The 57671-nt window shown below is 73.6% G+C and carries 51 protein-coding genes (1 of these 51 running past the window's edge); 29 read left to right on the top strand and 22 right to left on the bottom strand.

Features of this window, described 5'->3' with window-relative positions; all coding sequences use genetic code 11:
- Positions 1–284: the end of a TIGR03084 family metal-binding protein gene (locus A6Q81_RS03390; RefSeq protein WP_286689543.1), read on the top strand. Its footprint begins 526 nt before the window's first position; only the last 284 of its 810 coding nucleotides appear in the window; the start codon falls outside the window, past its left edge; it ends in the stop codon at positions 282–284.
- Positions 285–306: 22 nt separating this feature from the next.
- Here A6Q81_RS03390 and A6Q81_RS03385 read toward each other — a convergent pair whose 3' ends face one another.
- Positions 307–642 carry a hypothetical protein gene (locus tag A6Q81_RS03385; RefSeq protein WP_067853107.1) on the bottom strand — a complete coding sequence of 112 codons (336 nt, stop codon included), beginning with the start codon at positions 640–642 and terminating at the stop codon, positions 307–309.
- Between the two features lie 230 nt (positions 643–872).
- Positions 873–1403, bottom strand: a complete 531-nt coding sequence (locus tag A6Q81_RS03380; protein ID WP_067853109.1) for a putative immunity protein — start codon at positions 1401–1403, stop codon at positions 873–875.
- An 88-nt stretch (positions 1404–1491) separates the two neighbouring features.
- Between A6Q81_RS03380 and A6Q81_RS03375 the strand changes: the two genes are divergently transcribed.
- From A6Q81_RS03375 to A6Q81_RS03350, 6 genes are all read left to right on the top strand, one after another.
- Positions 1492–3240, top strand: coding sequence for an acyclic terpene utilization AtuA family protein (locus A6Q81_RS03375; RefSeq protein ID WP_286689542.1), 1749 nt, complete (start codon positions 1492–1494; stop codon positions 3238–3240).
- The gene (locus A6Q81_RS03370) at positions 3237–4418 is read left to right on the top strand and encodes an acyl-CoA dehydrogenase family protein (protein WP_144433610.1); all 1182 of its coding nucleotides are present in this window, start codon (positions 3237–3239) and stop codon (positions 4416–4418) included. The genes A6Q81_RS03375 and A6Q81_RS03370 overlap by 4 nt, the downstream gene beginning before the upstream one ends.
- 10 nt (positions 4419–4428) lie before the next feature.
- Positions 4429–6018 carry an acyl-CoA carboxylase subunit beta gene (locus tag A6Q81_RS03365; RefSeq protein WP_502692800.1) on the top strand — a complete coding sequence of 530 codons (1590 nt, stop codon included), beginning with the start codon at positions 4429–4431 and terminating at the stop codon, positions 6016–6018.
- A gap of 307 nt (positions 6019–6325) precedes the next feature.
- Positions 6326–8260 (top strand): acetyl/propionyl/methylcrotonyl-CoA carboxylase subunit alpha, encoded by a 1935-nt coding sequence (locus A6Q81_RS03360; RefSeq protein ID WP_286689541.1) that lies wholly within the window; start codon positions 6326–6328, stop codon positions 8258–8260.
- Entirely contained in the window at positions 8257–9420 is a 1164-nt protein-coding gene (locus A6Q81_RS03355) for an acyl-CoA dehydrogenase family protein (RefSeq protein WP_067853114.1), read from the top strand. Before A6Q81_RS03360 ends, A6Q81_RS03355 begins: the two co-directional genes overlap by 4 nt.
- Positions 9421–9561: 141 nt before the next feature.
- A complete protein-coding gene (locus A6Q81_RS03350; protein ID WP_286689540.1) occupies positions 9562–10308 on the top strand; it encodes an enoyl-CoA hydratase-related protein in 747 nt (248 codons plus the stop codon).
- 13 nt (positions 10309–10321) lie between these two features.
- On the opposite strand, the gene A6Q81_RS03345 is transcribed toward A6Q81_RS03350, so the two are convergent.
- Positions 10322–11152, bottom strand: coding sequence for a hypothetical protein (locus tag A6Q81_RS03345; protein ID WP_286689539.1), 831 nt, complete (start codon positions 11150–11152; stop codon positions 10322–10324).
- Positions 11153–11326: 174 nt separating this feature from the next.
- Between A6Q81_RS03345 and A6Q81_RS03340 the strand changes: the two genes are divergently transcribed.
- Complete coding sequence (locus tag A6Q81_RS03340) at positions 11327–11935, top strand: DUF4232 domain-containing protein (protein ID WP_286689538.1); 609 nt, start codon at positions 11327–11329, stop codon at positions 11933–11935.
- A 6-nt stretch (positions 11936–11941) separates the two neighbouring features.
- Here A6Q81_RS03340 and A6Q81_RS03335 read toward each other — a convergent pair whose 3' ends face one another.
- The gene (locus tag A6Q81_RS03335; protein WP_286689537.1) at positions 11942–12592 is read right to left on the bottom strand and encodes a TetR/AcrR family transcriptional regulator; all 651 of its coding nucleotides are present in this window, start codon (positions 12590–12592) and stop codon (positions 11942–11944) included.
- A complete protein-coding gene (locus A6Q81_RS03330; protein WP_286689536.1) occupies positions 12589–13521 on the bottom strand; it encodes a fumarylacetoacetate hydrolase family protein in 933 nt (310 codons plus the stop codon). Before A6Q81_RS03330 ends, A6Q81_RS03335 begins: the two co-directional genes overlap by 4 nt.
- 59 nt (positions 13522–13580) lie before the next feature.
- On the opposite strand from A6Q81_RS03330, the gene A6Q81_RS03325 reads away from it, so the two are divergent.
- The 8 genes from A6Q81_RS03325 (at position 13581) to A6Q81_RS03290 (ending at position 27753) form a co-directional block, all read left to right on the top strand.
- On the top strand, positions 13581–14951 hold the full coding sequence (locus A6Q81_RS03325; protein ID WP_286689535.1) for an alpha/beta hydrolase family protein: 1371 nt from the start codon (positions 13581–13583) through the stop codon (positions 14949–14951).
- Positions 14952–15040: 89 nt separating this feature from the next.
- Positions 15041–19222 carry a carboxypeptidase regulatory-like domain-containing protein gene (locus tag A6Q81_RS03320; protein ID WP_286689534.1) on the top strand — a complete coding sequence of 1394 codons (4182 nt, stop codon included), beginning with the start codon at positions 15041–15043 and terminating at the stop codon, positions 19220–19222.
- 106 nt (positions 19223–19328) lie between these two features.
- Positions 19329–21434, top strand: a complete 2106-nt coding sequence (locus tag A6Q81_RS03315; RefSeq protein ID WP_286689533.1) for a HelD family protein — start codon at positions 19329–19331, stop codon at positions 21432–21434.
- 146 nt (positions 21435–21580) lie between these two features.
- Complete coding sequence (locus tag A6Q81_RS03310) at positions 21581–23188, top strand: metallophosphoesterase family protein (RefSeq protein WP_067853137.1); 1608 nt, start codon at positions 21581–21583, stop codon at positions 23186–23188.
- Complete coding sequence (locus A6Q81_RS03305; protein ID WP_067853140.1) at positions 23185–24129, top strand: aminoglycoside phosphotransferase family protein; 945 nt, start codon at positions 23185–23187, stop codon at positions 24127–24129. Before A6Q81_RS03310 ends, A6Q81_RS03305 begins: the two co-directional genes overlap by 4 nt.
- A 140-nt stretch (positions 24130–24269) precedes the next feature.
- Entirely contained in the window at positions 24270–25607 is a 1338-nt protein-coding gene (locus A6Q81_RS03300; RefSeq protein WP_286689532.1) for an MFS transporter, read from the top strand.
- Positions 25608–25690: 83 nt separating this feature from the next.
- Positions 25691–26362 (top strand): response regulator transcription factor, encoded by a 672-nt coding sequence (locus A6Q81_RS03295; protein ID WP_083516152.1) that lies wholly within the window; start codon positions 25691–25693, stop codon positions 26360–26362.
- Positions 26359–27753: a HAMP domain-containing sensor histidine kinase gene (locus A6Q81_RS03290; protein WP_286689531.1), complete on the top strand. Its 1395-nt coding sequence runs from the start codon at positions 26359–26361 to the stop codon at positions 27751–27753. Before A6Q81_RS03295 ends, A6Q81_RS03290 begins: the two co-directional genes overlap by 4 nt.
- On the opposite strand, the gene A6Q81_RS03285 is transcribed toward A6Q81_RS03290, so the two are convergent.
- From A6Q81_RS03285 to A6Q81_RS03270, 4 genes are read right to left on the bottom strand one after another with little or no spacing between them, the layout of a single operon-like run.
- The gene (locus A6Q81_RS03285) at positions 27683–28651 is read right to left on the bottom strand and encodes a TAXI family TRAP transporter solute-binding subunit (RefSeq protein ID WP_286689530.1); all 969 of its coding nucleotides are present in this window, start codon (positions 28649–28651) and stop codon (positions 27683–27685) included. The genes A6Q81_RS03290 and A6Q81_RS03285 overlap by 71 nt on opposite strands.
- Before the next feature lie 38 nt (positions 28652–28689).
- Complete coding sequence (locus tag A6Q81_RS03280) at positions 28690–29742, bottom strand: M20/M25/M40 family metallo-hydrolase (RefSeq protein ID WP_286689529.1); 1053 nt, start codon at positions 29740–29742, stop codon at positions 28690–28692.
- Positions 29739–30113, bottom strand: coding sequence for a type II toxin-antitoxin system death-on-curing family toxin (locus A6Q81_RS03275; RefSeq protein WP_286689528.1), 375 nt, complete (start codon positions 30111–30113; stop codon positions 29739–29741). The genes A6Q81_RS03280 and A6Q81_RS03275 overlap by 4 nt, the downstream gene beginning before the upstream one ends.
- On the bottom strand, positions 30110–30313 hold the full coding sequence (locus A6Q81_RS03270) for a YlcI/YnfO family protein (protein WP_286689527.1): 204 nt from the start codon (positions 30311–30313) through the stop codon (positions 30110–30112). The genes A6Q81_RS03275 and A6Q81_RS03270 overlap by 4 nt, the downstream gene beginning before the upstream one ends.
- Before the next feature lie 207 nt (positions 30314–30520).
- Here A6Q81_RS03270 and A6Q81_RS03265 point away from each other — a divergent pair, with 207 nt between their 5' ends.
- The gene (locus A6Q81_RS03265) at positions 30521–32425 is read left to right on the top strand and encodes a chorismate-binding protein (protein WP_286689526.1); all 1905 of its coding nucleotides are present in this window, start codon (positions 30521–30523) and stop codon (positions 32423–32425) included.
- Between the two features lie 132 nt (positions 32426–32557).
- Here the strand turns inward: A6Q81_RS03265 and A6Q81_RS03260 are convergent, their stop codons facing one another.
- The 10 genes from A6Q81_RS03260 to A6Q81_RS03215 form a co-directional block, all read right to left on the bottom strand.
- Positions 32558–32977: a hypothetical protein gene (locus A6Q81_RS03260; RefSeq protein ID WP_067853166.1), complete on the bottom strand. Its 420-nt coding sequence runs from the start codon at positions 32975–32977 to the stop codon at positions 32558–32560.
- Between the two features lie 89 nt (positions 32978–33066).
- Positions 33067–33279 (bottom strand): hypervirulence associated TUDOR domain-containing protein, encoded by a 213-nt coding sequence (locus A6Q81_RS03255; protein ID WP_067853169.1) that lies wholly within the window; start codon positions 33277–33279, stop codon positions 33067–33069.
- Positions 33280–33297: 18 nt separating this feature from the next.
- Complete coding sequence (locus tag A6Q81_RS03250; protein ID WP_286689525.1) at positions 33298–34227, bottom strand: DMT family transporter; 930 nt, start codon at positions 34225–34227, stop codon at positions 33298–33300.
- A 178-nt stretch (positions 34228–34405) separates the two neighbouring features.
- Positions 34406–35866 carry a S1C family serine protease gene (locus A6Q81_RS03245; protein ID WP_286689524.1) on the bottom strand — a complete coding sequence of 487 codons (1461 nt, stop codon included), beginning with the start codon at positions 35864–35866 and terminating at the stop codon, positions 34406–34408.
- A gap of 97 nt (positions 35867–35963) precedes the next feature.
- Positions 35964–37403, bottom strand: a complete 1440-nt coding sequence (locus A6Q81_RS03240; RefSeq protein WP_286689523.1) for a sensor histidine kinase — start codon at positions 37401–37403, stop codon at positions 35964–35966.
- Entirely contained in the window at positions 37403–38095 is a 693-nt protein-coding gene (locus A6Q81_RS03235) for a response regulator transcription factor (protein ID WP_253025940.1), read from the bottom strand. Before A6Q81_RS03235 ends, A6Q81_RS03240 begins: the two co-directional genes overlap by 1 nt.
- A 64-nt stretch (positions 38096–38159) precedes the next feature.
- Positions 38160–39038, bottom strand: a complete 879-nt coding sequence (locus A6Q81_RS03230; RefSeq protein ID WP_286689522.1) for a fructosamine kinase family protein — start codon at positions 39036–39038, stop codon at positions 38160–38162.
- A gap of 10 nt (positions 39039–39048) precedes the next feature.
- Positions 39049–39555 (bottom strand): low molecular weight protein-tyrosine-phosphatase, encoded by a 507-nt coding sequence (locus tag A6Q81_RS03225; protein WP_286689521.1) that lies wholly within the window; start codon positions 39553–39555, stop codon positions 39049–39051.
- Between the two features lie 3 nt (positions 39556–39558).
- On the bottom strand, positions 39559–39942 hold the full coding sequence (locus A6Q81_RS03220; protein ID WP_253025934.1) for a phage holin family protein: 384 nt from the start codon (positions 39940–39942) through the stop codon (positions 39559–39561).
- Between the two features lie 59 nt (positions 39943–40001).
- Positions 40002–40967, bottom strand: coding sequence for an EamA family transporter (locus A6Q81_RS03215; protein ID WP_286689520.1), 966 nt, complete (start codon positions 40965–40967; stop codon positions 40002–40004).
- 77 nt (positions 40968–41044) lie between these two features.
- Here A6Q81_RS03215 and hisC point away from each other — a divergent pair, with 77 nt between their 5' ends.
- A complete protein-coding gene (gene hisC, locus A6Q81_RS03210; protein ID WP_286689519.1) occupies positions 41045–42115 on the top strand; it encodes a histidinol-phosphate transaminase in 1071 nt (356 codons plus the stop codon).
- Between the two features lie 408 nt (positions 42116–42523).
- On the opposite strand, the gene A6Q81_RS03205 is transcribed toward hisC, so the two are convergent.
- Positions 42524–44254: an NAD(P)/FAD-dependent oxidoreductase gene (locus A6Q81_RS03205; RefSeq protein ID WP_286689518.1), complete on the bottom strand. Its 1731-nt coding sequence runs from the start codon at positions 44252–44254 to the stop codon at positions 42524–42526.
- Positions 44255–44430: 176 nt separating this feature from the next.
- Here A6Q81_RS03205 and pdhA point away from each other — a divergent pair, with 176 nt between their 5' ends.
- From pdhA to A6Q81_RS03190, 3 genes are read left to right on the top strand one after another with little or no spacing between them, the layout of a single operon-like run.
- A complete protein-coding gene (pdhA, locus tag A6Q81_RS03200) occupies positions 44431–45591 on the top strand; it encodes a pyruvate dehydrogenase (acetyl-transferring) E1 component subunit alpha (protein WP_067853193.1) in 1161 nt (386 codons plus the stop codon).
- Positions 45588–46604, top strand: coding sequence for an alpha-ketoacid dehydrogenase subunit beta (locus A6Q81_RS03195; RefSeq protein ID WP_067853195.1), 1017 nt, complete (start codon positions 45588–45590; stop codon positions 46602–46604). Before pdhA ends, A6Q81_RS03195 begins: the two co-directional genes overlap by 4 nt.
- 12 nt (positions 46605–46616) lie before the next feature.
- Positions 46617–47867 (top strand): dihydrolipoamide acetyltransferase family protein, encoded by a 1251-nt coding sequence (locus tag A6Q81_RS03190; protein WP_286689517.1) that lies wholly within the window; start codon positions 46617–46619, stop codon positions 47865–47867.
- A gap of 140 nt (positions 47868–48007) precedes the next feature.
- On the opposite strand, the gene A6Q81_RS03185 is transcribed toward A6Q81_RS03190, so the two are convergent.
- Positions 48008–48643 carry a DUF1684 domain-containing protein gene (locus A6Q81_RS03185; RefSeq protein ID WP_286689516.1) on the bottom strand — a complete coding sequence of 212 codons (636 nt, stop codon included), beginning with the start codon at positions 48641–48643 and terminating at the stop codon, positions 48008–48010.
- A gap of 10 nt (positions 48644–48653) precedes the next feature.
- Positions 48654–49358, bottom strand: coding sequence for a YoaK family protein (locus A6Q81_RS03180; RefSeq protein ID WP_286689515.1), 705 nt, complete (start codon positions 49356–49358; stop codon positions 48654–48656).
- Between the two features lie 84 nt (positions 49359–49442).
- On the opposite strand from A6Q81_RS03180, the gene A6Q81_RS03175 reads away from it, so the two are divergent.
- From A6Q81_RS03175 to A6Q81_RS03140, 8 genes are all read left to right on the top strand, one after another.
- Complete coding sequence (locus tag A6Q81_RS03175; protein WP_067853205.1) at positions 49443–50537, top strand: acetamidase/formamidase family protein; 1095 nt, start codon at positions 49443–49445, stop codon at positions 50535–50537.
- Positions 50534–52060: an AtzH-like domain-containing protein gene (locus A6Q81_RS03170; RefSeq protein WP_067853208.1), complete on the top strand. Its 1527-nt coding sequence runs from the start codon at positions 50534–50536 to the stop codon at positions 52058–52060. The genes A6Q81_RS03175 and A6Q81_RS03170 overlap by 4 nt, the downstream gene beginning before the upstream one ends.
- A gap of 95 nt (positions 52061–52155) precedes the next feature.
- Positions 52156–52647: a 2-oxo-4-hydroxy-4-carboxy-5-ureidoimidazoline decarboxylase gene (gene uraD, locus A6Q81_RS03165; RefSeq protein ID WP_286689514.1), complete on the top strand. Its 492-nt coding sequence runs from the start codon at positions 52156–52158 to the stop codon at positions 52645–52647.
- Positions 52644–52949, top strand: a complete 306-nt coding sequence (gene uraH, locus A6Q81_RS03160) for a hydroxyisourate hydrolase (protein ID WP_067853213.1) — start codon at positions 52644–52646, stop codon at positions 52947–52949. Before uraD ends, uraH begins: the two co-directional genes overlap by 4 nt.
- A 2-nt stretch (positions 52950–52951) precedes the next feature.
- Positions 52952–53854 (top strand): factor-independent urate hydroxylase, encoded by a 903-nt coding sequence (gene pucL, locus A6Q81_RS03155; RefSeq protein WP_286689513.1) that lies wholly within the window; start codon positions 52952–52954, stop codon positions 53852–53854.
- 71 nt (positions 53855–53925) lie between these two features.
- Positions 53926–55263 (top strand): allantoinase AllB, encoded by a 1338-nt coding sequence (gene allB / locus A6Q81_RS03150; RefSeq protein WP_286689512.1) that lies wholly within the window; start codon positions 53926–53928, stop codon positions 55261–55263.
- Positions 55264–55298: 35 nt separating this feature from the next.
- Positions 55299–56513, top strand: a complete 1215-nt coding sequence (locus tag A6Q81_RS03145) for a pyridoxal-phosphate-dependent aminotransferase family protein (protein WP_286689511.1) — start codon at positions 55299–55301, stop codon at positions 56511–56513.
- Positions 56510–57671: Zn-dependent hydrolase (locus A6Q81_RS03140; RefSeq protein WP_286689510.1), on the top strand; the 1162-nt coding region annotated here is incomplete at its 3' end. The genes A6Q81_RS03145 and A6Q81_RS03140, both read left to right, overlap by 4 nt.

Raw genomic sequence — 57671 nt, 5'->3', positions numbered from 1 at the left:
CCCGCGGCTTCGCCTACGTCATGCGCGGCGAGGAGCCGCCGACGAGCGACGTGCGGGTCGAGCTCACCGCGCCGTCGGGCGAGAGGTGGACGTGGGGCGAGGAGGGCGCGGAGCAGCGGGTCACGGGCGACGCGTGGGACTTCGCGCTGCTCGCGACGCGGCGGCGGCACCGCGACGACGTCGACGTCCGGGCCGACGGCGCGGACGCCGACCACTGGCTCGACGTCGCGCAGGCCTTCGCCGGACTCCCCGGTGCCGACCCGAAGCGGCTCTCGGAGCGCTGAGGCCCGAGCGCAGGCGCCTGCGTCACTCCTGCGACCGTGGTCGCGGCGTGCCCGGCACGACGGTGCGGGGGCTCGGTGCCGCCGCCGGGTGCCGTCGCAGCTGCGGGGTGCGGGTGCGGATCGGGCGAGGTCGCACGAACGACGCCTCCATCCAGTGGGCTCGCTCGTCGCCGGTCCTCGGGTCCCAGAAGTCGCAGAGGATCAGCTTTCCCGACCGGTGCGTGGCCCACGCCGGCACGGTCTCCTTCATCGGCCCGTCGTCGTGCTGCCACAGGCAGCCCACCCACACGGGACGCGGCTGCGGGAGCGGCACGCCGCCCGTGGTGGGCGCCGGCTGCTCGTTGACCAGGCTGCTCATGACTGGTCGCCGCCGCCTGTGCGGGCGGCCTGGTCGATCAACGGGCCACTGGTCATGTGAGGTGTCATCGGTGGCTCCCTGCTCCGAGGAGGGCGCAACGGTCCCGGTGCCGCTGCAGTTCGTCCCACCCTGCGCGCGTCGAGGCGAGGTCAGACGGGCCCGACCGAGAACTCAGTAGCCGCGAGGAGGAGAACGCGTAGCGCGGACCGCTCGCACGTGGATGCGGCAGGTCAGCGCGCGTCGCTGCCGCGCACTGCCGTGTCCAGGACGACGAGCAGCTCCTCCAGCCGGGTGCGACCGCGCCGAGGCCGGGGGTAACGGCGCAGCACCGCGGGCACAGGAGGCGCGGCGCGCTCGGCCAGTGTGGCCCGCACGACCCCGACGTCCTCGCCGCGCAGCTCGGCGACTCGTGCCACGCAGGCTGCCGACCGCAGGACGTGCCCGACCTGGGTCGCCTGGGCGAGCGGGTGCAGGTAGGCCGCGCCCGCCGCGTCCGCGCAGGCCAGTGCAGCGAGACGGGCCACCTCGTCGGGTGCGTCCCGGGCGGCCCGATGGGCGGCGAAGGCGGTCGTGCGCTGACGGTTCGAGCGCGCGGCACCGTCGGCGAAGGCCCGCGCGGCGTCGAGCGCCTCTCGCGGACGCGCGTCGTCGTCGACGGCCGACTCGAAGACGGGCAGGACGTCGGCAGCGCAGGCAGCCGCGAACCGCACCACGGCGCGCAGCTCCTCGACGGTGAGGTCGAGACCGGGCGGTGTGGGCATGCCCTCATGGTGCCGGGTAGTCGGCGGACCGTCCAAGAACAAACAAGCAGGCTTGACTGTTTGTAACGTCCGGTGCGATGCTGCCGAGGTGACCGTCCGCATCGGCAACTGCTCCGGCTACTACGGCGACCGGCCTACCGCGTTCCGGGAGATGCTGGAGGGCGGCGAGCTCGACTACCTCACCGGCGACTACCTGGCCGAGCTGACCATGCTCATCCTCGGCAAGGACCGGATGAAGGACCCCGAGGCCGGCTACGCGAAGACCTTCCTGCGCCAGCTGCAGGACGGACTCGCGCTCGCCCGCGAGAAGGGCGTGAAGGTCGTCGCCAACGCCGGCGGCCTCAACCCGGCCGGCCTCGCCGCACGCATCCGCGAGCTGGCGCAGGAGCAGGGGATCGACGTGCAGGTCGCGCACGTGGAGGGTGACGACCTGCTGCCGCGGGCGGCCGAGCTCGGCCTGAGCGACGTCGGCGGAGGCAGCCTGCTCACCGCCAACGCCTACCTCGGGGCGTTCGGCATCGCCGCAGCGCTCGACGCCGGCGCCGACGTCGTCGTCACCGGCCGTGTCACCGACGCCTCGGTCGTCATGGGTCCGGCCATCCACGCGCACGGCTGGGGCCGCGACGACCTCGACGCGCTCGCCGGCGCCCTGGTCGCCGGCCACGTGATCGAGTGCGGCACGCAGGCCACCGGCGGCAACTTCAGCGGCTTCCGCGCTCTCGACACCTGGCGTCCGCTCGGCTTCCCCGTCGCGGAGGTCGACGCCGACGGCAGCAGCGTCATCACCAAGCACGCGAGCACCGGCACGACGGAGACCGGCGGAGCCGTCACCGTCGACACCGTCACCGCACAGCTGCTCTACGAGGTGCAGGGTCCGGCCTACCTCAACCCCGACGTCGTCGCGCACCTCGACACCCTCGCCCTGACGCAGGAGGGCCCCGACCGGGTCCGCATCAGCGGCGTCCGCGGCACGCCGCCGCCCGCCACCACGAAGGTCTGCCTCAACCTGCTCGGCGGGTTCCGCAACGGCGTCGACCTGCTCCTCACCGGACTCGACATCGAGGCGAAGGCCGCGTGGGTGCGTCGGGAGGTGGAGGCGGCGCTGCAGGACGACCCGCCGGACGAGCTCGTGTGGACCCTCGACCGCACCGACGTCTACGACCCGCCCACCCAGGCCTCGGCCACGTCCTACCTGCGGTGCGCCGCCAAGAGCAGCCGGCCCGAGCCGGTCGGCCGCGCGTTCAGCGACGCGTTCGTCAACGTCGCGCTCGCGTCGTACCCGGGCTTCACGCTCACCGCCCCGCCCGGGCGCGGCACGCCGTACGGCGTTTACCGCCCGGCGTACGTGCCGCAGTCGGAGGTCCCGCACGTCGTCGTGCACGCCGACGGCCGACGTGAGGACGTGGCCCCACCCGCCACGACCGCCGACGTCGCGGTGGAGCCGGCTGACGTGACCGCCGCTCCCGACCTCGGCGCGAGCCAGCCCCGGCCGCTCGGCGAGCTCGTGCACGCGCGCTCCGGCGACAAGGGCGGCGACGCGAACGTCGGGCTCTGGATCCCCGCCGACCACCCGCGCCGCGCCGACGCCGTCGCGTGGCTCGTCGGCATCGTCAACGCCGGCTGGGTGCAGGGGATGCTGCCCGAGGCCGCCGACCTCGACGTCGACGTGCACCCGCTGCCGAACCTCGGCGGCGTCAACGTCGTCGTCCACGGCCTGCTGGGAGAGGGCGTGTCGTCGTCGACCCGGCTCGACCCGCAGGCCAAGGCGGTCGGTGAGTGGCTGCGCGCCCGCGTGACCGCAGTGCCCACCCGACTCCTCGAAGGACGACGCCCGTGACCACCTCCCACAGCGACCTGTTCGCGACCCCCGAGCGGCAGGCCCTGCGCACCGCCGTCGAGCAGTTCACCACCCGCGAGATCGTGCCGCACCTGCCGCAGTGGGAGGACGACGGCCAGCTCCCGCGCGAGCTGCACGCGGCCACCGCGAAGGCCGGCTTCCTCGCCGTCGGGTACCCCGAGGAGGTCGGCGGTGCCGGCGGCGACGCCGTCGACGCGTGCGTCGTCACCGAGGCGATGCTCGCGGCCGGCGGCTCCACCGGTCTGCAGGCCAGCCTGTTCACGCACTCCATCGCCCTGCCGCACATCATCGACGCGGCGTCGTCGGGCGCCGGTGGCTCGCGGCTCGTCGACCTGTACGTCCGGCCGACGCTGGCGGGGGAGAAGATCGGCTCGCTCGGCGTCACCGAGCCCAGCGGCGGCTCTGACGTCGCGAACATCCGCACCCGCGCGGTGCGCGACGGCGACCACTACGTCGTCAACGGCGCGAAGACGTTCATCACCTCGGGCGTGCGGGCCGACTTCGTCACGACCGCCGTCCGCACCGGCGGGGACGGTCACGCCGGGATCTCGCTGCTCGTCATCGACAAGGACACGCCCGGTTTCACGGTGAGCAGGAGCCTGCGCAAGATGGGCTGGCACTGCTCCGACACCGCTGAGCTCGCCTTCGACGACGTCCGCGTGCCCGTCGAGAACCTCGTCGGCGAGGAGAACGGCGGCTTCTACCTCGTCATGCAGCAGTTCGTCGGCGAGCGGCTCGGGCTGGCCGTCCAGGCGTACGGCACCGCCCAGCGGGCACTCGACCTCGCCGTGGCGTACGCCCGCGAGCGCGACACGTTCGGCAAGCCGCTCATCGCGCGCCAGGTGATCCGCCACAAGCTCGTCGAGATGCACGCCCGCACGTCGGCCGCGCGGGCCCTGACCCGGCAGGCGCTGGTCCGCTCGCTGGAGACGCCCAAGACCGACCCGTCGCTCATCCTCGACGCCGTCACCGCCAAGAACGTCGCCGTCGCCGCCGTCGAGCACGTGGTGCACGAGGCCGTGCAGGTCTTCGGCGGCATGGGCTACATGCGCGAGTCCGAGATCGACCGCCACTACCGCGACGCCCGCATCCTCGGCATCGGCGGCGGCGCCACCGAGGTGATGAAGGACCTGTCCGCGAAGCTGCTGGGCTACTGAGAGGCATGCCGTGAAGACCACCATCGACCCGACGTCGGCCGCCTACGCCGACAACCGCGCCCAGATGCTGGAGCGCGTCGCTGACCTCGCCGAGCAGCACGCGAAGGCGCTCGCCGGGGGAGGGGAGAAGTACGTCGCGCGGCACCACGCGCGCGGCAAGCTGACCGCCCGCGAGCGCATCGAGCTGCTCGTCGACCCCGACACCCCGTTCCTCGAGCTCGGCGCGCTCGCCGGCTGGGGCACCGACTTCACCGTCGGCGGCTCGATCATCACCGGCATCGGCGTCGTCGAGGGCGTCGAGTGCATGATCGTCGCCAACGACCCGACCGTGAAGGGTGGCTCGTCCAACCCCGTCACGGTCAAGAAGGGCTTCCGCGCCGCCCAGGTGGCGGAGGAGAACGGGCTGCCGACGATCAACCTCGTCGAGTCCGGCGGTGCCGACCTGCCGACGCAGAAGGACATCTTCATCCCCGGCGGCGCCAGCTTCCGCAACATCACCCGCGCGAGCGAGGACCGTCGCCCCACCGTCGCGCTCGTGTTCGGCAACTCGACCGCGGGCGGCGCCTACATCCCCGGCATGAGCGACTACGTGGTCATGGTCGACGGCGGCGCGAAGGTGTTCCTCGGCGGACCGCCGCTCGTGAAGATGGCCACCGGCGAGGAGTCCGACGACGAGTCGCTCGGCGGCGCGTCGATGCACGCGAAGACGTCGGGCCTGGCCGACTACCTCGCCGCCGACGAGCACGACGCCATCCGGCTCGGCCGCCAGGTGGTGCGCCGGCTCAACTGGCGCAAGAAGGGCCCCGAGCCGGTGGCCGACTACGCCGACCCCGTCCTCGACGAAGAGGACCTGCTGGGCATCGTCCCCACCGACCTGAAGATCCCCTTCGACCCGCGCGAGGTCATCGCCCGGCTCGTCGACGGCAGCGAGTTCGACGAGTTCAAGCCGCTCTACGGCTCGAGCCTCGTCACCGGCTACGCGCAGCTGCACGGCTACCCGATCGGCATCCTCGCGAACGCGCAAGGGGTGCTGTTCAGCGCCGAGGCGCAGAAGGCCGCGCAGTTCATCCAGCTGGCCAACCAGACCGACACGCCCCTGCTGTTCCTGCACAACACGACCGGCTACATGGTCGGTGCGGAGTACGAGCAGGGCGGCATCATCAAGCACGGCGCCCAGATGATCAACGCCGTCTCCAACTCCAAGGTCCCGCACCTGTCGGTCGTCATGGGCGCCTCCTACGGCGCCGGGCACTACGGCATGAGCGGACGCGCCTACGACCCGCGCTTCATGTTCAGCTGGGTCGGTGCGAAGTCGGCCGTGATGGGCCCCGCGCAGCTCGCGGGCGTCATGGAGATCGTCGCCCGCCAGTCGGCGGAGTCGAAGGGACAGCCGTTCGACGCCGAGGGCTTCCAGGGCGTCAAGGACTACGTCGAGCAGCAGATCGAGGAGCAGTCGCTCGCCTACTTCACGTCGGGCATGGGCTACGACGACGGCGTCATCGACCCCCGCGACACCCGCGCGATCCTCGGCATCTGCCTGTCGGCCATCCACACCGCCCCCGTCGAGGGCGCCCGCGGCTACGGGGTGTTCCGCCTGTGACGCGCGCACGCCGCTGGTCGAGTGCCTCCACGAGCGCCAGCGAGGGGAGGCGTATCGAGACCACCCCGAGCCGACGCTGGGACTCGCTCCACGCTGATCCGTTGCCGAGTGGTCTCGATACGTCACGACCAGCTCGCTGGCGCTCGCCGTCGTGCCTACTCGACCAGCGGAACCGTGTCGCTGGTCGAGTAGCGCGGAGCCGCTGGGGGCACCTCCCGCTTGCGGGGGCCGCAGGAGCGTGCTCCGGGCGTATCGAGACCACCCTGGCCGGATCAGCGCTCCTGCTGACGATCGAAAGGACCTCCTCATGATCCGCACCGTCCTGGTGGCGAACCGGGGGGAGATCGCGCGGCGGGTGTTCCGCACCTGCCGCGACCTCGGCATCCGCACCGTCGCCGTCCACTCCGACGCCGACGCCGACGCGCCGTTCGTGGCCGAGGCCGACGTGGCCGTCCGGCTCGAGGGGAACGCGCCCGGCGAGACCTACCTGCGCGCCGACCTCGTCGTCGACGCGGCCCGCCGCGCCGGCGCCGACGCCGTCCACCCCGGCTACGGCTTCCTGTCGGAGAACGCCGGCTTCGCGCGTGCGGTGGCCGACGCCGGCCTCACGTGGATCGGCCCCACGCCCGAGTCGATCGACGCGATGGGCAGCAAGATCCGCGCCAAGGAGCTCATGGCCGAGGCGGGCGTGCCGATCCTCAGCGTCGATCCCGGGACCGCACGCCCTGAGGACTTCCCGCTGCTCGTGAAGGCGTCCGCCGGCGGCGGTGGTCGCGGCATGCGCGTCGTCGAGCGCGCGGAGGACCTCGAGGGCGAGCTGACGGCAGCCGCCGCGGAGGCGGCATCGGCGTTCGGCGACGACACCGTGTTCGTCGAGCCGTACCTGCCGACCGCGCGCCACGTCGAGGTGCAGGTGCTGGCCGACACCCACGGCACCACCTGGATCCTCGGCGACCGCGACTGCTCCCTCCAGCGGCGCCACCAGAAGGTCGTCGAGGAGGCCCCCGCGCCGAACCTGAGCGACCCCGTGCGCCGCACCCTGCACGACGCGGCGCGAAACGCCGCCGAGGCGGTCGGGTACGTCGGTGCCGGCACGGTCGAGTTCCTCGTGGCCGACGGCCACGCCGACGACGGCCGCGTCTACTTCCTGGAGATGAACACCCGCCTGCAGGTGGAGCACCCCGTGACGGAGGAGGTGTTCGGCGTCGACCTCGTCGCGCTGCAGCTCTCCGTCGCCGAGGGCCACCCGTTGCCCGCCGAGCAGCCCGCCGGACCGACCGGCCACGCCGTCGAGGTGCGCCTCTACGCCGAGGACCCGGCCGACGACTACGCGCCGCAGACCGGCATCCTGCGCACCTTCGAGGTACCCGAGGGCCCGGGCCTGCGGACCGACTCCGCGGTGGAGTCCGGCTCGGTCGTCACGCACTTCTACGACGCGATGATCGCGAAGGTCGTCGCGCACGGCGCCGACCGCGCCCAGGCGGTGCGCCGGCTCGACGACGCGCTGCGTCGCACGCGCGTGCACGGCCTGACGACGAACCTCGGGCTGCTGCGCGGGGCCCTCGCCGACGAGGAGTTCGCCGCCGGGCGCGTGCACACCGCGCTGCTCGGGGAGCGGATCGAGGCCTGGACCCGTCCGCTGCTCGACGACGACGCCTTGCAGCGCTCGGCCCTCGCGGCGGCGCTCGCGCAGGCACGGTCGGCGTCCACGTCGTCGCCGGTCCTCTCCCGCATCCCGACCGCGTTCCGCAACGTGCCCAGCCAGCCGCGCACCCGTCGGCTGCGTCTCGGCGACGACGAGCTCGTCGTCGAGTACCGGGCCGAGGGCGGCAGGCTGGTCAGCGACCTCGCCGACGTCGTCTCCGTCGAGCCCGAGCGGGTGGTGCTCGCCGTCGACGGGGTCACGGAGGCCTACCGCGTCGCGGTCGGCGAGGAGACGGTCGACGTCGACGGCCCCGCCGGGTCGCTGTCGTTCGACGTCGTCCCCACGTTCGTCGACCCCGCCGACGTGTTGGCGGAGGGCTCGCTCCTCGCGCCGATGCCGGCGAGCGTCGTGAAGGTCGGCGTGGAGGCCGGTCAGCAGGTCGAGAAGGGCGACGTGGTCGTCGTCCTGGAGGCCATGAAGATGCAGCACACCATCACCGCGCCGACCGACGGCGTGGTCGCGGAGCTCGCCGTGACGGCGGGCCAGCAGGTCGAGTCCGGGGCCGTCCTGGCCGTCATCGAAGGGGATCCAGCATGAGCCAGTTCACCGAGTCCGAGGAGCGGCGCGAGCTCCGCAAGGCCGTCGCGTCGCTCGGCGCGAAGTACGGGGAGAAGTACTTCCACGAGGCCGCCGCCGAGGGCCGCAAGACCACCGAGCTGTGGGCGGAGGCGGGACGTCTGGGCTACCTCGGCGTGTCGATCCCCGAGGAGTTCGGGGGCGGGGGCGGCGACATCGGCGACCTCGCGGCGGTGTGCGAGGAGCTGGCGACGGCGGGCTGCCCGCTGCTGCTCATGGTGGTGAGCCCGGCGATCGTCGGCACCACCATCGCGCAGTACGGCACGCAGGAGCAGAAGGAGCGCTGGCTGCCCGGCCTGGCCGACGGCACTGCCACGTACGCCTTCTCCATCACCGAGCCCGACGCCGGCTCCAACTCCCACAACATCGTCACGCACGCCGAGAAGGCCGAGGACGGCAGCTGGGTGCTGAACGGCACCAAGACGTACATCTCCGGCGTCGACGAGGCGAGTCACCTGCTCGTCGTCGCCCGGTACTCCGACGCCCGGACCGGCAAGCTGAAGCCGGCGCTGTTCATGGTGCCGACCGACGCCGACGGATTCACGAAGCAGCAGATCGAGATGGGCGTCGTGAGCCCGGAGAAGCAGTTCACGCTGTTCTTCGACGACGTGCGCGTGGCCGCCGACGCACTCGTCGGCCAGGAGGACGCCGGCCTCGAGCAGCTGTTCGCGGGCCTCAACCCCGAGCGCATCATGGCCGCCTCGATGGCCACCGGAACGGCTCGCTGGGCGATCCGCAAGGCCGTCGCCTACGCCAAGGAGCGCGAGGTGTGGGGCAAGCCGATCGGCGCGCACCAGGCCATCAGCCACCCCCTCGCCCGGCTGCACATCGACGTCGAGATGGCCCGCCTGCTCACCCAGAAGGCCGCCGCGCTCTACGCCGCCGGCGACCTCATGGGCGCCGGCGAGGCCGCCAACATGGCCAAGGTCGCGGCCGGCGAGGCGGCGGCGAAGGCCGTCGACCAGGCCATCCAGACGCACGGCGGCAACGGCCTGGCGCTGGAGTACGGTCTCGTCCAGGCCGTCGCCTCCTCCCGGCTCAGCAACATCGCGCCGGTGTCGAAGGAGATGGCACTCAACTTCGTCGCCCAGTTCTCGCTGGGGCTGCCGAAGTCCTACTGAGCGGAGATTCCCAGGTCCACCTGGGAATCTCCCAGCGAGGCACGATTTTCTGACGTTTGCACGGAAAGCACTCCGTGCTTCGCTGGGATTACCAGGTCGACCTGGGAATCTCGGGCGCCGACGAGAGCTGAGGAGCTGGTCATGGCAGAGCTGGTGCACCTGGACGTCGCCGACGGGGTCGCGACGGTGACGCTCGACAGCGAGCACAACCGGAACGCGTTGAGTCGTCAGCTGGTGACGGAGATGGCCGACCGGCTCGCGCAGGCGGACGCCGACGCGGACGTGCGGGCGGTGCTGGTGCGGTCGGCGCACCGGGTGTTCTGCTCCGGCGCCGACCTGTCCGAGGCGGCGAGCGGCGGGATGGAGGAGGGCGCGCGGGCGATCGTGGCGCTCCAGCGCCAGATCGCGACCGCCGGCACGCCCGTGGTGGTCGAGCTCGCGGGGCCCGTGCGGGCGGGCGGGCTCGGCATCGTCGGGGCCGCGGACGTCGTGGTCGCGGCCGAGTCGGTGACGTTCGCGCTCACGGAGGTGCGGCTCGCCCTGGCGCCGGCGGTCATCTCCCTCACGCTGCTCGAACGCTTCACCGACCGGGCCGCGGCCGAGCTGTTCCTCACCGGCCGTCAGTTCGACGCGCGCGAGGCGCAGGCCGCCGGACTCGTCACCCGCGCGGTGCCCGATGCCGACCTCGCCGACGCGGTCTCGGCCGTGCTCGACGGCCTCGTGCAGGGCTACCCGCAGGGCCTGCGGGAGACGAAGCGACTGCTCAACCACGACCTCGTCGCCCGGATCGACGCTCTCGGCGGCGACGTCGCCGCGCAGTCGGCGCGTCTGTTCGGCAGCGACGAGGCACGCGAGGCCATGACAGCGTTCCTGCAGCGCAAGCGCTGACCGACAGGGCCGGTCAGTCGTAGGCGATCGGCATCCGGTCGACCCGGCAGTGCGCCCGGGGCGACTCGACGACCACGTAGCCGCCACCCGACCCCTCGAACCGTCGCAGCGAGAAGCCCGCGTCGTCGACGAGCGGCACGTCGACCTTCGTGATCTCGCTGGGCTGCACCTCCAGGAGCTGCGCAGGTCCGCCGGCCTCGAGCCGGACGTACTTCGCGGTCGAGTCGCTGTCGGACATGCCGATCGCGGCGGTGACGCGGTCGCACTGGCCCTCGGAGCGCCACCCCACGAACCCGTGGCTGCCGGCGTTCCCGTCGCTGCTGTACAGCCCGAGCGTCTCCCGCGGCGGCGTGCCGCCGTTGACGGTCCCGACCCAGCCGCGCTGGACGCCGCCGGAGGAGTAGTACGACTCGTCGTAGAGGTCGAGCCACGTCCAGCCCGTCACGGTGCGGGCCGGGCTGACGCCGCGCTGCGTGGAGCCGGCGGCCGGGGCGACGACGCGGTACTGCTGCGTGCCGGTGCGGCTGACGGTGACGCGGGAGGAGAAGGTCCGGGTCTTCGTGGTGCGCGGCGTGGCGATGGTCCTCCACGCGCCTGTGCCGACACGGCGCTGGACGGCGAGCTTCTTGCCGGTCGCCTTCGCGCCGCTGACCTTGCCGCTGAGCGTGAGCTTCTGGCCGACGTCGCGCTGGGCGTGGCTCGCGGTGAGCGTGACGCCGTAGGTCGCGGCCTCGGCAGGCGCGGCGAGGGCGACGCTGCCGGCGACGAGGGCGAGTGCTGCGAGGACGGTCCGGTTCGTGGGACGACGGTGCGCTGATCGACGCTGCTCGGGTCGACGGATCATGAGGGCCTCCAGGGGTGCCCTCGCAGGCTAGACCCGCGGCGGGCCCGGCGACCTGAAATCCGTGGAACCGCGTCCCTTCGGGGTCGTTCGACCCGGCGGCCGAAGAGGAAGAAGACGCGAAGAGTCCTTCCGCAGGCCTCGGCAGACCCTCGGCTCGGTCGTAGCGTCGAGAGCATGAAGACTCTGCCTCTCGTCGTCGCCGGGGCGCTGCTCCTGCTGACGGCCGGTTGCTCCTCGCACGACGCCTCCGACCCGTCCGTCGGGTCCGGGCGCCCCTCCCCGACCTCCACCACCGCGCCAGCCTCCACGGGACCGTCCGCGTCCGCGCCGCCGACCCCGACCTCCTCCCCGTCCGCCTCGTCGGCGCCGACGTGCACCACCGCCGACCTGCGCGTGACTGTGCGACCCGACCCGAACGGCGCTGCCGCCGGCAGCACCTTCGACGACGTGCTGCTGCGCAACACCGGCGGCACGACCTGCCTGATGACCGGGTGGCCCGGGGTCTCCTTCGTCACGGGCTCGCAGGGACGTCAGGTGGGTGCGCCCGCCGCACGTCAGGGCACGCCGGCCGTCGTGTCCCTCGCGCCCGGCGCGAGCGCGGAGGCCCTGCTGCAGGTGGCCGAGGCCGGGAACTTCGCGCCCTGCACGACGACGTCGGTGCGCGGTCTGCGGGTCTACCCGCCGAACCAGCGCGACGCCGTCTTCGTCCCGATGCCCACGAAGGCCTGCGCGCAGACCTCGGCGCAACAGCTCACCGTGCGGCCCGTGGTGCTGCGCGGCTGACGGCGCTCACGCGTCGCGCAGCAGCGTGTCCAGACCGCCCACCACGAACCGCACGAGCCAGTCGTGGCGCATCGCGAGGTCGGGTGCGCCGGGCGTCCCCTCGGTGAGGTACTCGAAGCGACCGGGACCGGCGAAGAGCTGCAGGCTCGAGGAGACCAGCAACAGGTAGGCGTCGAGCACGGCCACCGGTCGGGCGTCGGGGTAGAGGTCCTGGAGCCGGCCGACGAACGTCGCCGCGATCGCGTTGTACTCCTCGGCCACGAGCACCTGCTCCGGCAGGGCCGAGACCGACAGCTGCGCCACGAACCGGAAGTAGTCCGCCCACCCGGGCCGTCCGGCCCGCTCGAGCATGGGCTCGGTGAACGCCCGCACCACGTCCTCCAGCGACCTCGCCGCGGCCAGCCGGGTCCGACGCTCGGCGTTCAGCGGCTCCACCCGGCGCAGCAGCACCGCGCGGAACAGCTCGCGCTTGCCCCCGAAGACCTCACTGACCGTCGCGGTGCGGACGCCGGCGTCGCGGGTGATCTCTCGGACCCCGACCCCCGCGTACCCGGAGCGCGCGAACGACCGCTCGGCGACGTCGAGCAGGACCTCGCGCAGCTCCTCGCGCTGCCGGCGCCGCGGGGCCGGAGAGGCGTCGGCCGTGGTGCGGCTCATGCCGCGAGCACGCGGTGCACGACGTGGCCCACCCCGTCGAGGACGAGCTCGAGCTCGTCGCCCGGGCCGATCCAGCGACCCGTCTCCATGCCGCTGCCACCCGGCAGCGTGCCGGTGGCGAACAGCTCGCCCGGCAGGAGCCGCTCGCTGCGCGACGCGTGCGCGAGCACCTCGCCGAGGCTCCAGCGCATCCCGGCCGTCGAGACCTCCGCGACCACCTCGCCGTTGACGACGACCCGTCCCTGCAGCGCGTCGACATGGGGCAGGACCGCCTCGGCGGTCACGAGCACCTCCGACATCGAGCTGGCGAAGTGCTTGGACTTCTGGGGCCCGAACCCGCTGGCCATCTCTCGACGCTGGACGTCGCGCGCGCTCAGGTCGTTGACCAGCACGAAGCCGCCGATCGCGGCGGTCGCCTCCTCCGGCGTCGCGTCGAGCAGCGGCCGGGCGAGCACGAACCCCAGCTCGAGCTCGTAGTCGAGCGCGCTCGAGTACGACGGCGGCCTGATCTCGGTGCCGCTGGGCACGAAGGTCAGGTGGTTGCCGAGGTAGTAGATCGGCTGCTCCTGCAGCAGCTGGTGGGGGCGGAAAGCCGGGAACGGACGGCGGGTCAGGAGCTCCACGGCGCGGGCGGCGCGGTACTGCGCGGGGTGGAAGCGCCTCACGAGCCCGCGCGACGCGTCGATGGTGTGCTGCTCGAAGAGCATGTAGTCGCGGAAGGAGAGCGGCTGGAACGGCAGCAGCGTGCCAGAGTCGTCCGGTGCTGCGTCCTCCGGCGCTGGGTCGTCCCACGCGCGCCCGAGGACGTCCCAGGGCGTGAGGCTGGCGTCGGCCGGCTCCCACGCGCCGTCGGTGCGTCGTTGCGTGCGCACCTGTCCATCGACGCGGATCCGTCGGACCTGCACGGTCGCCACCACCTTCCGGAACACCTGTTCCGCAGAAGGTACCTCAGCGGCTACAGTGCCGACCAGTCGTCACAGGAGCAGCCATGTCGTCCTCCGGATCCGCCTCGTTCGTCCGTCGTCTGCTGGTGACCACCTGTGCCGCGACACGCACCACGGGCCTCGCGGCGCGGTTCACCGGGACGGCCCCGTTCCTGCCGGCCCTGTTCGTGCTCCGCTACAGCAACATGGGCGGGCTCGACCCGGCGGTCGTCGCGACTCACCTTGCACGGTGCCGGACCTTCGGCGACCGCGGGTGGACGACGTACTGGCACCGCCTCGCCGCCGAGCAGCTGACGGTCGCGGAGTCGGCGCTGGGCCGCGTCGCGGGGACCGACCTGTCCGGTCGGCTCGTCTCCGCGGCCACGTCGGGCGAGGTGGTCCTGCCCGACGTGGCGCTCGGGACGCTCGAGGACGCCGCGGTGCTGATGGCCGACCACGGTCCGCAGCCGACGCCGGACGACGTGTCGCGCGTGGTCGGGACCGGCCGGCCCGAGGTGCTCGACGCGTTCACCGCGCTCGACGCCTGGGTCAAGGCCCTCACCCTCGAGCAGGTGGCGGCGTTCCCGGGCCACACGCCGGGCCGGATGCGCGCGTACTGGCGGAGCCGTCGCCTGTTCGACGCGCTCGTGCCGGTGGTGACCCCACGTCTCGGCGTCGACGTCCGGCCGGTCGACGTCCCGGTGGACGGCGACGTCGTGCGCGGCTACCTCGTCACCCCGAGGGACGGGGGGCCGCGGCCCGTCGTGCTCGTGACGAACGGGCTCGAGGGGACGGTGCAGGAGCTGCTCCTGCCACTGCTGCGCTACCGGGAGAGCGGGCTCGCCACGTTCGTCATGGAGATGCCGGGCAGCTACGCCTACGGGCAGCCCATGTCGCCGGCCTCGGAGGACGTGTACGGCGCCGTCGTCGACCACCTCGTCCGCGACCCGCGGGTGGAGGGCACGCGGCTCGGGGTCGTCGGTGTCAGCTTCGGCGGCTACTGGGCCGCGCGGCTCGCGGTGGCCGAGCCGCGGCTCACCTGTGCGGTCGCCTGCGGCGCGCCGACCAGCCGCACGTTCCTGCCCGGCAACGCGATCGGTCTGCCGCAGGTGATCCTCGAGGCGCTCAAGGCCGTCACCGGTTCACGTGCCCTGCTCACCATGAGCCACCGGCTCCGCACCCTGTCGCTACGCCGCCGCTACCGCGACGTCCGCGTGCCGCTGCTGGTCGTCAACGGCGACCACGACACGTTGCTGAGCACGCAGGACTCGATCGACCTCGCCGAGCAGGCGCCGGGCGCGAGCCTCCTGCTCTACCCCGACGACGACCACTGCGCGATGGGCCACTACCGCGACTGGCTCGACGCGTCCCAGCAGTGGCTCGTGCGGCACCTGGCTCCGCCCGTTGACGCGCCGGCTCCGGCCGGGGGCGACTGACGCACGACCACCTTCGCGATTTCGCTGCGCCACGGCCGCCGACCGCTCATGCTGGAGGCTCGTCCGCCTGGTGCGAAAAGGGAGATCGCATGGGTGCTTCACGCGCTGCGGCGCGCGGCTGCGTGCTGCTCGTCGTCTCGGTGCTGGCCACGCTGCTCGGTGTCGCGCCCGCGCACGCCGCGCCCGTGGCGTTGTCCGGGAGCGTCGTCGGCACGTCCGGCGCCGGCCTCTCGGGCATCGAGGTGGCTGTCACGACGCGTGCGGGCGTCGCCGTGCAGGAGACGACGACCGACAGCACCGGGGCGTGGTCGGTGCAGGTGGAGCCGGGGACCTACGCGGTCGGGTACGTCGACCCCGAGGGCTGGTGGAAGCCGGAGTTCTGGGACGACCAGACCACGCTCGCCGCCTCGACCGCCCTGACGGTCGGCACGTCGGGCCGTACCGGGGTCGTGGCGCGCCTCGCTCCGTACCCCGTCGTCTCCGGCACCGTCCGCTCTGGCGGTGAGCCCGTCGCCGGAGCCGAGGTGCGTGCCTACGCGAGTGCCAACGAGACCGACTCCGTCCGCGTGGTCACGACCGCCGCCGACGGCACGTGGGCCGTGCCGCTGCCGTCCGGCAGCTACCGGTTCGCGTTCGAGAGCCCCGACCACGTCGTCGAGTACTGGAACGACCGCGCCACCCTGGCTGCGTCGGACCCGGTCACGGTGACGACCGCCGACGTGCCCGGGCGCGACGTCACGCTCACCCCGCTGCCCGTCGCCTCGGGACGGGTGACGGCCGGGGGCGCGGCCGTGCGTCGCCCCGAGGTCACCGTGCTCGTCCGCGACGCCGCCACGGGACTGTGGAGCGAGCAGGAGACCGTCACCGGTGACGCCCAGGGTCGCTGGTCGGTGCGCCTGGCGGCGGGTCGCTACAGCTTCCGGTTCGCCGGCGACGCCCGGTACCGGCCCGAGTTCTGGGCCGACCAGACCCGACGCTCCGACGCCACGCCGGTCGACCTCGGCTCGGCCCCGGTGGTCCTCGACGCCGACCTCGCCGTGCTGCCCACGGCCCGCGGCCTGGTGCGCGACGCGTCGGGCGAGCCGGTCGAGGACGCCGACGTCGTCGCGCTCGACGCCTCAGGCGACGAGGTCGCGCGCGACCGGACCGGGCCCGACGGCGTGTTCGGCGTGCCGCTCGCCCCGGGCGCGTACGGGGTGGAGGTCCGCGCCCGCGGCTACCGCACGTGGACGCGCAGCGTCGTCGACGACCCGCTCCTCGTCGGCCAGCGCGGCGGCGACGTCGGCACCGTCGACCTCGCGCCCGCCCTCGCGATCCGGGGCCGGGTCACGGGGCCGGACGGGTCGCCCGTGCGCACCGACGTCGTCGTCCACGCGCCCCGCGTCGTCGCCGGCCAGACCCGCTGGGTCGTCGCCGACCGCGTCTCGACCGACGCCTCCGGCCGCTGGTCCGCCCCCGTCGTCCCTGGCGACTACCGCCTGCAGGTCGAGGGCACCGACGACCTCGCAGGCGAGTTCTGGGACGACGCCGCCTCGCTCGCGGCGGCGCGCACGGTCACGGTCGGTGACGCCGACGTGCTCGCGCGCGACACCGTCCTGGCGGCCCGGTCGCGCTCCGGCGTCCGCGGCACCGTCACCACCGCGACGGGCGGCGCGCTCGCCGACGTCCGCGTGAGCGCCTCGGTGCTGCGCGACGGCGAGTGGGTCGTGCTCGACGAGACCACCACGGCCGCCGACGGCCGGTACCGGCTGCTCCTGCCCGACGGGACCTACCGCCTGGGCTTCTCGGCGGACCGTCACCGCACGACCTTCGGCCCCGGCTCCGCCACCGTCGGCGCCGCGCCGTCGGTCGTCGTCGCCGGGTCGCTCGTCAGCCGCGACGTCCGGCTCGAGACGGTCAGCGCCCGCGTCCAGGGCACCGTGAGAGGCCCGTCGGGACCGCTCGCAGGGGTCGACGTCCGCGTGCTGCAGGGCGGCAGCGACGACCTGGTGCCCGTCACCTCGGCACGCACCGACTCCGCCGGCCGCTACGAGGTGCAGGTCGACGCAGGGCGGTACGTGCTCGCGTTCGAGGACCCCTCGGGCGACCACCGGGGCGAGTACCTCGCCGGCGCCAGCACCTGGGCTTCGGCGACGCGGGTGGTCGTGGCCGACGGCGCGACGCTCACCGGCCGCGACGTCACCCTCGCCGCGAACCCCCGCCTCGTCGGTCGGGTGCAGACGGCGTCCGGTGCCGGTGTGGGCGACGCGGTGGTCCGTCTCGTCCGCCCGCTGGACGCCTCCGGTGCCGGGGGCGACGTCGTGGCCGAGACCACCACAGACGACACCGGCGCCTACGGACTCGCTGCTCCCGCCGGCACCTACACGGTCGAGGTGGTGCTCGACGGCGACGTCCGCTGGACGCTGTCGTCCCTCGCGCTCGCGACCGGCACCACCACCCGGACGGTGACGCTGGCCGACCAGCGCGCCGTCACCGGCCGGCTCGCAGGGCCCGACGCCCGCCCGGCCGCCGGCGTGGAGGTGCGCGCCTGGCGCTACGACCCCCGCGACGACACCGCCGTCGTGGTCGGCCGCGCGGTCTCCGGCACCGACGGCAGGTACGCGCTCGCCGTGCCGCCCGGCGTCTACCGCGTCGGCTTCCACGGGCTGCCGCTCGGGTACGCGACGACCTTCGCCGGTGGCCCCGACCTCGCCACGGCTCGGGCGGTCCGGGTGGCGTCCACCGACGTCGGCGGCGTCGACGCCACGCTCGCCGCCGCCACCGGAGTGACGGGCAGCATCAGCGACGCCGCGGCGCTCGCCGACGCGCCGCCGGAGCTGGAGGCGGTCTTCCTCCGCTTCGACACCGACGCCGGCCGCTGGGTCGAGCAGGAGCGCACGACCCCTGGCTACGGCGCGTACCAGGTCGAGCTGCCGCCCGGCCGGTACCGGGTCCGGGTCGTCGAGCGGCAGGAGCCGTTCCGCACGACCCACCACGGTGGCGGCACCGCGTTCTCCTCGGCTGCCGACGTCGAGGTCGTCGCCGGGTCGCTCACGCCGGGCGTCGACGTGGTCGTCGGCTCGGAGCTCGGCACCCTGCGGCCGGTCGCCGCCCCCACCGTCACGGGACGGGCCGTCGTCGGCGGGACCCTCACCGCCGACCCCGGCACCTGGACGCCCGCCGCGACCGACGTGGCCTACCAGTGGCTGCGCGACGGCACGCCCGTGACCGGCGCCACCGGTCGCAGCTACGTGCCGGGCGCCGTCGACGTCGGACGCGCGGTCGCGGTGCGCGTGGTCGCCTCGCGGGCGGGGTACCGCTCCGCCCTCGCGGTCAGCACGCCCGCCACGGTCGCGCCGGGGACGCTCGCGTCGACCTCCCCGCCCGTCCTCACGAGCGACCCCGTGGTCGGCACCCGCACCACGGCGTCCAGCGGGACGTGGTCGCCGGCCGACGTGACGCTCGCCCGGCAGTGGCTGCGCGACGGCGTCGTCGTCGACGGTGCCACCGGCAGCGAGCACGTGCCCACGGCCGCCGACGTGGGTCACGCGCTCGTCCTGCGCGTGACCGCCTCGGCCCCCGGCTACACCTCGCTCACCGTGGTCTCGCAGCCGCGGACCGTGACCGACCCGCCGCTGACGGCGACCACGCCCACCACCGCCAGGGCAGCGGCCAGCGGCGCGACGTCGCGGCCCGTGACCACGACGTCGGCCGCGCGCACCGTCGCTCCCGCCGCCCTGACCGCCCGCACCGCGCCCACCGTCACCGGGACCGCCCGACCCGGCTCGACCCTCACGGCCTCGCCCGGCACGTGGGACGCCGGCGACCCCACGACCGGCTCGACGTCCTTCGGGTACCAGTGGCTGCGGTCGGGCAAGGTCGTCACGGGGGCGACCGGTCCGACGTACCGCGCCGGCACCGCCGACCTCGGACGTCCGCTCACGGTCCGGGTCACCGCCACGCGGCCCGGGCACGCCACCGCGTCGCGCACGTCGGCGTCGCGCACCGTCAAGGCGCAGCCCGCCCTCGCCGTCACCAGCACCGGAGGTCGCCGGAGCGCGACGTTCACCGTCGTCGTGCGCGCGAGCGGCGCCACCCCCACGGGGACCGTGCGCGTCCGGCTCGGCTCGCGCACGCTGCGCAGCGCGACCCTCACGAGCTACCGGGGCACGCGTCGTGCCGTCGTCACCGTCACGGGACAGGCCAAGGGCACGCGGGTGTACACGGTGGAGTACCTCGGCGACGCGAAGGCCGAGGCCCGCTCGACCAAGCGTCGGGTCACCGTGCGCTGACGACAGGACGGGCGTCCCACGGACCCTGGGCCGGTGGGGTTTTCGTGGCCGGACGGCGGGTACCATGGGGAGTTCGCAGAACGACCCACGAGAGCCGAGGAGAGGCGTGTCCTCCGAGCAGCAGGCCGCCGCAGAGATCGCAGCGGAGCAGGCGTACGTCGACGTCGTCTACGGTCGCCTCGACGAGTCCACCAAGGTGGCGCAGTCGCTCGTCACCGAGGGCTTCGCCCGCGGGCACGTCGGCAACGAGGGCGGTCCGGTCGAGCGCGACGCGATGGTCTTCCAGGCCACCCGCCGCCTGTCGGCGCTCAACGCCGCGCACGACGGGCTCGTGTTCGGCCGGCTCGACCTGCAGGGCGGCGAGGCCCGGTACATCGGCCGGATCGGTGTCCGCGACGCCGAACGCGAGATCCTGCTCGTCGACTGGCGTGCGCCGGCGGCGGCGTTGTTCTACCAGGCCACCGCCCAGGACCCCACCGGCGTCGTCCGCCGTCGCGTCCTGCGCAGCTCGGGCAAGACCGTCGTCGGGGTCGAGGACGACCTGCTCGACGCGGAGAACGCCCCCGAGGACATGGTCGTCGTCGGCGAGGGCGCGCTGCTCGCCAGCCTCTCGCGGGCCCGCGACAGCACCATGCACTCCGTCGTCGCCACGATCCAGAAGGAGCAGGACGAGGCGATCCGGGCGCCCAGCCGCGGCGCGACGATCATCGGCGGCGGCCCCGGCACGGGCAAGACCGTCGTGGCGCTGCACCGTGCGGCCTACCTGCTGTACACCGACCGCCGACGCTTCGAGTCCGGTGGCGTGCTCGTCGTCGGCCCGTCGTCGGTGTTCATGAGCTACATCGAGCGCGTGCTGCCGAGCCTCGGCGAGACCGCGGTGACGCTGCGCTCGCTGGGCGAGGTCGTCGACGGGGTCGGCGCGCGCGAGCACGACGAGCCGGTCGCCGCCGCGGCCAAGGGCTCGTCGCGCATGCTGCCCGTGCTCCGGCGCCTGGCCACCTCGCCGCAGCCCGGCGAGCCGACGTCGTTCCGGTACTTCTACAAGGACGACGTGCTCGTCCTCGACGCCAAGAAGCTCGCCAACATCCGCCGTGGGCTGCTCTCGAACCTGCCGCGCAACCGCGCCTACCCGAAGGCGCCGGCCGCCGTGGCGCGGGCGCTGTGGCAGCAGGTGTCGGGCGAGCGGGCGCTCGAGAAGGGCGAGGAGGGCTTCCTCGACGAGCTCACCACCGACCACCGCTACGTCGACTTCGTCGAGGCGTGGTGGCCTCCGGTCGACGCCGTCGAGCTCTGGCGCACCCTGCCCAAGCGGGTCGGCGAGCTCGCCAACGGCGCGTTCTCCCGCGAGGAGCTCGACGCGATGGTCACGTCGTGGGCCTCGGGCGTCCCCGCCATCGAGGACGTCCCCCTCGTCGACGAGCTGCGCTACCTGCTGGGCGAGGTGCCGCCCGACGACGAGCGCGACGACGACGTGCCGCGTCAGCTGATGAGCTTCGAGCGACGTGAGCGCGAGGTCGAGAACGAGCTGCGCTCCACCACGAGCATCGACGACGACGGCTACGCGCACGTGCTGGTCGACGAGGCGCAGGACCTCTCGCCGATGCAGTGGCGGATGCTCGGCCGGCGCGGCCGCTACGCCAGCTGGACGATCGTCGGCGACCTCGCGCAGTCGTCGTGGCCGCACGCCGACGAGGCCGAGCAGGCCCGCGTCGCCGCGCTGGAGGGCAAGGTCGAGCACCGGTTCCGGCTCTCGACCAACTACCGCAACTCCGCCGAGATCTACGACCTCGCGGCCGACGTCGCGCAGGTCGCGATCCCGGGTGCCGACCTCGCGGAGGCCGTGCGCCGCACGGGCGAGGCGCCACGGCACGAGTGGGTCGCCGACGCCGCGCTACTCGACGCCGTCGAGGCCGAGGCCGACACGATGCTCGAGCGGGTCGAGGGCACGGTCGCGGTGGTCGCCGCCCGCGCCGACCTGCCGCGGCTGCGGGCCCGTCTGGCCGACCGGCTCGCCGCCCACGACCGCCTGCGGGTGCTCGACGGTCTCGACACCAAGGGCCTGGAGTTCGACGCGGTGGTCGTGGTCGAGCCCGACGCGATCATCGCGGAGTCCGAGGCCGGCTGGCGGACGTTCTACGTCGTCCTCACCCGCGCCACCCAGCTCCTCACCACCGTCGGCACCACCCAGACCTGGCTCTCGCGCGTCTCCTGACCGCACCCCGCCCCGCCCCAGCGCCCCTCCCCGCGTTTCGTGGAGCCGGTGACGGTTCCTGTGCGAGAAACCGTCGCGAAGTCCACAGAACGCGGGGACCTCGGGCTGGGCGGTGGGACAGGCGTGGGGCCTTCTAGGGTGGACGGGTGCGCAAGATCGCGGTCGGCCTCGTCCTGCTCGCTGCCGCCGTCCTCACGGGACTACCGGTGGCGACGTCGACGTTCCTGCACAGCGAGCGGCACCTGACCATCGGTGCGCACCAGGCTGTCGTCAGCCCCCAGGTCGACGGGCACGCGACGATCGACTTCGGACCGCTGCTGCCGGAGGTGCGCGTCCCGGTCGACGCGCCGCTCGGCGTCGGCGTGAACGTCCGGCTCGGCGACTCCGACGCGGTGGGCCTGGAGGAGCTGCTGCAGCGCGACGCCGCCATCGCCGCCCAGCCGAGCGGCGAGGTGCGCGAGGTGACGGCCGCCGTCACCGACATGGCGGCCGAGGCGGCCCTGCGCGGTCTGGGTGTCGGCGTCCTCACGGTCACCGTCCTCGTGCTCGGCTGGCGTGCGGTCGGTGCCGACCGTCGGCGTCGGATCCGCCGCGAGATGGTGCAGCCGTCGCGCGGGCAGGTGGCGGGCGGGGTCGCCACCGTCGTCGTCGTGGTCGGCGCGCTGGTGCTGGTCAGCCTGCCCGAGCGTCAGGACGCCGAGCCGGCGCAGACGTGGACCGCGGCGCGCGAGGTGTTCCCCGAGCTGCCCGCCGACCCGGTGCTCGACCGGCTGCAGCTGGCCCAGGGCAGCGCCACCACGAGCAGCCGCGCGCTCGTGGAGGGTGCGCTGTACCTCTACCGCGACTCCGTCAGCTTCTACGGCGCGCTCGAGGAGCAGGCGACGCAGGTGCGCGTCCGCGAGCCCGAGGACGGCGAGACGACGGCGCTCGTCGTCACCGACCGCCACGACAACATCGGCATGGACCCGGTCGCCCGCAACATCGCCGACCGCGCGAAGGCCCGCCTCCTGATCGACCTCGGCGACGACACCTCCCAGGGCGGCGCGTGGGAGACGTTCAGCATCAACTCCCTCGCCCGGGCGTTCAAGGGCTTCGACGTCGTCTCCATCGGCGGCAACCACGACTCCCGCCGCACGACGAAGGACCAGGAGAAAGCCGGGTTCACCGTGCTCGACGGCGATCCCGTCGAGGTCGATGGCGTCCGCTTCCTCGGCGACACCGACCCGCGCGGCACGACCCTCACCGGCTACACCGAGGACGCGAAGACCCGCGACACCGCCCTCGACGACCAGGACGAGGAGCTCACGTCGACCGCGTGCGACGCCGACGAGCGCGGCGAGCGGGTCGGCGTGCTCGCCGTCCACTCGTGGGCGTCGGGACGCAAGGTCGCGGCCAGCGGCTGCGTCGACCTCGTGCTCACCGGGCACCTGCACTACCAGGTGGGCCCGCGGGCGATCGCCGGTCCCGACGGCCGGTCGACCACCCGGCTGACGACCGGCACGACCGGCGGCGCGGTCCTGCCGATCGCCCTCGGCAGCAGCCTGCGGCGCGACGCCCAGGTCACGATCGTCACCTTCGACGCCGACGGTGCGCCGGTCGGGCTGCAGGTGGTCACGTTCACGCCCGCCGGCGTCATCGACGTCGGCGACTACACCGAGCTGCCGCTCACCTCCTCGCCCTCGCCCGCCGACCCGGACCCCACCGAGGACCCGACGGCCGAGGACCAGGACCCGGAGGCTCCCGTCCAGCCGTGATCCAGGTGCCGGCCGCGGTCGCGGCGTTCGCTCGACGGGGTCCGCGCTGGGCAGCGTTCGTCGACGCCCTGCCACGCACGGTCGACGACCTCCTCGCCGAGTGGTCCCTGCGGGTGACGGGCGACCCGGTGCACGGCGAGGTCGCGCTGGTGCTGCCGGTGCTCACCGAGCGTGGCGTCGAGGCCGTGCTGAAGGTCGGACACGTCGACGAGGAGTCCCGCCACGAGCACCTGACGCTGACCACGTGGGACGGGCGCGGAGCCGTGCGGCTGCTGCGTGCCGACCCGGCCCGTGGAGCGCTGCTGCTGGAGCGTGCCGGTCCGACGGCCCTGTCGTCGCTGCCGGTGCTCGACGCGTGCGAGGTGGTGGCCGGGCTCTACGCGACCCTGCACGTGACCGCCCCGCGTCGTCTGGTGCCGCTCTCGACGCTGGTGGTGCGGTGGACCGAGCAGCTGGCCGCCGCGCAGGACGTGGTGCCCGCCCCGCGCCGGCTCGTGCAGCAGGCCGTCTCGCTGGGCCGCGCGTTCGCGAGCGACCCTGGCACCGACGGGCTGACCATCCACGCCGACCTCCACGACGCCAACGTCCTCGCCAGCCGTCGCGCGGAGGGTTCAGGCGGGGATGGCACGCCGTGGCTCGTGATCGACCCGAAGGGGATCAGCGGCGACCCGGCCTACGAGCCCGCCCCGCTGCTGTGGAACCGGTGGGACGAGGTCGCGTCGGCCCGCGACGTCCGCTTCGCCGTGCGCCGCCGCTTCCACACCGTGGTCGACGTCGCCGGGCTCGACGAGCACCGGGTGCGCGACTGGGTGGTCGTGCGGATGATGCTCAACGCGCTCTGGACCCTGCAGGACGCGCAGGAGGCGGGCCGGCCCCTCGACGACGCCGACCGCTCGTGGACCACCCGCTGCGTCACGATCGCGAAGGCCGTCCAGGACTGAGCCGTGGCGAGTGCAAAGCCTGTGTAAAGCCTCGGGCGTGACGGGTGCCACGTGGTGGCGGTCACACCTAGCGTCAGGGGTCGCGGCGAGTCAGGGCCCCTCCCGCGACGTCCCACCCCGCGGGCCACGAGGTGACCACCATGAGCCAGAAGACACCGCAGACCCAGCAGGAGGACGCACCGGGCATCCGTCGCGCCGTGTTCAACACGGTCCGGGGCTCCCTCGGCAACCTGGTCGAGTGGTACGACGTCTACGTCTACACCGTGTTCGCGAGCTACCTGTCGAGCAGCTTCTTCGCGGAGGGCGAGCCGAACGCGGGCATCTACACGATGGCGATCTTCGCGGTCACCTTCGTGATGCGCCCGATCGGCTCGTGGTTCTTCGGCCGGTACGCGGACCGGCACGGCCGACGTCCGGCGCTCGTCCTGAGCATCTCGATCATGGCCGGGGCATCGCTGCTCATCGCGGTCACGCCCACCGCCGAGACGATCGGAGGCGGCGCGGTCGTCATGCTCGTGCTCTGCCGTCTCCTGCAGGGCTTCGCCACGGGCGGTGAGTACGGCACGTCGGCGACGTACATGTCCGAGGCCGCGGCGCCGGGGCTGCGCGGGTTCTTCTCCTCCTTCCAGTACGTGACGCTCGTCGGCGGCCACGTGCTCGCCCAGCTGACGCTGCTGGTCCAGCAGGCGCTGCTCACCGACGAGCAGATCGCCGCCTGGGGCTGGCGCGTCGCGTTCCTCATGGGCGCGGTCGGTGCGGTCGTCGTCTTCTGGTTGCGTCGCAGCATGGACGAGTCGCTCGTCGAGACCGGCGAGGAGCGTCGCTCGGGCTCCATGGTCGAGCTCCTCACGACCTACCCGAAGCAGCTGCTGCTGTGCTTCCTGATCACGCTGGGCGGCACGATCGCCTTCTACACCTACAGCGTCAACGGGCCGCTCATCATCAAGTCGACGTACGCCGACGAGGGCATGACCGGCACGTGGATCAACTTCGCCGCGCTCGTCCTGCTCATGCTCATCCAGCCGCTCGGCGGCCTGCTGAGCGACCGGGTCGGTCGCAAGCCGCTGCTGGTCGCCTTCGGCATCGGTGGTGTGCTCTGGACCTACACGTTCCTCACGGTCCTGCCCACGGTGACCACACCGATGGCGTCGTTCCTGATGCTGGCCGGGACGTACGTGCTGCTCACCGGGTACACGTCGATCAACGCCGTCGTGAAGGCGGAGCTCTTCCCGGCCCACATCCGGGCGCTGGGCGTCGGCCTGGGGTACGCGCTGGCGAACTCGATGTTCGGCGGCACGGCTCCGCTGGTCTACGAGGCCGCGATCAGCCGCGATGCCCTGGGGGCGTTCGCCGTCTACGTCACGATCGCGATCGGCGTCTCCCTGCTGGTGTACGTGTTCGCGCTGCGCAACCGCTCGGTCACCTACCTGGACACCGAGCAGGTGGCCCGCGACCGGGAGGTCGTCAACACGCGCTGACCTCCACGTCGGACCAGCGGGCCCCGGCGTCGGGGTCCGCTCGTCCGCGTCGTGGCACCATCGGGTCGACGGGAGGACGTGCGGTGCGAGTGGTGATCGTCGAGGACGACGCGGGCGTGGCGGCCGCGCTGACGCAGGTGCTGCGTGACCGCGGCTGGACGGTGCGGCACGCGCCGACGGCGCAGGAGGCCATGCCCCTGGTCGACGACGCCGACCTCGTCCTGCTCGACATGGGCCTGCCGGACCGTGACGGGCTCTGGGTCTGCCAGCAGGTGCGCGCACGCTCCGACGTCCCGGTGGTCGCCCTCACCGCCCGCCGTCACGAGGGCGCCGTCGTGGCGGCACTGCGCGCGGGCGTCGACGACTACGTCACCAAGCCGTACAGCACCGACGTGCTGCTGGCGAGGGTCGACGCCGTCCTGCGCCGCACGCACGGCCCGGTGAGCCGCCCGCCGAGGGTCGACGCGGGCCTGGAGGTCGACGTCGAGGCGCGACGGGTCCACTTCCCCGACGGCGCGTCCGTCGACCTGACGGCCAAGGAGTGCGAGCTGCTCCGCGCGCTGGCCCGTACGCCGGACGAGCCGGTCACGCGGGCCGCCCTGATGGAGGAGGTGTGGGACACCACCTGGGTGGGAGCGTCCCGGACGCTCGACGTGCACGTGGCGGCGCTGCGTTCCAAGCTGTCCGAGCGGGTGGTGATCGACACGGTGCGCGGCGTCGGCTACCGGCTCGCTCGCCCCGGCGGCGTGGCGTGAGGCGTCGTCTGCTGGTCCTCAGCGTGTCCCTCGCGGTGGCCGTGCTCGTGCTCCTGACCGTCCCGCTGCTGCGCTCGTACGCCGAGAGCCGCGCCGTCGACCTGCACCAGCAGCGGCTCGCGGCGGCCACCCGCTTCGCCTCGCTCGCGGACGACGGCTCCACGGGCGTGCGGCTGCCCGACCTGGCGGGCGACCTGGCCCGCTTCGACGAGGTGGTCGGCAGCACCCGGACCTGGGTGGTGGGCACGGACGGCAGCGTCGTCGGCGGTGGCGGTGCACCGTTGCCGGAGGGCGTGCCGGGCCTGCCCACCGCCGTCCGAGCCGCGCTGGCCGGCACCCCGACCACCGCTCCCGGTCCCCTGTGGCCGTGGGCCGACGACGACCTGGTGGTGGCCACGCCGGTGGGGCGCGACGCGCAGGTGCTGGGTGCCGTCGTCATGGTGGAGGACACCTCCGGACCGCGCGCCGACGTCGCGCGCGTGATGGGACTGGTCTCGCTCGCCGCGCTCCTGTTCCTGGTGCTGCTCGGATGGCTGGTCGGCGTCCCGCTGGTGCGCTGGATCGTGCGACCCGTCGAGCAGCTCGAGGACCGCGTCCACGCGCTCGGCCGGGGTCGGGCGTCCGCCGTCGGCCCGGTGGAGGGGCCGCCGGAGCTGCGCCGGCTGGTCCAGGCGTTCAACCAGATGGTCGACGACGTCGAGCAGGCGCGGCAGCAGCAGCGCGACCTGGTCGCCGACGTGTCGCACCAGCTGGCGAACCCGTTGACGGCCATCCGGCTGCGTCTGGAGCGGCTCGCCCGCGAGGACGAGTCGGTGGTGCCGGTGCTCGCGGAGACCGAGCGGATGGCGCAGTCGCTGGAGGACGTCATCGCCATCAGCCGGGTGGGCAGCCTCGACCGGGAGCTCTTCGACGTCGACGTGGCCGCCCAGGTGCGCAGCCGCGTGGAGCTCTGGCAACCGCTCTTCGGGACGCACCTGCGGGCCCGCGTCCCCGACGGGGTCGTGCCGGCGGTGCTGGAGGAGGATCTCGTCCCCACGGTCGTCGACGTGCTGCTCGACAACGCCGCGAAGTACGCGCCGGACGCCGACGTGGAGGTCGAGCTCACTGCCGATTCAGGGACGGTCCGGCTGTTGGTGCGCGACCACGGGGCGGGGGTGACGCCGCAGGAGGCGGCCGAGGTGGGACGGCGCTTCCACCGGCTGGACCGGCACGCCGACGTGGCCGGCACCGGGCTCGGGCTCTCGATCCTGGAGCTCCGGGTGCGCGACGCCGGCGGCTCCACCCGCCGCCGGGCGGCTCGTCCGGGGCTCGCGGTCGAGGTCACGCTCCCCGGTCGAGCCGACGCCGCAGGAAGGCCTCCGCGCCAGGGTGCAACGGGATCGGCTGGGTGAACATGGCCGCCGCGAGCGTGGGCTGACGGACGTCGGGCACGCGTCGGACGAGTGCGTCCTGGCGGTCGAAGACGACGGACGCGAACCCGCCGACGAGGTCGTCGTCCAGGCTCGGACGAGCCAGCAGGTAGGTCTTCACGCTCACCGTCCGCACCGGCTCGGACAGCCGGTACGGGGCGGCGGGCAGGGGACCTGCCACGTACTCCTCGCCGCCCGGACGCGCGGCCAGGACACCGACGAGGTCGCCCAGGTCGAGGGCCCTCAGGGCCTGTCGCCGGCCGAGCTCGACGAGAGCGGGCACCGGGAAGCCACTCACGAAGGCGAGCGCGTCGACACGCCCGGTCTCCAGCGCGGCGACGGAGTCGCCGAGGGAGAGGTCCTCCACGTCGACCGCGTCCGTCCTGAGCCCGGCGGCGGCGAGGCAGCGCTCGACCACCAGCCGGGTGCCCGACCCGACCTGTCCCGCCGCCACACGTCGACCGTCGAGGTCCTGCACGGCCCGGACCGGGGACTCCAGCGGCACGACGACCTGCAGGAAGCTGTCGTACAGCCGGCCCACCGCGACCAGACCGGCGGGCCGGTCGAACGGCGGCGCGCCGTCGAACGCCAGCCGCGCCGTGTCGCCCAGGCAGAAGCCGACGTCGGCGCGCCCCTGCAAGAGCAGCCGGGTGTTGTCCACCGACCCGCGGCTGAGCACCTCCGTGGCGTCGACGTCGGGCATGACCACCCTGGTCTCGCGGGCCAGTGCAGCGCCGTAGCGGTCGAACACGGCCCCCCGGTTGCCCGTGGCGATCCGCAGCCGACCCCGGGCGTCTCGCCAGGGCTCGTCCGTCGCGCAGCCGACGAGAGCGGCGAGGGCGCCCGCGCCCACGAGCAGCCGCCGTCGCGAGAGGGTCACCGGCCCAGCATCGCAGGTCGGCAGAGGCGTGACGTGGTTCAGCTGCAGTGGTGCAGCAGCAGGTGGCCGAAGGGGTGGCCGTCGGGCAGCGCTCCCGCCGCGAAACGCCCACCCGGCCAGGTGACGACGGGCGGGTGCTCACGCAGCCACGGGTGGTCGACCGCCGCGACCGCCGCCTCGAACACCGCCGTCGCGTCGGCGAACGACTCGCCCGGTCGCACCCCGAAGCGGCCCTCGGCGACGAGCAGGTCGGGCACCGTGCTCGCCCAGTCGCCCGCCTGCACGACGCCCACCGACAACGGCCACGGCCGGTCCGTGAACGGCGCCGGCGGGTCGACGTTCCGCTCCGCGTCGAGGCGGCGCAGCGCCGCGTGCACCTGCTCGAACAGCTCGACCGCGCTGACGCCGTGCCCTGCCCGCGACCCGTGCGTGGCCTTGCCCCGCACCTCCAGGCGGAACGTGAGCGACCCGGCGTTCGCGCTCACCACCGTGCCGGCCGTCGGCTCGGCGATCAGGCACGCCCGTCCGGTGTGGCCGCGGCGCAGCGTCGCGAACGTCCCCAGGCCGCCGTCCTCCTCGCCCACCACGAGGTGCACCGCGAACGGCCTCGTCAGCCGGTCACCGACCGCGCGGACCGCGGCGAGGATCGCCACCACGCCGCCCTTCATGTCGCACGTGCCCCGCCCGTACCAGCGGCCGTCGGCCTCGTGCAGGAACCACGGGTCGTGGGCCGTCCACCAGGCGGCGTCGCCCGGCGGCACGACGTCGACGTGCCCGTTCAGCACGAGCTCCGGCACGGTGCTCCCTGCCGCCCGCGGCCCGGAACCGCCGGGGCGCCAGGTCCCGACGCAGCCCCACGCCTCCTCGCGCTCGACCTCCTCGCCCGGGTAGTCGGGGTCGGCGCGCAGCTCCTCGAGGTCGAGCTGCCACAGGTCGACGTCGAGCCCGAGGCCCTGCAACGTCGCGGCGCACCAGCGCTGCACGGACGCCTCCGACTCGCTGCCGCCCACGCTGGGGTAGCTGACGAGCTGCGCGAGGTCGCGGCGGATCAGGTCGGCGTCGATGTCCACACTGTTCGCGGGGTCGTTCACATGCCCTCCCGAAGGGCGCGGGCGATCTCGTGGACGTCACGGAGCGCGCTGGTCGCAACGGCGATCACGAGGTCGTACGCCTGGCTCTCGTCGTCGAGGGTGAGTGGCGCGCGGTTCATGGTGAGGAACACCGACGCGCACGCGAAGGCCATCCGCTTGTTCCCATCCACCAGCGGATGGTTCGTCGCCAGGGACTGCAGCATCGCCGCAGCCTTCTGGTCGAGCGATGGATAAGCGTCCTTCCCCAGCACCGACGTCCGGGGGCGCGCGAGCGCCGACTCGACCAGGCCGATGTCGCGGACCAACGGCGTCTCCCCGATGACTGCTTCAGCGGCCCTCAGCGCCTGCGTCAGCGTGAGGAACCGCGTCATTCGCCGAGGCGCCGGATGGTGCTCGGGTAGCGGGCAATCGTGTCGTCCAGGGCAGCCACGAAGTCGCGTTCCTGCTCGCTCTCATCGAGCTGACGCTGGATGGCGCGCGTGGCCGCCTCGTTCTTGCTGATGCCCTGGGCGTTCGCCAGCCGCGTGAGCGCGGCGTCCTGCTCGTCGGTGAGTCGCAACGTCATGGCCATGAGTCGATGGTATCCGGGTGGTATCACTCGCTCAAGGCGCTAGGCTGCGACCGTGACATCGCGCTGCGACCACACCCTGGTCATCCGCTGGTGGCGTCCTCTCTCGTAGAGGAGGCCTGTCACGCGACCCCACGCCCAGACCCCTCAGCCGAGTGGTCTGGGCGTTCTCCGTCCCGGCGCGGCCGAGGCGACCCGAAGGACTCACCCATGACCCACCCGCTCGTCAGCGAGCTCCAGCAGCAGCCCGCGTTCGCCCTCGTCCGGGTGCGCGACAGCGACACGGTGACCTTGGTCGGCGGCGCCTACGAGGACGTCGAGAACCTCGCCGACGTGCCGCTCGCGGCCGGGGTCCCCGCCGACGGCCCCACCTGGGACAGCCTGGTGCTCGTGCCGTTCCGCCAGGCGCGCGAGCGTGGGTTCGCCGCGCACGACGACGGCACGCCGTTGCGCGTCGTCCGCGCCGACGTGCTCCACGAGCTGGCGCTCGCCGACCTCCTCCCGACGCTGCCCGACGGCGGCGTCGAGCTGGAGGACCGCGGCGGGTTCGAGACCTCCGACGCCGACTACGCGGCGATGGTGCGCCAGATCATCGACGACGAGATCGGCCGGGGCGAGGGCGCGAACCTCGTCGTCGGCCGGCACTACCGCGCGAAGATCGCCGACTGGGGCCACGACGCCGCGCTCGCCGTCTTCCGCCGTCTGCTCGAGCGGGAGCGCGGCGCCTTCTGGACCTTCTGCATCTTCACCGGCGACCGCTACCTCGTCGGCGCGAGCCCCGAGCGGCACGTGAGCGTCGAGGCCGGCCAGGTGCGGATGAACCCGATCAGCGGCACGTTCCGCACCAAGGGCCTCACCACGCATGCCGACAAGACGTCGGCCCTGCTGGAGTTCCTGCGCGACGAGAAGGAGATCTACGAGCTCTTCATGGTCGTCGACGAGGAGCTCAAGATGATGTGCGACATCTGCCACGAGGGCGGCCTCGTCCTCGGCCCGTACCTCAAGCCGATGAGCCACCTCGTGCACACCGAGTACCTGCTGGCCGGTCGCACCGACCGCGACGTGCGCGAGGTGCTGCGTGACTCGATGTTCGCGGCGACCGTCACGGGCAGCCCGGTCGAGAACGCGTGCCGGCTCATCGAGCAGTACGAGGAGCACGGCCGCGGCTACTACGCGTCGGTGGCCGCGCTCGTCGGCCGCGACGCCGAGGGCCTGCAGCGTGCCGACGCCCCGATCCTCATCCGGACCGCCGACGTCGACCTCGACGGCAACCTGAAGGTCACCGCCGGCGCGACGCTGGTGCGCGACTCCGACCCCGACTACGAGACGGCCGAGACGTGGGCGAAGGCGTCGGGCGTGCTCAGCGCGTTCGGCCTGGTCGACGCCCCCACCCCCGCGGCCGGGCCGGTGGAGGGCTTCGACGCGTTCACGCGCGAGGACGACGTGCTGATCGCCCTCGGCGAGCGCAACGCCCGGCTGAGCCAGTTCTGGCTGTCCGACCAGTCCGGCGCCGCGCCGGAGCCGTCGCTGCAGGGCCGTCGCGTCGTGGTCGTCGACGGCGAGGACGACTTCGTCAACATGCTGTCGCACGTCTTCGGCGTGCTCGGCATGACCACCGACGTCGTCCGCCACGACGCGTACGCGGACTGGGTCGGCTCCGGCCGCTCGCTCGAGGAGTACGACCTCGTGGTGGTCGGTCCCGGCCCCGGCGACCCGCGCGACGTCGGCGACGCGAAGATCGCCGTCGTCGACGACGTGGTCGTCGGCCTGCTGGCGTCGGAGCAGCCGTTCCTCGCCGTGTGCCTCGGCCACCAGGTGCTGAGCCGCAACCTCGGCCTCGAGCTCGGGTTCAAGGACATCGTCTTCCAGGGCACGCAAGCGCGCCTCGACGTGCTCGGGCGACCCGAGACGGTCGGCTTCTACAACACGTTCGTCGCGCGCGTCGGCGCCGCGGGGCTGCCCCCGGGCGTCACGGTCGAGCGCGAGGAGGCGACCGGCGACATCCACCACGTGGCCGGCCCGCACTTCCACGGCATCCAGTTCCACGCCGAGTCGGTGCTCACCCAGCGCGGGTTCGCGATCCTGCGCGACCTCGTCCTCGACCTCCTGGGCTGACTGTTTCCCGCGAACCCTGGAGATCCAGCGTCGATGACACGAAACGTCCTGCCACCGACGCGGGTCTCCTGAGGTCACGTGGGAGACCTGAACCCCCACCGAGGCGCGGGCGGATCGTGCGGCGCGGGTCGATCAGCAGAGGGACCGGAGCTGGTCGGAGGCGCGGTCGTACTCCGACTGTGCAGCCTGGACGGCCCGTTCGTCGACGGCGCTGCCGGCAGCGGCCGACTCGGCCTCGTCGCGCAGGGTCGACAGCGCCGCCGCGGCCCGGTCGACCAGGGCGCGGACCTCGCCTGTCAGCGTGGGTGCGGCGGCCTCGATCGCGGTGCCGGCTGCGGCAAGCTCACGGCGCACGCCGGCGGCGTCGCCGCTGATCTCCTGACCGACTCGGTCGACCAGTCCGCGGCCCTCGTCCACGGCCCGGCCGGCGACCTCGCACCCGGCCCGGGTGCCGGCCGACGACGCGACGTCGTCGACGGCGGACCCGACGTCCGAGCATGCTCCGAGCACGAGGAGGGGCAGCAGCAGGAGGAGTCGCAGCGACGTCTTCATGCCCCGATGGTGACAGGGCCGTGGTCGTCCTCGCTCCGACGTGCTGCGTGACCTCGCCGTGGACCGGTGGGTCTGCGGACCCGGCGGACTCAGCTCTTGAGCTTGTTCAGCGCCGACGGCTCGTGGGCCGCCTTCGCGCCGGTCTTCTCGCTCTCGACGACGAGCTTCGGCTCGTCCTCGCTGGCCCGCCACTGCTGGCCGTCGAGCTGGAAGTCCTTGGTCTTGCGCTCCACGACCTTGCCCTGCGTACGTCCCTGGGGGCTGTCCCAGCTGACCCGGTCACCGACCTTGATGTTCGTCATGCCCCCACCCTGCGGTCGTCACGACGTCGCCGCACCTCGACGTCGCAGCCGGGTGATGGCCACGCCGAGCAGGCACAGTGCCCCGCCGACGAACGCGAGTGGCGCCGGCACCTCGCCGAGCAGCACCCAGGAGATCAGCGTCGCCACGGCCGGCACGAGGTAGGTCGTCGACGCGACCTGTCCCGCGGACAGCCGCCGCAGCGCGTACGACCACGTCGTGAACCCGATGGCGGTCGGGAAGACGCCCAGGTACACGAGCCACGCGACGTCGCCCGCCGACGCCGACCCCACCTGGTCGACGAGGGCCGGCGCGAACGGCAGGCAGACGACGGCGCCGATGGTGCACGCCATCCACACCGACATCGCCGGCGCGACGGTCCGCAGCGTGGGCTTCTGGGTGAGCGCGCCGACCGCGTACAGGACGGCCGCGAGCACGCACAGCAGCACGCCGGTCGTGCTCGCCGTCTGCACCGACGTGTCGTGGCGGGTGCTGGTGGCGATGAGCACGACGCCGGCGAACGCCACCGCCATGCCGACGACGAGGGGTCGCGGGAAGCCCTCCTTGAGCACGATGCCGGCGAGCAGCGCGATGAGGATCGGGCCGATGTTCACCACGAGCGCCGCGGTCCCGGCGTCGAGGTACGTCTCGCCCGCGTTCAGCGCCACGTTGTACGCGCCGAACCAGAGCACGCCGTAGACCACGACGAGCGCCAGCGTCCGCCCGCGCGGGAGGCGGTGCCGCCAGGGTCGGGCCAGGACCACCAGCGCGAGCGCGCCGACGAGCAGGCGGCCGAGGCTCAGCGGGCCCGGCTCGAAGACGTCGGCGACCGCGCGGATGCCGACGAACGCCGACGCCCACAGCAGCACCGTGACGCCCATCGCCGCGAGCGACCAGTCGCGCTCGGTCGACGTCGACGGTGCGGGGGGCGCGGTGGGGGAGCTGGTCACCGCACCACGCTAGGACCGCGGCGCGGCCCGTGTCGCGCGGGATCCGGACATCGTCCTGCGAGATCCTGCCGCCGCCCCGGACGTCCGGCCATGAAGGAGAAGACCTCCCCGGACGCCGGTGCCGGGCGTCCGGGGAGGTCGAGGCGGCCGGGGGGGGCCGCCGGTCGGTGGGCCGAGGTCAGTCGGCCGTGGCTCCGCCGTCGGAGGCCAGCGTCACCTGGGTCTCGGCCTTCTTGCCGTCGCGCAGGTAGGTCAGCGTCACCTGCTCGCCCGGACGGTAGCCGCGGATGCCGGCCACGAGGGCGTCGGAGCTGCCCACGGGCTGGTTGTTGATGGCGGTGACGATGTCGCCGCGCTCCAGGCCTGCCTTCGCGCCGGGGCTGTCGGGGTTGACCTCGGTGATCTCGGCGCCGATGCCCGTGATCTCGTCGTTGGACACGGCGGGCCGGACGGTCACCCCGATGAGCGCGTGCTCGACCTGCTCGCCCTTGACGAGCTGGTCCGCGACGCTCTTGGCGAGGTCGATCGGGATGGCGAAGCCGAGGCCGATCGAGCCGGCGCTGGCCGACGTCGTGCCGCCCGAGCGGATCGCGGAGTTGATGCCCACGACCCGGCCCTCGAGGTCGACGAGCGGCCCGCCGGAGTTGCCGGGGTTGATGGCCGCGTCGGTCTGGACCGCGGGGAAGACCGTCGTGTTCTGGCCGGTGCCGTCGGAGGACGAGACGGGCCGGTTGAGCGCACTGACGATGCCGCTGGTCACGGTGCTCTCGAGGCCGAACGGCGAGCCGATCGCGACGACCTCCTCACCGACCGCGAGGTCGGAGGACTTGCCGAACGTCGCGGGCGTCAGACCGGTGCGGTCGACCTTGACGACGGCGAGGTCGGTCTTGGGGTCGCGGCCGACGATCTGGGCCGACGACGTGGTGCCGTCGCTGAAGGCCACCGTGATGGTGCCCTGCTGCGCGGCCGCCTCGACGACGTGGTTGTTGGTGAGGATGTTGCCGTTGCTGCTGATGATGATGCCCGTGCCGGAGCCGGCCTCGCTGCCACCCGCGACGTTGATCTGCACGACCGACGGGAGCACGGCCTTCGCAACCTTCTCGACCTGGCCGCTCGTGGCCTGCGCGTCGCCGCTGCCGCTGTCGGAGTCGAGCGAGCTGACCACCGGGCTGGTGCCGGAGTCGCCGGTGAGCGGGTCGTACAGCGCGGCCCCGCCGGCACCGCCGGCGGCGCCCAGCAGGACGACCGCCGCGGCCGCGGCCACGAGGCGCGTGCCCCTGCGGCGCGGCTTGGGCGCGGGCGCCGCCTCCTGGGCGACGAACGCCGGAGGCACCGCGCCGGCGCCACCGCCGGGGAGCACGACCGTCGGCTCGCCGGCCGGGACAGCGGCCTGGGGGGCGGCAGGTGCCTCGTAGCGGTGCGCTGCCGGCTGCTCGACGGTGGGGTGGGGGTGCTCACCGACCGGGGACTGCACCGTGGGCTCGTGGTCGGCCGGGGTGCCGGACGGCGTGTGGTCCGCGGCCCCCTGCGGGGCCTGCTCGGAGGTCCCCTCCGCACCGGGGGAGGAGGCGTCGCCGTCACCGCGCTGCGTCGGCGGCGTGTACGGGCGATCGGCGAAGGGATCGTTCTGGTCGGTCATGGGACAACATTCTCCCCGATCGCTGAGACCCCGCTGAGCGGCACGTGTGAGGCACGGAAGAACCCTGCGTCCGTCCTGGCACGCCAGTCGGTGTGGCTCAGGCGGGGGAGGCGTCCGCCGCCGGCAGCTCGAAGGTGACGACCGTGCCGCCCGACGGGGGCGACTCCGCGCGCACCGACCCGCCGTGGCGCACGGCGGCCTGGTGCACGATCGACAGCCCGAGGCCCGAGCCGGGCATCGTGCGCGCCTCGGTGGAGCGGAAGAACCGCTCGAAGACGTGCGGCAGGTCCTCCGCGGCGATGCCGGGACCCTCGTCGCGGACCGTGAGGACGCCGTCGCGCAGTCGCACGGTGACCGTCCCGCCCTCGGGGCTCCACTTCACCGCGTTGTCGAGCAGGTTGGTCACGGCCCGCTCGAGCACGTGCGCCTCGCCGATGACGTCCCAGTGCTCCAGCCGCACGTCGAGCACGAGACCACCGGCCCGCGGGCGCACCCGCTCGACAGCCTGCTCGACCACGTCGACGAGGTCGAGGGGCTCGGGCGCGCGGTGCAGTGGCTCGTCGCGGGCGAGCTCCACGAGGTCGCCGACGAGCGTCGTGAGCTCGCCGAGCTGGGCGCGGACGTCGTCCATGATCTCGCGCCGCTGCTCGATGCTGAGCTCGCGGTCGGAGCGCTCCGTGGCCTGGCCGAGCAGCTCGATGTTGGTGCGCAGGCTCGTGAGCGGGGTGCGCAGCTCGTGCCCCGCGTCGGCCACGAGCTGGCGCTGACGCTGCTGCGACGCGTCGAGCGCCAGCATCATCTGGTTGAACGAGGAGGTCAGGCGGGCGAGCTCGTCGTGCTCGGAGCCGGTGACCTCGATCGGCTCCAGCTGCGCCGTGCGGGCGACCCGCTCGGTCGCGGCGGTGAGCCGGCGGACCGGCCGCAGACCGTTGGTGGCGACCACCCATCCGGCCACGCCCGCGACGAGGATGCCGACCGCGCTGGTGAGCAGGAGGATCACCTTCAGCCGTTCCAGCGACCGCTGCGTCGACTCCATAGACTGCGCCAGCACCAGCGCCTGCCCGGGACCGGCCTGCACCGCGACGATCCGGTAGGGCACGCCGGCGATGCGCGCCGTCCGCTGCGACGTCTTCTCCTCGCCCAGCGACACCTGGATCTCGCGCTCGTCGAAGGGCACGTTCGTCTGCGTCTGCCGGGTGAAGATGCGCCCGCCCTCGACCGAGATGAAGCGGATGCCGAAGACGGCGAGCAGGTCGGTGTCGGCCGTCGACATCGTCGACGGCGAGTAGCCGGCCGCGACCGCGGCGTCGGCCCGCTTGATCAGCGAGGCGTCGAGGGAGTCCTCGAGCTCGGCGCGCACCGTGATGTAGACCGTCGCGCTCGCCACGGCCAGCACCGCCGCGACCGCACCGGTGGTGAGCAGCGCGACGCGCAGCGCGAGCGAGGCGCGCGCCGTGAAGGGGTGGATGCGCCGGCGGGCGGCGTCCATGACTCCCGGACGTCCGTCAGGGGCGTCCGTCCGGTCCTGCTCGCTCATCAGGGCGGCGTCTCGCGCAGCACGTACCCGACGCCGCGGACGGTGTGCAGGAGCCGCGGCTCGCCCTCGGCCTCGAGCTTGCGTCGGACGTAGCCGACGTACACCTCGAGGGAGTTGGCGGTGGTGGGGAAGTCGAAGCCCCACACCTCCTCGAGGATGAACGAGCGCTCGAGCACGCGCTTGGGTCGCTGCATGAACAGCTCGAGCAGCGCGAACTCGGTGCGGGTGAGCGAGATGGCCCGACCACCGCGCGTGACGTCGCGGGTCACGGGGTCCAGCGTCAGGTCGGCGAACTCCAGCGGCTGCTCGTCGGCCTCGAGCTCGGCCTGGCGGGCGGAGCGCCGCATCAGCGCGCGCACCCGTGCCAGCAGCTCGTCGAGCGCGAACGGCTTGGTGAGGTAGTCGTCGGCGCCGGCGTCGAGCCCGTCGACCCGGTCGCTCACGGCGTCGCGCGCGGTGAGGACGAGGATGGGCACGTCGTTGCCGGCGCTGCGCAGCGCGCGGGTGGCCTCGAGGCCGTCGAGCCGGGGCATCATCACGTCCATGACGATGATGTCGGGGTCGGTGCGGGGCACGACGGCGAGCGCCTCGGCCCCGTCGGACGCCAGCTCGACCGTGTACCCGTTGAACTCCAGGGAGCGCCGCAGCGAGTCGCGGACGGCGCGGTCGTCGTCGACCACCAGGATGCGCATGGCCCCAGTGTGCCGAACGCCCCTGTGCGTGCGCTGAGAGCGTGGCCCGACGCGCGCGGCGGTGTCAGTCGGCCGGCGGCTCGAGCGCGGCCTTCGCGGCGGCTGCCGCGCGGGCGCCGTAGGTGCCGCCGAACAGCACCGCGTGCACGAGGAGCGGGTGCAGCTGGTGCAGCGGGACCCGTCCACGCCAGCCGTCGGCCAGCGGCGCGGCCTCGTCGTAGGACTCGAGCACGCGCTGCAGGTGCGGCAGCCCGAACAGCGCCAGCATGGCGAGGTCGGTCTCGCGGTGGCCGCCGTGGGCGGCGGGGTCGATGAGCCAGGCGTCGCCGTCGGTGCCCCAGACGACGTTGCCCGACCAGAGGTCGCCGTGGATGCGGGCGGGTGGCTCGGCGGGCCCGGCGACGTCGTGGATGCGGCTCATCGTGCGCTCGATGGTGGCAGCCTGCTCCGCGGTGAGCGCTCGGCGCTGCACGGCGGCCCGCACGTAGGGCATGACGCGCCGCGACGCGTAGAACTCCGGCCAGGTCTCGAGCGGCCGGTTCGGCAGCGGGGCGAGGCCGATGTAGCCGTCGACGTCGGCGCCGAAGGTCGGCGCGCCCGCCGCGTGGGTGCGCGCCAGCGCCTGGCCGAACCGCTCGGCGGCCTCCACGGTGGGCTTGCCGGGCTCGACCCAGGCCAGCACGACGCAGTCGTCGTCGGAACCGAGCAGCTCGGGCACCTTCGCGCCGCCCTCGACCTCGGCGAGCCAGCGTAGGCCGGCGGCCTCGCGGGCGAAGAAGCCGGCCGGTGCCTGGGGGCGGGTCTTGATGACCGCGACGCGTCCGTCGCTGAGGCGCAGCCGCGTGGTCGTGCAGATGTCGCCACCCGCCACGGGGGTCGTCGCGACCACCCCGTGCCCGATGAGCGCCTCCGCGCGCGCTGCCGTCCCCGTCATCCGTGCCATGGCCGCGAGGTTACCCCGTGGCCTCGGCGCGGAGCCGGGGCACGGCGGCGACGATCGCGTCGCTGGTGCGCTCCACGACGGCCAGCACGCGCTGGAAGCTCTCCGGCCCGCCGTACCAGGGGTCGTCGACCTCCTCGTCGCCCTCGGTGGCCTCCGGGTCGAAGGACCGGAACATCCGCACGCGGCCGGCGTCGGCGACGGTCGGGGCGAGGTCGGTCATGTCGGCGAGGTTGCTGGCGTCCATCGCGAGCATCAGGTCGGTCTCGGCGTAGGTGTCGCGCGTGAAGGTGCGCGCCCGGTGCCGGCTCGGGTCGTAGCCCGCGTCGCGCAGGGCGGCGGCCGCGCGCTCGTCCATCGCCTCGCCCTCGTGCCAGCCGCCCGTGCCGGAGGAGGTGACGACGACGTCGTCGGCGAGCCCGGCGTCGGCGAGTCGCTGCTCGAGCACGACGTGGGCCATCGGCGAGCGGCAGATGTTGCCCAGGCAGGTCACCTCGAGTCGCAGGGGTGCGTCGGCCACGGCTCAGTCCTCCGCGAACGAGCCGAGCACGGCGTTGACGACGGAGATGACGATCGAGGCCAGCACGGCCCAGCCGAAGCCGTCGATGAAGAACGGCGCGTTCAGGGCGTCGGCGATCCGCGACGTCAGGAGCAGCAGGACGGCGTTGATGACGACCAGCAGCAGGCCCAGCGTGAGGATGATGAAGGGCAGCGAGAGCAGCTTGATCACCGGGGCGACGAACGTGTTGACGACCGCGAAGATCGCGGCGACCACCGCCAGCGTGACGAGCCGTTCGGAGGTCGTGTCGGTCGCGGTGCCGATGCTCATGTGCGTGCCGAGCAGCCACGCTGCGGTCGCGAGGGCCGCGGCACCGAGCACCCAGGAGGTCAGAAGTCGGGAGAGCATGCGTCGATCATGGCAGCGTGCGCGACGTCGGCGCGACGTGCGCCGGAACGCGTTCCGCGTCAGGTGAGCGGTGGCAGCTCGTCGGGGTGCGGGTCGCGCCGTGCGGTCTGCGCCAGCACGATGCCGAGGAGCACCATCGCGACGCCGCCGAGCTGCACCGCCGTGAGCGACTCGGCGTACCAGCCCCACCCGACGAGCGTCGCGACCACCGGCTCGAGCATCGCGACGACGCTGACCACGGTCGCGGGGAGGGCCCGCAGCGCGAGCAGGAGCAGGAAGAACGGGGTGACGGTGCCGAGCAGCACGATCCACGCCATCGCCGCCCACGCCGGGACGGTGAGGTCGTCGAGCCGCCCGAGCATCGAGGCGTCGGCGCCGAGCGCGTCGGCCCGCCACACGGGTGCGACCACGTTCATGAGGACGGCGGCGAGGGCGAACGCCCAGACGATGTGGTGCAGCGGGTCGGCGGACACCCCGTCGTCCTCGCCGAGCAGGAAGTAGCTCGCGAAGCAGACCGCCGCCAGCAGCGCCGCGGCGACGCCGAGGCCGTCGAACGCGAGCCCGGACCACACCTGGCTCACGACGGCCAGCCCGGCGAGGGTGAGGCCCAGGGCGGGCCACATCCGGGCGTGCACGGGACGGCGTCGGGCGAACCGCACCCACAGCACGACCAGCACGGGCCCCGTGTACTCCAGCAGCAGCGCGATGCCGAGCGGCAGGCGGTTGATGGCGACGTTGTAGAAGCCCTGGAGCCCCGCGATGCCCAGCATGCCGAGGCCCAGGAGCAGGGGGAGGCGGCGCAGCGTCGGCAGGCGCAGCGCGCGTCGGTCGACCACGAGCGCGACGACCACCAGCACGACGAGGGCGGCCGTGATGCGGACGGTCGTGAACGTCACCTCGTCCGTGCCGGAGCGCAGCGGGATGCGCGACGCGCCCGCGTTGAGGCCGAACAGGACGGCGGCCGTGAGGACGAGCGCGTACCCGACCAGGGGCGACCGCACGACGCGCTGCTCGGAGAGGCTCACGGCAGCATCATCGTGTCCTGCGGTGCCGGGGACGTCGGCGGGTCGAGCTGCGAGGCGCGGGGCTTACGCTCGGGCCCATGACCGTCCCCTCGCCCCGTCCCGTGTTCGACGCGATCCCCGGGTACAAGGCCGGTCGGGCTGCTGAGCACGACGAGCTGAAGCTGTCGAGCAACGAGAACCCGTTCCCGCCCCTGCCGGGCGTCGTCGAGCGCGCCGCGGCGGAGCTGGCGCGCATCAACCGCTACCCCGACGCCGGGGTCGCGCGGCTGCACGCGGCGCTGTCGCGGCACCTGTCGCGCCCGGAGGACACGTTCGCCGCGGGCACGGGCTCGGTGGCGGTGCTGTTCTCGCTGCTCGACGCCTACTGCGGCCCGGGCGACGAGGTCGTGACGGCGTGGCGCTCGTTCGAGGCGTACCCGATCGCCGTCACCGTCACGGGTGCCACGCACGTGACCGTGCCGCTGCGCGCCGACCACACCCACGACCTCGACGCGATGGCCGCCGCCGTCACCGACCGCACGCGCGTGGTCGTGGTGTGCACGCCCAACAACCCGACCGGACCCGTGGTGCGCCACGACGAGCTGGAGCGCTTCGTCGCCGCCCTGCCGTCGTCGGTGCTGGTGGTGGTCGACGAGGCGTACGTCGAGTTCGTCCGCGACCCCGACGCCGCGCGGGGCCTCGACCTGCAGGCCCGCTTCGACAACGTGCTGGTGCTGCGCACCTTCTCGAAGGCCTACGGGCTCGCGGGGCTGCGCGTCGGCTACCTCGTCGGCCACCCCGACGTCGCCGCGGCCGTCCGCAAGGCGACGCCCCCGTTCAGCGTCAGCGACGTCGCGCAGGCCGCCGCGGTGGCGTCGCTGGACGCCGTCGACGAGCTCGCCGAGCGCGTGGAGGAGGTCGTGCAGGGTCGCGCGCTGCTGCTCGAGGGCCTCCGCGCCCAGGGCTGGACCCTGCCCGACAGCCAGGCGAACTTCGTGTGGCTGCCGTCGGACCAGGGCCCGCAGCTCGCCGAGGCCTTCTGGCCCGTCGCGGTGCGCCCCTTCCCCGGCGCGGTCGCCGCCGGCGGCGGCGTGCGCGTCAGCGTCGGCACGACGTCGGCCAACGAGCGCCTCCTCGACGTCGCCGCGCGCCACCTGACGGGACGGTAGCGTCTGGGCCTGCGGCTGCCCATCGGTGGCGGGGCAACCGCAGGAGTGCTCTTCAGGTTGAGGATCCACCGCTGGGCGCTGTGGGCGCGGATCGGTGGCTGAGCAACCGCAGAGCCGCTCCTGCGGTTGATGATCCACCGATCGAACGGTGGAGAGCCCACCGCGCCCCCTCAGCGGTGAGAATCCCACCTTCTCGGCGCTGGGACGGTGGAGAACCCACCGCCGGAGGGGTCGCGCGCCCCATGCGGTGGAGAACCCACCGCCAAGGGGAGTGGAGCCCCGGGAGCGGAGCCGCCCCGCGCCCACCGCCGGTCGGGGCTTCTCGGGACGCAGGTCGAGACCCACCGCAGCCCACGCAGCCGCAGGTCGAGACCCCACGCAGCCGCAGGTCGAGACCCCACCCCAGGATCAGGGCGCCAGCCAGGCGTGGATCAACGGCACGACCGACGCGCCCTCGCCGCTGGCGGAGGCGACGCGCTTCATGGAGCCGGAGCGGATGTCGCCCACGGCGAACACGCCGGGTGCGGTGGTGGCCAGGGTGTCGGGCGGGACGATCGCGTCGGAGGCCCACGGGCCGGGCACGCCGCCGGGGCCGAGCCAGGCCTCCTTGGGCACGTCGCGGCCGGTGAGCACGAAGCCGCGCGGGTCGCGCGCGACCGTCGGGGGCAGCCAGCCGCAGGTCGGCCGGGCGCCGAGCAGGAGGAACAGGCCCGCGGCCGGCACGCGCTCGACCTCGCCCGACGCGTTCGTGCGCAGGTCGAGCCACTCGAGCAGGCCCGCGCCGCCGCCGTCGACCACCTCGACGCCGACCCGCACGTGGACGCGCTCGTTCCAGCGCAGCTCGTCGATGAGGTACTGCGACATCGTCTCGGTGAGGTCGCGGCGGACCACGATCGTCACCGACGACGCGAAGCGGGCGAGGTGGATCGCCGCCTGTCCGGCGGAGTTGCCGCCGCCGACCACGACGACGGGCTGGCCCTCGACCTCGGGAGCCGCCGTCATCGCGGACCCGTAGTAGACGCCGCGACCCACGAGCTCCTCGACCGACGCGACGCCCAGGTGGCGGTAGGCGACACCCGTCGCGATGACGACGGAGCGCGCCCGCACGTGCCCGCCGCCGGGTGTGGTGAGCACGTGCTCGCGCTCGTCGTGGGCCAGCGACGCGTCGCACGGCTGCAGCGCGTCGACCTCCCAGCCGGTGAGGAAGCGTGCGCCGAAGCGGACTGCTTGGTTGCGGGCGCGCTGCGCGAGCCGCATGCCCGACACGCCTCGCGGGAAGCCGAGGTAGTTGCGGATCATCGAGCTCGTGCCGGCCTGGCCGCCGACCGCCTCGGCCTCCAGCACGACGGTGCTGAGGCCCTCGCTGGCCGCGTACACGGCGGTGGCGAGACCGGCCGGCCCGGCACCGACGACGGCGACGTCGACCACGTCGGTCAGCACCGTCTCCCCGCTGGAGCCGTTCAGGGCCTGCGCGACCTCGCGCACCGACGTCGCCACGAACGGCGCGCGGTAGACGCTCGCCACCACCGGCTCGCCCGGCGCCTCGGCCGCGCCCGACTCCTGGCGCGTGGTGGCGAGCTCGGCCAGGATCTCGCGGCCGACGTCGCTGTCGGGGTGGTGGACGCCCGCGGGGATACCCATCCGGTGGGCGAAGTCGCGGACGGCCGCGGTGAGCGGGTTGCCCGGCCTCGACACGAGCCGGATGGTCTCGACCTCGGGTCGCGCCACGGTGGAACCCCAGTCCGACAGCAGCTCGACGACGGCGGCGTGGAACTCCTCGTCGCGCAGGCCGCGGGGCATGAGCAGGAAGGCGTCGAACTTCCCGTGCGCCAGGCCCGGGCGCAGGCGGTCGCCCTCCTCGAGGAACCGCTCCCAGGGCACCGTCACGAGCCGGCGGGCCGTCGGGACGACGCGCCGCCACGCGGCGAACGACGTCCAGACGTCGGCGTCGGGGAGGCCGGCGTCCTGCACGAGCAGGGCGATCTGCCGGTCGGCGGCGCACAGCCGCTCGAGCAGCGCGGTCGCGTCGTCGCACGTGCGCACGACGCGGACGTCGTAGTCGCGGTGGTAGCGACGGAACTCGTCGTCGAGGTGGGAGGCGTGCTCGTCGCTCGCCAGGACGATCACCGGGTGGTCCACGGAGCCAGTGTAGGAAGCCGCGCACTTGGCGTCGTCCCTGCGACCGGCTACGGTGACGACAGGTGTGACTGCGGTCACGCCCCCGACCAGGACGTCTGCGCCACCACTGCAGACCATCGGTCCCGTACCGCCCCACCGCCGTGGAGACCCCACGCCGGACGCGAGAGGAACAGCGCATGACCGTACCCGTGCACACCCCCGGCCCCGAGACGGTGCGGCCGGTGACCACGCCGGCCACCGTCGACACCGAGCTCGTCCAGCTCCTGACGCCCGAGGGACGGCGCGTCGAGCACGAGCGCTACGCCTTCGACGGCGACGACGAGAGCATCCGGTCGCTGTACCGCGACCTCCTCCTCGTCCGGCGGATCGACCACGAGGCGCACGCGCTGCAGCGTCACGGCGAGCTCGGCCTGTGGGCGCAGTGCCTGGGCCAGGAGGCCGCCCAGGTCGGCTCGGGGCGCGCGCTCCGTACGCAGGACTTCGCGTTCCCGACCTACCGCGAGCACGGCGTCGCCTGGTGCCGCGGCATCGACCCGGCCAGGCTGCTCGGTCTGTTCCGCGGCGTGGAGCTCGGCGGCTGGGACCCCGCCGAGACCGGCATGGCGCTCTACAGCATCATCATCGGCGCGCAGACCATGCACGCCACCGGCTACGCCATGGCGCTGCAGCGCGACGGCGCCGTCGGTACGGGCGACCCGGCGCGCGACGCCGCCGCCCTCGCGTACTTCGGCGACGGGGCCAGCAGCCAGGGCGACGTGCACGAGGCGTTCGTGTGGGCGTCGTCGTTCAACGCGCCCGTCGTGTTCTTCTGCCAGAACAACCACTGGGCCATCTCGGTGCCGCTCGCGCGCCAGAGCCGCACCCCGCTCGTGCAGCGCGCCGCGGGCTACGGCTTCGGCGGCGTGCGCGTCGACGGCAACGACGTGCTCGCCGTGCACGCGGTCACCCAGGCCGCGCTGCAGCGGGCCCGCGACGGCGAGGGTCCGACCCTCGTCGAGGCGGTCACCTACCGCATGGGTGCGCACACGACGTCCGACGACCCGACCCGCTACCGCGACACGGCGGAGGTCGAGGCGTGGCGGCACCGCGACCCGCTGGCCCGGGTGGAGCGCCACCTGCGCGAGCTCGACACGCCCGAGTCGTTCTTCACCGACCTGCAGACGGAGGCCGACGACCTCGGCGCCCACCTGCGCGAGGCCTGCCGGTCCCTGCCCGAGCCCGACCTCGGAGCGCTGTTCGACGGCGTCTACGCCGACGCGCACCCCGAGCTGGCCGCGCAGAAGGCCGAGTACCTCGCGTACCGCGACTCCTTCGACACCGAGGGTGGTGCGGCATGAGCACCAGCGCCAGCACCGCCACGAGCGAGCGCACGTCGGCGGTGGGCCAGCGGCTCAGCCTCGGCAAGGCGATCAACGCCGGTCTGCGGGCCGCCATGGAGGCCGACCCGAAGGTCGTCGTCATGGGGGAGGACGTCGGCCCGCTCGGCGGCGTCTTCCGGGTGACGGAGGGCCTGCAGAAGGACTTCGGTGACGACCGGGTCATCGACACGCCGCTGGGCGAGTCGGGCATCGTCGGGGCCGCCGTCGGCATGATGCTGCGCGGCTACCGGCCGGTGGTGGAGATCCAGTTCGACGGCTTCGTCTACCCCGCCTACGACCAGATCGTCAGCCAGGTCGCCAAGCTGCACGCCCGCAGCCAGGGCGTCGTGCGGATGCCGGCCGTCATCCGCATCCCGTTCGGCGGCGGCATCGGCGCGGTCGAGCACCACTCGGAGAGCCCGGAGGCGCAGTTCTGCCTGACGGCGGGGCTGCGCGTGGTGAGCCCGTCGAACGCCCACGACGCGTACTGGATGATCCAGCAGGCGATCGCGAGCGACGACCCGGTCGTGTTCATGGAGCCCAAGCGTCGCTACTGGGACGCGGGGCCGGTGGGCCAGGAGTCGACGCCGCTGCACGCGTCGCAGGTGGTGCGCGACGGTCGCCACGCCACCCTGCTCGCCTACGGGCCGATGGTCCGCACGTGCCTGGAGTCGGCGGAGGCGGCCGCGGAGGACGGCGTCGACCTCGAGGTGATCGACCTGCGCACCCTCAGCCCGCTCGACCTCGGGCCCGTGCACGAGTCCGTGCGCCGCACCGGTCGCGCGGTCGTCGTGCACGAGGCGTCGCGCACGCTCGGCCTCGGCGCCGAGATCGCCGCCCGCGTGCAGGAGGAGTGCTTCTACTCCCTCGAGGCGCCGGTGCTGCGCGTCACCGGCTACGACCTGCCCTACCCGCCCAGTCGGGTGGAGGAGGAGTTCCTGCCCGACCTCGACCGTGTGCTCGACGCCGTCGACCGCGCGATGGCGTTCTGAGGGGATGAGCTGATGAGCGAGTTCAGGCTGCCCGACGTGGGCGAGGGACTGACCGAGGCCGAGGTGCTCACGTGGCACGTGGCCGTCGGCGACGTGGTCGAGGTCAACCAGACGATCGTCGACATCGAGACCGCGAAGTCGGTCGTGGAGCTGCCCAGCCCGTTCGCGGGCGAGGTGACGGCGCTGCTGGTGCCGGAGGGCACGACCGTGCCGGTGGGGGAGAGGCGGGAGCCGGTGCTGGTCGGCTACGGCGTGCGCACCGCCTCGACGCGCCGCCGTCGGCGCAAGGGCGACGCGCCCGTGCAGGCCGCTGCACCGTCCGGTGGGGTGACCACGCTGGAGCGCCCGGCGGAGTCCGAGCCGCGCCCGCGTGACGTGCGGGCCCTGGCGAAGCCGCCGGTGCGCAAGCTGGCGAAGGACCACGGCGTCGACCTGCTCGACGTGCCGTGCGACGGTCCGGTGGTCACACGCGCCGACGTCGAGGCGTTCATCGCCGGCCGATGTCCCACGGTCGCGTCGCCCGCCGCCGCGCCGGTGCGGTCGGTGGAGGGTGACACGCGCATCCCGGTCAAGGGCGTGCGCAAGGCCACCGCGCAGGCCATGGTCAGCTCGGCGTTCAGTGCACCGCACGTCACCGAGTGGGTCACGCTCGACGTGAGCGCGACGATGGAGCTCGTCGAGCGGCTCAAGGCCGACCGTCGGTTCGCGGGCGTGAGGGTGTCGCCGACGCTCGTCGTCGCGAAGGCCGTGTGCCTGGCGCTGTTGCGCACGCCCGAGCTGAACGCCAGCTGGGACGAGGCCGCGCAGGAGATCGTGCTGAAGGGGTCGGTGAACCTGGGCGTCGCCGCGGCCACCGACCGTGGGCTCGTGGTGCCGAACATCCCGGGTGCCGACCGGATGAGCCTGCTGGAGCTCGGGGAGGCGCTGGCCGACCTGACGGCCACCGCCCGCGCCGGCCGCACCCAGCCCGCGCAGATGAGCGGCGGCACGTTCACGATCACCAACGTCGGCGTGTTCGGCGTCGACGCGGGCACGCCCATCCTCAACCCGGGCGAGACGGGCATCCTGTGCGTCGGGCAGATCGACCGGCGTCCCTGGGTGGTCGGACCGGATGCCGGAGGTGCCGAGCGGATCGAGCCGCGGTGGGTCACGACGCTCGCGGTGAGCTTCGACCACCGGGTCGTCGACGGCCAGCAGGGCTCGCGCTTCCTCGCCGACGTGGCGTCGATCCTGCGCGACCCCGCCCTCGCCCTCACCTTCTGACCGCATCTCGCCCGCGCAGACGGTGCGCGTTTGCGTGGGGCCCCACGCAAACGCGCAGTTCGGGCGCATGGTTGCGGTGGGGGGAGCCTGTTTGCGTGGGGCCCCACGCAAACAGGCTCGACCGGTCGGGTGGTGGGGGGTCAGGCGGGGAGGCGCTCGCCCGCCTCGACGACGTCGGTGATCGTGTTGCCCGGCGACGCGAGGGGGCAGCGCCAGCGGTCGTCGTAGCGGCACGACGGGTGGTAGGCGAAGTTGAGGTCGAGCACGACGGTGTGTCCACCCTGGGGAGTCGGCCGGCCGCCGAGCCACGACCCCTTCGCGGTGTCGAGCAGGTAGCGGCCCGCGCCGTACGACGCGGCGCCGTCGGCGCGACCCGACGTCGCGTCACGCAGGGGCACGAAGATGCCGCCGGCGTACTGCTGCAGCGTCCACACGTCGAGCGTCGAGCCCGACGGGAGCGCCAGCTGCCCGGTCCGCAGCATCGTGACGTCGCCGTCACCGCCTCCGTCGACGACGCGCTTGTCGGGGTCCCACGCGTCGGTCGGTGCGGGCAGGAGCGGCAGCTCGAACCGCCACGCCGGGTCGTAGGGCCAGTACGGCAGGCCGGTCTCGCGCAGCGGGTCACGCGCCGGCAGCGGCGACTGCGGGTGGCTGCGGAACAGCTCGTCGCGACCCTGCCGCCAGGTCGCGTGCCCGCGTTCGGGGTCCGGGTCCGCGCGGACCTGCTCGTAGAGCGCGGCCACGCGCACCCGCCAGTCGACCAAGGTCAGCAGCACACCGCCCACACTACGACCCAAGCTGCGCAGGAGACGCCGGGACCGCAGCCCGCGCGTGCACCGCGCCCACCACGCACACGACCAGCGTGATCGCGGCCGCGAGCAGCAGCCCGGCCCCGAGGTGCCAGCGCAGCAGCAGGGCGCCCGCCGCCGCACCCGCGAGGATCAGCACCACCGCCGCCACGCGCCGACCCGACCCGCCACCCTTGCCGTTGCCGAGCACCGAGTCGGCGGCCAGACCCGTGATGGTCGACGTGACGACCACGGTGGTGACGTCCTTGACGGCGATGAACCGCGCGGTCGCGGCCTGCAGGCCCATCGCCGCACCGAGCAGCGTCGTGATGACGACCTGGCCCGCGTGGCCCACGTCGTCGCCGACCACGAACAGCACGACGCCGAGCGCGAGGATCGACGCACCGACGCAGGCGATCAGCGTGGTGGTGCGTGCCGACCAGCCCGTCCGCGCGCCCTTCAGCACCCGGCCGCCGAGCGCCGCGCCCGCCAGGAACCCGACGAGGGCGAGCGCGGGTCCGAGGATCGGGAGGTCGTCGGCACCGACGACGGCCATGCCGAGGATCACGACGTTGCCGGTCATGTTGCCGGTGAACACGCGGTCGAGACCGAGGTAGCCGACGGCGTCGATCACCCCCGTCGAGAAGGTGAGGGCGAGCATGAGGACGAGGTTCATCCGGTCGGACGTGATGCGGCGCAGCATCCCCAGAGTCTGACGGCGGGGTGGCGCGGCGCCGTGGCCGGGATGTCACGAGTCCGTGACATGAGGTCTCTAGGGTGTCCGTCCATGACCACCCGCCAGGGCCTCCCACGCAGCACGCCGCTCGACTCCGCACCCCTCCACACGGGCACCGGCGTCCCGTCCGACGCGACCTACCTGCCGTCGACGGGCGACCACGTGCTGTGGGGCCGGCTGCCCTGCGCCACCGACCGCGCCGTGCTGTCCGTCGAGCCGGGCGAGGAGGTCGTGGTCGACACGATCAGCCACGAGGGGATCCTGGAGGACCAAGGTCGCGACCCGCGTGCGTTCTTCGAGCCGCACGGCGTCGACGTGCTCGACGACGCCGTGGCGCTCGCCGCCTCGGGCTACGCGCGGACGTTCGGGGTCGACGGTCCGCACGTGGTCACCGGACCGATCGAGGTCCGTGGCGCGAGGCCGGGCGACCTGCTGGCCATGACCCTCGTCGACGCGCAGCAGCGGGTGCCGTACGGCGTCGTGTCGAACCGGCACGGGAGGGGCGCGCTGCCCGGCGAGTACCCGCTCGACGGCGACGTCTTCAGCGTGTTCGCCCGCGCCGAGGGCGACACCGGGGTGATGACGTACGGACCGCAGGACGAGCGCACCGTCCGGTTCCCGCTCGCGCCGTTCCTCGGCATCATGGGCGTCGCGGTGGCCGGCGACGAGCGGCCGCACACCGTGCCGCCCGGTGCACACGGCGGCAACCTCGACATCAACCTGCTCACCGCGGGCGCGACGCTCTACCTGCCCGTGCAGGTGGCCGGCGCGCTGGCCTACGTCGGCGACCCGCACTTCGCGCAGGGTGGCGGGGAGGTCGCACTCACCGCCATGGAGGCGTCGCTGCGGGCGACGGTGCGGCTCGACGTCGTGCCCCGCGAGGAGGCCGTGGCGCAGTTCGGCGAGCTGGTGGGCCCGCTGGCCCGCACCCGCGAGTACCTCGTGCCGACGGGCCTCGACCCCGACCTCGACGTCGCGACGCAGAACTGCGTGCGTGCGGCGATCGGCCTGCTGCAGGCGCGCTACGGGATGGACCCGCGGCACGCGTACGCGTACCTGAGCGCAGCCACCGACTTCGACATCAGCCAGGTGGTCGACGTGGTCAAGGGCGTGCACGCCCGGATCCGGCTGGCGGACTTCGCATGAGCGACGACGCTCCCGAGGGGCTGCTCGAGGCGTTCTGGGCGTACGAGACGGCGCTGATGTCCGACGACCTCGAGACGCTCGACGCGCTCTTCGCCGACCGTCCCGACACGCTGCGCGGCGACGCCGCCGGGGTGCTCGTGGGCCACGAGACGATCAGCCGGTTCCGCGGGTCGCGCGGGGGCGCGCCGCGGCGCACGATCGCCGAGGTGCACGTGCGGGTCGTCGACGCGACGCACGCGCTCGTCGTCGCGGTCACCGCCCCGGAGCGTGGCGGCCGCGGCCAGCAGACCCAGCTGTGGGAGCGGACCGAGGTGGGCTGGCAGGTCACGGCCGCCCACGTCGCGGTGCCGGCGCCCGCGGTCGACACCCGGGTGTGGCGGGCCGTCGGCGACCCGCTCGTGCGACCCGGGACCGGCCCGCTGTCGGGCGAGAGCGTCGCGGTGAAGGACCTGTTCGCCGTGGCCGGGCAACCGGTCGGCGCCGGCAACCCGACCTGGGCCGCGAACGCGCCCGTGGAGTCGAGCCACGCGTGGGCCGTGCAGACCCTGCTGGGAGCCGGCGCGTCGGTGCGCGGCATCGCCCGCACCGACGAGTTCGCCTACAGCCTGGCCGGCACGAACGCGCACTTCGGCACCCCGCCCAACGCGCAGGCGCCCGGACGCATCTCGGGCGGGTCGTCGTCGGGATCGGCGTCGGCCGTCGCGCTCGGCCACGCGACGATCGGGCTGGGCACCGACACCGGCGGCTCGATCCGGGTCCCGGCCGCCTACCAGGGTCTGTACGGCATGCGGCCGACGCACGGAAGCGTGCCGACCGCAGGGCTGATGCCGCTCGCCCCGTCGTTCGACACGGTCGGGTGGATGACCCGCGACGCCGGCCTGCTGCGCCGGGTCGGCTCCGTGCTGCTGCCCGCCGCGGCGCCGCGTCCGTTGCGCGACGTCGTGGTGGTGCCCGAGCTGCTCGCCCTCGCGTCGCCCGACGTGCGGGCGGCGGTCGAGGGGTTCCTCGGCGCTGGTCCGCGCGGCGGCACGGGCTGGGGCGGCGACGGCGGCACCGTCGTCGAGGAGTCCTGGGACCTGCCGGAGACGTGGCCGGAGGTCTTCCGGGTGCACCAGGCGGCGCAGGCCTGGCAGAGCCACGGTTGGTGGCTGCGCACCCGCCTGGACTCCCTGGGCGCCGACGTGCGCAGCCGGTTCGAGGCGGCCGCCGAGATCGACCACGACACCGCCGTGCAGGCCGCCGACGACGCCGCCCGCGCGCGCGACGCGGTGCGTCGGCTCGTCGGCGACCGGGTCGTCGTGCTGCCGTCAGCCCCGACGGTGGCGCCGGAGCTGGGTGCCGACCTCGGCGAGGTGCGTGCGGCCACCCTGCGCCTGACCTGCGTGGCCGGGCTCGGCGGGCTGCCGGCGGTCAGCGTCCCGCTCACCACGTCCGACGGCCTGCCGTGCGGCGTCTGCCTCGTGGGCCCGCCCCGCCGCGACCTCGACCTGCTCGACCTCGTGACGGGTCCGCTCCACGCCTGACGGCGAGTCCGCGGGGCCGTTACCCGGATGAAACGCGGGTTGCACGCGCCGTAACACGATGGTCCTAGCGTTCCTCGGGACGAGGGAGGGACCACGTGGACATCACGACGTTCGACACGGCCGACGCCGAGAAGGCCGCTGCCGTGCTGCGCGTGTGCGCCAACGTCGACGCGTGGGTCGACGCCCTCGTCGCGGGTCGCCCCTACGGGAGCGTCGAGGCGCTCGTGGCACGGGCCGACGCGCTGGCCGCGGGCTGGACGGGTGCGCAGGTCGAGGCCGCGCTCGCCGACCACCCGCGCATCGGGGAGCGGCACGTCGGTACGGGTCGCAGCGCCGAGCTCTCCGGCCGCGAGCAGTCCGGCGTCGACGCCAGCGTCGACACCGCGGCACGGCTCGCGGCGGGCAACGCGGCCTACGAGGAGCGGTTCGACCGGATCTTCCTCGTGCGCGCGGCCGGTCGCAGCGCCGAGGAGATCCTCGCCCTGCTCGAGCAGCGGCTCACGCACGACCCCGAGACGGAGCTGGCGGTCACCGCAGGCCAGCTCCGCGAGATCGCCCTGCTGCGGCTGGAGGACACGTTCGCATGACCACCCTCTCCACCCACGTGCTCGACGCCGCGCTCGGTCGTCCGGCGGCCGGCCTGGTCGTCTCGCTCGACGACTCGGTCACCGCGACCACCGACGCCGACGGCCGGATCCGGTTCGACGACCCCGTCGACCTCGGGGTCCACGAGCTCGTCTTCGCGACCGGCCCCTGGTTCGCCGACCAGGACCGCAGCACCTTCTACCCCGTCGTGCGCGTCGCGTTCGAGGCCGGGACGGGCCAGGAGCACCACCACGTGGCGCTGCTGCTGAGCCCGTTCGCCTACACCACCTATCGAGGGAGCTGACCATGGCGACGGGCGACATCGTGCTGGGACCGAACCAGTACGGGAAGGCCGAGAACCGGCTGGTGCGGATCACCCGCGACACCGATCGGCACGAGATCGAGGACCTCAACGTCACCTCGCAGCTGCGCGGCGACTTCGTGGCGTGCCACGTCGAGGGCGACAACAGCCAGGTCGTGGCCACCGACACGCAGAAGAACACGGTCTACGCGTTCGCGCAGCAGCACGGCATCGGCTCGCCCGAGCAGTTCCTGCTCACCCTCGGCGAGCACTTCGTCACCAGCTTCGACTGGGTCTGCGGCGGACGCTGGGAGGCCGAGCTCTACGCGTGGGAGCGAATCGCGGTCGACGGCCGGCTGCACGACCACTCCTTCGTCCGCACCGGCCGGGAGGTCCGCACCACCGTCGTGCAGAAGGACGGCGACCAGACGTGGGTGCTGGCCGGGTTCAAGGACGCGACGGTGCTCAAGTCGACCGGCTCGGAGTTCCACGGGTTCCCCCGCGACCGGTACACGACGCTGCGCGAGACCACCGACCGCATCCTCGCCACGTCGGTCACCGCGTGGTGGCGCTACACGAGCACCGACGTCGACTGGAACGCGCGCTACGAGGCGATCAAGGCCGTGCTGCTCGAGACGTTCGCGAGCGTGCACTCCCTCGCCCTGCAGCAGACGATCTTCGCGATGGGCCGCGCCGTCCTCGAGCAGTTCGACGACGTCGCCGAGATCAGGCTGTCGTGCCCCAACAAGCACCACTTCCTCGTCGACCTCGAGCCGTTCGGGCTCGACAACCCGAACGAGGTCTTCTTCGCCGCCGACCGCCCCTACGGGCTGATCCAGGCCACCGTCCAGCGCGAGGGCGCACAGCAGGCTCCGCAGGCGTGGGCCACCGTGCCTGGCTTCTGCTGAGCGCACCGACACACGAGAGCGAGCACGACGATGACCGCACGAGCGACCGCGGCGAGGGGCTGACCACGCCGATGCGACTCGACGCGATCCAGGCCCAGCAGGTGCTCGTCGACGGGCAGTTCCGTCCCGCGACCCTGACGCTCGACGACGGACGGGTCACGGCCGTCGGACCCCTCGACGACGTCCCGGCCGGCGAGGTCCACCGCGTCCCCGACACCGCCTACGTGGTGCCTGGCGTCGTCGACACGCACGTGCACGTCAACGAGCCGGGCCGCACGGAGTGGGAGGGCTTCAGCTCGGCCACCCGGGCCGCCGTCCTTGGTGGCGTGACCACGCTCGTCGACATGCCGCTCAACTCCGTGCCCCCGACCACGACGCTCGAGGGCCTGGCCGCCAAGCGCGCGGCGGCCCAGGGCCAGCTCGCGGTCGACGTCGGCTTCTGGGGCGGCGCGGTGCCGGGCAACGTCGCCGACCTCGAACCGCTGTGGGACGCCGGCGTGTTCGGCTTCAAGTGCTTCCTCAGCCCGTCGGGCGTCGAGGAGTTCCCGCCGCTGGACCGCGCCGAGTTCGACGCCGCGCTCGCGGAGGTCGCCCGGCTCGACGCGCTCATGATCGTGCACGCCGAGGACGCCGCGATCCTCGACAGCACGCCGGCGCCCGGCAGCCGCGCGTACCGCGACTTCGTGCTCTCGCGGCCCGACGCGTCGGAGGTGTCGGCCATCCGCCAGGTCGTCGACGGCGCCCGGGAGACCGGGGCGCGGGTGCACGTGCTGCACCTGAGCAGCGCGCGGGCGATCGACCTGATCGCCGACGCGCGGGCCGAGGGTCTCCCGCTGACCGTCGAGACCTGCCCGCACTACCTCACCTTCAGCGCCGAGACGATCCCCGACGCGGCGCCGGAGTTCAAGTGCTGCCCCCCGATCCGCGACGCCGGCAACCGCGAGGCGCTCTGGCAGGCCCTCCAGGAGGGGCTGGTCGACTGCATCGTCAGCGACCACTCGCCGTCGACCGTCGAGGAGAAGCTGAAGGGCGACGGCGACCTACAGCAGGCGTGGGGCGGCGTGTCGGGCCTGCAGGTCGGGTTCGCCGTCCTGGCGCACGAGGCGCGGCTGCGCGGCATCCCGCTCGAGCGACTGAGCCGCTGGATGTCGACGAGCACCGCCGACCTCGTCGGACTGTCGCACAAGGGACGCATCGCCGTCGGCGCCGACGCCGACCTCGCGGTGTACGACCCCGCCGTCGAGCTGCACGTCGAGGCGGCACGGCTGGCCCACAGGAACCCGATCTCCGCCTACGACGGGCTGCGCCTCGCAGGCCGCGTGGTCAGCACCGTCGTGCGAGGTGAGCTGGTCGACGTCGACCACGTCGACCACCGCCACGGCCGGCAGCTGGACAGGCCGTCGTCGTGACCCCGCACCTTGTTGCACCACCGATGGAAGGACCCATGGACACCGCTCCCGTGAACCCCCCGCCCCGCCTGCTGATGGGACCCGGTCCGATCAACGCCGACCCGCGCGTGCTGCGCGCGATGTCGGCCCAGCTCGTCGGCCAGTACGACCCGGCCATGACCGGCTACATGGTGGAGGTCATGGGTCTGTACCGCGAGGTGTTCGCGACGGCGAACGAGCAGACCTTCCTCGTCGACGGCACGTCGCGCGCCGGCATCGAGGCGGCCCTCGTCTCGCTCCTGGAGCCCGGCGACCGGGTGCTCGTGCCGGTCTTCGGACGGTTCGGCCACCTGCTCGCCGAGATCGGCGAGCGGTGCGGGGCCGAGGTGCACACGATCGAGACCGACTGGGGCACCGTGTTCGCGCCCGAGCAGGTCGAGGCGGCGATCGTCGAGGTCCGGCCGAAGGTGCTCGCGGTCGTGCAGGGCGACACCTCCACGACCATGTGCCAGCCCCTGGCCGACCTCGGCGAGATCTGCCGACGGCACGACGTGCTGCTGTACTGCGACGCCACCGCCTCCCTCGGCGGCAACCCGTTCGAGACCGACGCGTGGGGGATCGACGTCGCGACCGCCGGCCTGCAGAAGTGCCTGGGTGGTCCGTCCGGCTCGTCGCCGATCACGATCTCGCCGCGTGCCGTCGACGTCATCGACGGTCGGCGGCACGTCGAGGCGGGCATCGCCGAGGAGCGCGACGTCGCGCGGGGCGTGCGCATCGCCTCGAACTACCTCGACCTCGCGATGATCATGGACTACTGGGGTCCGCGCCGGCTCAACCACCACACCGAGGCGACGACGATGCTCTACGGCGCGCGCGAGTGCGCGCGGCTGCTCGTGGAGGAGGGGATCGACGCCGCCGTCGAGCGGCACCGTCTGCACGGTGCCGCGATGCTCGCCGGGGTGCGTGGGCTCGGGCTGGAGGTCTTCGGCGACGTCGACCACAAGATGAGCAACGTCGTCGCGGTGCACATCCCCGACGGCGTCGACGGCGACGCCGCGCGGGCGGTGATGCTCGAGGACTTCGGCATCGAGATCGGCACCTCCTTCGGACCTCTGCACGGCAAGGTCTGGAGGATCGGCACGATGGGCTACAACGCCCGCAAGGACGCCGTGCTCGTCACGTTGGCCGCGCTGGAGCAGGTGCTGCGGTCCGGTGGTGTCGCCGTGACAGCCGGCGGTGGCGTCGGCGCTGCGCAGGAGGTCTACGCGTGAGCGCCCCGACGGACCTGCCCACGAGCGGCGCCGCGGTCGGCTCGGCGGCCGAGGTGCTGGCCCGCTGCGCCGAGCTGGACCTCTACTCCTCCCACCCCGAGCACCTGGAACGCGTCTACCTGTCGCCGGAGCACGCGGCGGTCAACCGGGTCGTGGCCCGGTGGATGACGCGCGCCGGCCTCGCTCCGCGCCAGGACGCGGCCGGCAACCAGTACGGCCGACGCGAGGGCCGCGAGCCGGGGCTGCCCGCCCTGCTGCTGGGCTCCCACCTCGACACCGTCCCCGACGCCGGCTCCTACGACGGCATGCTGGGCGTGCTCATGGGCATCGCCGTCGCCGAGCGGCTCGGTGACCGGGTGGACGACCTGCCGTTCGCCCTGGAGGTGGTCGGGTTCAGCGACGAGGAGGGCACGCGGTTCGGCAAGGCGCTGCTGGGCAGCTGCGCGGCCGCCGGCACGTGGGACCCCGCGTGGTGGGACCTCTGCGACGCGGGCGGCATGACGCTGCGGACCGCGTTCGAGGAGTTCGGGCTCGACCCGCGCGCCGTCGGCACCGCCGCGCGGCGTCCGGATGAGCTCGTGGGCTACCTCGAGGCGCACATCGAGCAGGGCCCCTACCTCGAGGAGGCCGACGCCTCGCTCGGGTACGTGACCACCATCGCCGGCGCGCGGCGCTTCGTCCTGGAGGTGGAGGGCGAGGCCCGCCACGCCGGCGGGACGCCCTACGACCGCCGCAAGGACGCCATGGTCGGCGCCGCGGAGTGCATCACGGCGATCGAGCGCATGGTCCGCCCGTCGGGCTGCATCGCCACGACGGGCCGGATCGAGGCCCGCCCGGGCGCGGTCAACGTGATCGCGGGGCACGTCGAGGTCAGCCTCGACCTGCGCGCGGCCACCGACGAGGCGCTGCTCTCGCCCGGCGTCGTGGTCTCCGGCGGGTCGGTGACCCGGTCGGTGCTCTCCCCGGACGTGCGCGTCGAGGACGGTGCGGACGTCACCGGGTCGGTGCTCCTCAACGGCGTCACGGTCGGCGCCGGAGCGGTCGTGCGCAACACCATCCTGGACAAGAACGTCGTCGTCCCGCCGGGCGCGAGCATCGGCGTCGACGCCGAGGCCGACCAGGTCGCGGCCGCGGAGCGGGAGGCCGTCGTCGATCGAT

The organism is Aeromicrobium sp. REDSEA-S38_B2 (genome assembly GCF_001628525.1).
GTDB lineage: Bacteria > Actinomycetota > Actinomycetes > Propionibacteriales > Nocardioidaceae > Aeromicrobium > Aeromicrobium erythreum.
Note: the sequence above shows the minus strand (reverse complement) of the source record. Positions and strands in the feature narration are given on the sequence as shown.

Coding starts and splice junctions, on each gene's coding strand:
- A6Q81_RS03385 (WP_067853107.1), bottom strand. CDS start 642: ATGAGCAGCCTGGTCAACGAGCAGCCGGCGCCCACCACGGGCGGCGTG.
- A6Q81_RS03380 (WP_067853109.1), bottom strand. CDS start 1,403: ATGCCCACACCGCCCGGTCTCGACCTCACCGTCGAGGAGCTGCGCGCC.
- A6Q81_RS03360 (WP_286689541.1), top strand. CDS start 6,326: ATGATCCGCACCGTCCTGGTGGCGAACCGGGGGGAGATCGCGCGGCGG.
- A6Q81_RS03355 (WP_067853114.1), top strand. CDS start 8,257: ATGAGCCAGTTCACCGAGTCCGAGGAGCGGCGCGAGCTCCGCAAGGCC.
- A6Q81_RS03350 (WP_286689540.1), top strand. CDS start 9,562: ATGGCAGAGCTGGTGCACCTGGACGTCGCCGACGGGGTCGCGACGGTG.
- A6Q81_RS03345 (WP_286689539.1), bottom strand. CDS start 11,152: ATGATCCGTCGACCCGAGCAGCGTCGATCAGCGCACCGTCGTCCCACG.
- A6Q81_RS03340 (WP_286689538.1), top strand. CDS start 11,327: ATGAAGACTCTGCCTCTCGTCGTCGCCGGGGCGCTGCTCCTGCTGACG.
- A6Q81_RS03335 (WP_286689537.1), bottom strand. CDS start 12,592: ATGAGCCGCACCACGGCCGACGCCTCTCCGGCCCCGCGGCGCCGGCAG.
- A6Q81_RS03325 (WP_286689535.1), top strand. CDS start 13,581: ATGTCGTCCTCCGGATCCGCCTCGTTCGTCCGTCGTCTGCTGGTGACC.
- A6Q81_RS03320 (WP_286689534.1), top strand. CDS start 15,041: ATGGGTGCTTCACGCGCTGCGGCGCGCGGCTGCGTGCTGCTCGTCGTC.
- A6Q81_RS03300 (WP_286689532.1), top strand. CDS start 24,270: ATGAGCCAGAAGACACCGCAGACCCAGCAGGAGGACGCACCGGGCATC.
- A6Q81_RS03275 (WP_286689528.1), bottom strand. CDS start 30,113: ATGACGCGGTTCCTCACGCTGACGCAGGCGCTGAGGGCCGCTGAAGCA.
- A6Q81_RS03270 (WP_286689527.1), bottom strand. CDS start 30,313: ATGGCCATGACGTTGCGACTCACCGACGAGCAGGACGCCGCGCTCACG.
- A6Q81_RS03265 (WP_286689526.1), top strand. CDS start 30,521: ATGACCCACCCGCTCGTCAGCGAGCTCCAGCAGCAGCCCGCGTTCGCC.
- A6Q81_RS03260 (WP_067853166.1), bottom strand. CDS start 32,977: ATGAAGACGTCGCTGCGACTCCTCCTGCTGCTGCCCCTCCTCGTGCTC.
- A6Q81_RS03255 (WP_067853169.1), bottom strand. CDS start 33,279: ATGACGAACATCAAGGTCGGTGACCGGGTCAGCTGGGACAGCCCCCAG.
- A6Q81_RS03245 (WP_286689524.1), bottom strand. CDS start 35,866: ATGACCGACCAGAACGATCCCTTCGCCGATCGCCCGTACACGCCGCCG.
- A6Q81_RS03240 (WP_286689523.1), bottom strand. CDS start 37,403: ATGAGCGAGCAGGACCGGACGGACGCCCCTGACGGACGTCCGGGAGTC.
- A6Q81_RS03235 (WP_253025940.1), bottom strand. CDS start 38,095: ATGCGCATCCTGGTGGTCGACGACGACCGCGCCGTCCGCGACTCGCTG.
- A6Q81_RS03230 (WP_286689522.1), bottom strand. CDS start 39,038: ATGGCACGGATGACGGGGACGGCAGCGCGCGCGGAGGCGCTCATCGGG.
- A6Q81_RS03220 (WP_253025934.1), bottom strand. CDS start 39,942: ATGCTCTCCCGACTTCTGACCTCCTGGGTGCTCGGTGCCGCGGCCCTC.
- hisC (WP_286689519.1), top strand. CDS start 41,045: ATGACCGTCCCCTCGCCCCGTCCCGTGTTCGACGCGATCCCCGGGTAC.
- pdhA (WP_067853193.1), top strand. CDS start 44,431: ATGACCGTACCCGTGCACACCCCCGGCCCCGAGACGGTGCGGCCGGTG.
- A6Q81_RS03195 (WP_067853195.1), top strand. CDS start 45,588: ATGAGCACCAGCGCCAGCACCGCCACGAGCGAGCGCACGTCGGCGGTG.
- A6Q81_RS03190 (WP_286689517.1), top strand. CDS start 46,617: ATGAGCGAGTTCAGGCTGCCCGACGTGGGCGAGGGACTGACCGAGGCC.
- A6Q81_RS03180 (WP_286689515.1), bottom strand. CDS start 49,358: ATGCTGCGCCGCATCACGTCCGACCGGATGAACCTCGTCCTCATGCTC.
- A6Q81_RS03175 (WP_067853205.1), top strand. CDS start 49,443: ATGACCACCCGCCAGGGCCTCCCACGCAGCACGCCGCTCGACTCCGCA.
- A6Q81_RS03170 (WP_067853208.1), top strand. CDS start 50,534: ATGAGCGACGACGCTCCCGAGGGGCTGCTCGAGGCGTTCTGGGCGTAC.
- uraH (WP_067853213.1), top strand. CDS start 52,644: ATGACCACCCTCTCCACCCACGTGCTCGACGCCGCGCTCGGTCGTCCG.
- pucL (WP_286689513.1), top strand. CDS start 52,952: ATGGCGACGGGCGACATCGTGCTGGGACCGAACCAGTACGGGAAGGCC.
- allB (WP_286689512.1), top strand. CDS start 53,926: ATGCGACTCGACGCGATCCAGGCCCAGCAGGTGCTCGTCGACGGGCAG.
- A6Q81_RS03145 (WP_286689511.1), top strand. CDS start 55,299: ATGGACACCGCTCCCGTGAACCCCCCGCCCCGCCTGCTGATGGGACCC.